The following is a 54,732-nucleotide window of genomic DNA, read 5'->3' on the forward strand; positions in this document are numbered from 1 at the left end:
ATGACATAGGCGCGCGTCTGCGTCGCGTAGTCGAACGGGCTCATGACCGAGGCGCGGATCGGCGGTTTCAGGAAATGCGTGGCGCCCAGACGCAGCTCGGCGGCGTGCCAACTGGCCTCGTTCTGGGCGTCTCCGTGGCCAGTCTGGTCCCGCAGGGTGGCGGATGTCATGAGCAGGCCGTGGGCCGGTGTCTGGATCGTTGAGACGAAGGGAATGGTCGGGTCCAGCCAGTGCCGGTACAGGCCGATGTCATGGTCGCCCTGTGTAGCGCGGGTGCGGGGGAGGCGTTCGGTGCGGATGAAGTCCACGAATGTCGGGGTGACGTTGGGTTCGGGGGGCGTCTGAAGCGCGTCCAGCATGCCGATCCAGCCGGACAGGCGGCTGATGGCGCGGCGGTGCAGGGTGCGGATCATGGCCTCGATGCGCTGGCGGGTCGGGGCGTCCATTTCCGCATCGTCCTCGACCTGTGCGGCGAGGCGGTCGGCCAGCATCCTGATGGGATCGCGCAGGCGGGTCAGGGCGCGGCTGAGGGTTTCGGCGGCGCTGGCGACATCCTCATTGACGGGATGCAGGTCACATTCCGCCGAAATATAGCCGTCGCGGCTGTCCTTGGTCTGGCGTGCGCGAAGTTGATGGTCCAGAGCGCGCAGGAAGGCTTCGGACGGGTTTTCCGGTGTGGGCTCCTCGGGGATCAGCAAGGGTGTTTCGCCGGGGAGCGGGGGAAGGTCCGGGTCCTGTCCGGTCTCGGCCTGCGGGCGCAGGCGCGTGCTCCAGCCGGGGGCGGGCAGGGCGCGGGCGGCCTGAAGTGCGGCCTGAAGCGGCGTGTCGATCATCGGCAGGCGTTCGACCAGATCGTCCAGGCGGCGTTGCAGGCCCCGGGCGCGGGAGCGGCTGCCTTCGGCGCCGAGCAGCCAGCGGCGGAGTTCGGCGGCTTCGAGGCCGGACAGGGCCGTGGCGAAGGCGCTGTCGGCGGCGTCCGGGACGTGATGGCCTTCATCGAAGACGTATCGGGTGGGTGTGGTGTCTTCGTCGGGCAGGCCGGGTGGGGCGAGGGCGGCCCAGGCGGCCTGCGAGAGGACGAGGGCGTGATTGGCGACGACCAGATCGGCCTGACGGGCGCGGCGGATGCCGTGTTCGACGAAGCAGGTCTGGTAATGCGGGCAGGCGGCGTGGATGCACTCGCCGCGCCGGTCGGCGACGCCGAACAGGGTGCCGTGACCGAAGAGTTCGCCGAACCAGCCGGGGAGATCGCCGCCCATGAGGTCGCCGTCGCGGCTGGCTTCGGCCCAGCGGGCGAGCAGGGCCATGGGGAGCAGGGCGGCGTAACCGTCAGGGCCGCGGGAGGTGGCGACGTTAAGCAGGTCTTCCATGTTCAGCAGACACAGATAGTTCTCGCGACCTTTGCGGACGACGACCTTGTCACGCAGGGTGGTTTCGTCCGGGTAGAGGCGACGAAGTTCCTGTTCGATCTGGCGCTGGAGGTGGCGGGTGTAGGTGCTGACCCAGACGGCGCCGTCATTCTGTTCGGCCCAGAGGCTGGCGGGGGCGATGTAGCCCAGCGTCTTGCCCGTGCCGGTTCCGGCTTCGGCGAGGACGACATTGGGGGAGCCGATGCTTTCGCGCGGTTCGAAAGCGGCGGTGGCGACGGAGGCGAAATCGGCCTGACCGGGACGGATCTCGGCATTTTCACCAAGGATTTCGCGCAGGCGCTGGCGGGCGGCGTTTGGCGAGACGGGCTGGCTTCCGGGCGCGGGGCGGGGGGCGGTTTCTTCCCAGCGGGGCAGGCGTTTCCAGATGCGGATGGCTTCGTAGGGATGGGCGCCTGTTGTGTCTCTTGGGGTTCCGAGAACGTCCGTGACTTCGCCGCTCCAGGCCCAGCCGGCGCGGGTCAGGGGGACCATCAGCGCGCGCAGGCGTGTGCCCTCGGGTGTTTCGGCCTTGTGCCGCAGTTCGTCGAGCAGGGTTTCGCACAGGACGGGGAGGAGGTCCGCGCCGATGGTTTCGGGCGGCTCGATGCCGAGGGCGAGGGCCAGTCCGCGCGGGGTGGGGGCGACGGTTGTGGCGGGGCGGACGAACAGGAAGAGGTCCAGCAGGTCGAACCAGGGCACAGGCTGGGACAGCGGGGAGAGATCCAGCGCGCGCAGGGCGGCGGGACCGTGGACCAGAAGCGGCGGGGGAAGCTGGGTGAGGCGTTCGCGGGTTTCTTCCGCCGTGAGGTCCAGCAGTTCTCCGTCCGGTGTCAGGAGCGAGGACAGGCCGCGACGGGCGACGAGGGCCGGAGCGTCGAAAGGCGAGAGAAAGGTGGGGGCGCGGGGCATTGTCGCCAGTGTAGCGGGTAGGGGAAAATCCGGCGAGGATGTTTTGCGGGTTTTGCGAACGGAACGTGAAAGCTGGCTGTCTGCAAGGGCTTGGGAAGGGCATGAAAGTCTCTGAAATGTTTCGTAATGTAAAGGGTCCGTCAGACTGAAACCGGAATGTGTCGTATTGCTTGACCGGGAAGAGGTGTCTCCCTACCTTTTCCGGTAATCATGCAGAAAACCAAGACACCTATCGCCCCGTCCCTCTCTCCTGACGCGCCGCTTCCGAAAGCATGGCCGTTCGAAGAGGCGCGAAAAATCACCGCGCGCATGGACGCGCGCGCATCTGATGCTTCGGAGCAGGCTCCGGCCCTTCTGGAAACGGGCTATGGTCCGTCGGGTCTGCCGCATATCGGTACGTTCGGCGAAGTGGCGCGGACGACTTGGGTGCGTCAGGCCTATGAGGCGCTGACGGGCCGTTCGACGCGTCTGCTTGCGTTCTCCGATGACATGGACGCTCTGCGCAAGGTGCCGACCAATGTGCCGGAGCAGGAGATGCTCGCGAAGCATCTGGGCCTGCCGCTGACGCGGGTGCCCGATCCGTTTGGCGAATATGACAGCTTTGCCGCGCATAATAACGCGCGCCTTCGCCAGTTCCTCGACAGTTTCGGTTTCGACTACGAATTCGCCTCCGCCACGCAGTATTACACCAACGGTACGTTCGATGCGGCTCTGCGCCGTATGCTTGAAGTCCATGACGAAGTCGTGGCGACCATTATTCCGACGCTTGGTCCGGAGCGCCGGGCGACCTATTCGCCGGTTCTGCCGATCCATCCCGAGACCGGGCAGGTCATGCAGGTTCCGATCATCAAGGTCGATCCGGATGCCGGGACGGTGGTCTGGAAGGACGAGGCCGGCAAGACGTTCGAGACGTCCGTTCTGGGCGGTCATGCCAAGATGCAGTGGAAGGCCGACTGGGCCATGCGCTGGTACGCGCTGGGCGTGGATTATGAAATGTCCGGCAAGGATCTGATCGACAGTGTGAAGCTGTCCTCCAAGATCTGCCGTATTCTGGGCAAGGAGCCGCCTGCGGGGCTGACCTATGAACTGTTCCTGGATGCGCAGGGGCAGAAGATCAGCAAGTCCAAGGGCAATGGCCTGTCGGTTGAGGAATGGCTGCGTTACGGCACGCCGGAGAGCCTGGCGCAGTACATGTTCCAGCAGCCGACGCGGGCCAAGCGTCTGTTCTTTGACGTCATTCCCCGTGCAACGGATGATTACCTGACGCTCGTGCAGAAGGCCGAGACACAGGAAGGGCCGGATCTGCTGGCCAATCCGGTGTGGTTCATTCATGGCGGAACGATCCGTCCGGAAGACACCAGCCCGGTGTCCTATACGGCGCTGCTGAACCTTGCGAACGTGGCCAATGCCGACAAGCCGGAGACGCTGTGGAAGTTCCTGCGGCGCTATGATCCGACGCTGTCGCCCGAGACGCATCCGTATGTGGACCGGCTCGTGCATTGTGCGCTGACCTATTTCAAGGAGCAGGTGTACCCCAACAAGACCTACCGTGCGCCGACGGAGACCGAGCGCAAGGGACTTGAGGATCTGGCGGACGAACTGGCGAAGCTTGCGCCGGACACGGCACCGGGCGATGTGCAGGATGTCGTGTTCGAGGTCGGCAAGCGCTATTTCGCCAAGCCGGAACTGCGGTCCTGGTTCGGGTGCCTGTATGAAGTGCTGCTCGGACAGACGGAAGGGCCGCGTTTCGGGATTTTCGCTTCCCTGTTCGGGCTGCCGGAGACGGTCGGCCTGATCCGGGATGCCCTCGCGCGGCCTGTCGAAGAGCCTGTGCAGGACTGAGCCGTGGGCATGCCCGGGGATAACAGACCGCAGGATGTTCAGGTGTCTTCCGTGATGGAAGAGCAGAGCCTGTCTGTGGATGTAGGGGCGGCTGACGGGGTATGTGCGGAGACCGGGCAGCGGAAGCGGCGGTGGCAGGTGTTCATGTCCCGCGCGCCCGCTCTCGTGGGGCTGGTCCTGCTGGTGGCGGCGGTCGTCGTCATCTGGCGGGAACTGCGGCATCTGTCGCTGCATGACATCACCACGAGCCTGAGCGCCATTCCGGATTCCGCATTGCTGGCGGGTGGTGCGGCGACGGTCCTGTCGTATTTCATCCTGTCTTTCTATGACCGGCTGGCCTGTCTGCATGTCCGGGCGAAGGTGTCCTACCAGCGTTCGGCGTTTGCCGCGTTCTGCTCCTACGTGCTGTCCCATAATCTGGGATGTGCGGCGATTTCCGGGGCGGCGGTGCGTTTTCGGCTCTATCGGAGCTGGGGCGTGGCGCCCGGGGCGATCGCGCAGATCATTGCGTTCTGCTCGGCGACCTATCTGCTGGGGACGATGGCGCTGATCGGCGGCATCCTGATCATCGAGCCGCATGCCGTGCCGGTTCTGTCCCATCTGCCGGAGTTTCTGCTCCGTCTGGCGGGGCTGGTGCTGTGGGGTGTGCTGCTGGCCTATGTGCTGGTGGCGCGCGTGCGGCGGCATGTGCGGATCTGGAAATACGAGATCGAGCTTCCGGGACCGGGTATTGCGATTGCGCAGATCGCAGTCAGTGCGGCGGACATGGCCGCGACGGCGCTGATTGCGTATTGCGTGCTGCCTCCGCTTCCACCCGAGGCGCATTTCGGGTTCGGGACGTTCCTTGCGATCTATCTGGCGTCCTATACGGCCGGGCTCATGGCCAGTGTGCCGGGTGGCCTGGGCGTTTTTGACGGGGCCATGCTGCTGGCGCTGCAGGCCTATCTGCCGGCGTCGCAGATCATGGGCGCCATCCTTGTTTTCAGGCTTTTCTATTACATCATTCCACTGCTTCTCGCGGGGCTGATGTTCGCGGGGCATGAGTTGTTCCTGCGCGGCGAGCAGGCTCTGGTTTTGGCCGGGCAGACGCCGCGGCGGGTGCGGCCCAGTCAGGTCATCCGCGAGTCGGAAGCGGATTTTTCCGTGGCCGTGGCGACGAGCGTTCAGGCGGTCGTGGGCATTCTGCTTGTGCTTTACGCGCTTGTGGCGGATCTGCCGCCGCTTCAGACATCCCTTGGAGCCGCAGTGTCACAGATCGCGGATCTGCTGCTGACGGTGGCGGGTGTCGGGCTGGTTGCACTGTCGTGGGGACTGTCGCAGCGTGTGGCGCTGGCCTGGAAGTTTTCCCTCGGGATGCTGGGTTCGGCGGCTCTGCTGCTGATGCTGCGGCATGCGCCGTGGGAAGGGCCGGTGGTCATCATCCTCGTGATGCTGCTGCTGCTGCCGTTCCGGAACTGCTATTATCGCCGGGCGCATCTTCTGGCCGCACCGCTGACACCGTCGATGCTGGCGCCGCTCTCGCTCTGGGGGCTTGGGCTTATGGGGGTGGGCTGGGTTGCCGTGCAGCGGCATCTCGGGCCGATCTGGTGGCGGTCGATGATCTATGACGCCCATACGGCCGTCGGGCGCTGGTTTCTGGGATTTTCGGCGCTGTGCGGGTTCTATGTCCTGTGGCGCGGGATGCGGAGGACGCGGATCCGGTTCGAGGCCTGGACCGCCGAGAATGCGCATCGCTATCATAGTCTGGCCCATGCACTGCCGCAGTTGGGCGCGCGTCGTCCGACCGGGCTGTTGCTGGATGAGGCCGGGCGTGCGGCCATTCCGTTCCTGAGGACGGGTCAGTTCATCATCGGGCTGGGCGATCCGGCCGGGTCTGAACGAAACTGCGTTGCGGCAATCTGGCGCCTGCGGGATCTTGCGTTGCAGGAAGGGTGCAAGCTCGCTTTCATTCAGGTTGGCCAGTCGCTGATGGCCGTCTATAACGATCTGGGACTGACGGTCTGTCCGGACAGGACGGCTGGGACGGTGTGCTGTTTTTCCGAGGATTATCGGATGCTGCGGGCTTTTCTGAAGGGTGAGGAACGTCTGGCACGCAAGCGCCAGCCACAGGCTGTGTCAGGTCTGACCGGTTCATGAGCCTGGCACCTGGGCTGGGGAATACGCTCAGCAGCTGGTTGATTGCCTTTCCGGCGCTCTTCTCAATCATCAATCCCCTCGGGGCGTCACTGATCTTCGCTCAGGCGACGGAAGGGCGCGATCGCCGCGAGGTTGTCGAACTGGCGCGTCAGGTGGCGCTGAATTCGCTGGGCATCATGCTGGTGTCCATCTGGTTCGGGAGCTGGATTCTCGGTTTCTTCGGAATTTCGATCAATGCGCTGCGGATTACGGGCGGTCTGGTTGTGGCGTCGCGTGCCTGGCTGATGCTGTTGCAGCCCGAAACGTCCGAGGCGCGTAAGGAAAAGCAGGCGCTGCAGGGTGGCCGGACGGTGACGACGCCGGATCTGCGGGAGACGGCGTTCTTTCCGCTGGCCATGCCGTTCACGGTGGGGCCTGGCAGCATTTCCGTAGCCATCGCGCTCAGTTCATCCACGCCGCCGAACATGCCCACTGCGGATTATTATGTCGGCGTATCGGCTGCCGCGACGACCATGGCGATCGTGGTGGCGGTCGTTTACGCCTATGCGGAGCGGGTTGTCGCGATGCTGGGGGTGACGGGAACGCGGATTGTCAGCCGGCTTGCGGCGCTGATCCTGCTGGCGATCGGGGTGCAGATCCTGGCGTCGGGCGTGGAAGGGTTCCTTGTCGAGGCGCTGAAACAGGCCAAGGCCGCCTGATCAGCGCTCCGCCAGTATCGCGTGAACGCGCTCGCGCAGGGCGGGAATGACTTCTTCCTGAAACCATGGCGCTTTTCTTTCCCAGACGCCGGTGCGCCATGAGGGATGGGGCAGGGGAAAATACTCGGGCAGATAGTCCCGGAAATTCCGGACGCGTTCCGTGACTGAACCGCGTCCCAGAACATGGTTCTGGGAATAGCTTCCGACGAGCAGCGTCAGGCGGATATCCGGCATGAGGGAAAGGACGCGACGGCGCCACAGCGGGGCACATTCCGGACGGGGCGGATTGTCGCCGCCTTTGGGCAGGTGTCCGGGATAGCACAGGCCCATCGGAAAAATGGCAATGTGGCGCGTGTCGTAAAAGATGTCTTCTGAAATGCCGAGCCAGTCGCGCAGGCGGTTGCCGGACGGATCGAAGAAGGATTTTCCGGCGATATGGGCCTTGGTGCCGGGGGCCTGGCTGGCGATCAGGATCCTTGATGTGGCTGAGGCATGGATCAGCGGTCTGGCGCCGAGTGGGAGATGGGCCTCGCAGACCCGGCAGGCCCGGACTTCCGTGAGGAGTGCCTTGAGGCGCTCCTCGGGTGACGGAACGGACAGGGTCATTCTTCCTCGGGGATCAGCGGCATTTCCGGCTTCCAGGCATATTCTTCGCGGGGAACGTAGACGTGTTCGCCCAGGCTCCGCAGGCTCTCGAAGAGTGTAACGTGCTCTACGGACATGGGTTTGCTGCGGAAGAGATTGTGCCGCTGGACCCATTTGATGGCGTCGGCCCGCTGGTTCGGGAAAAAATGCCCCAGGGTGACGGCGGGCTGGAAGCGGCGCTTGGCTGGTGGACAGCCAGCACGGCGAAGGGCGCTTTCGACCTGGGACTGCAATGCGTCCAGCTGGCGGGTGCGTTCGACCCCGATCAGGAGACTGTCCGCCGTGAGGCCTTCACGGATGTCGGCCTGCGCCAGAGAGAGTTCGAAAGGCTGCCAGGCGAGGCGGGAGAGGGCGAGGTCGATTTCCTCCAGCCGGTGCCGGTCCGTGATCTCTCCGATGAAGCGGAGGGTGATGTGATGGTTTTCGGCTGGAACCCATTGCACGCCGGGCATGGAACCGCGCATCAGCGCAAGCGTTTCCCGGACATCGGCAGGAAGGTCGAGTGCGACAAAAAGTCTCAAGAGGCGCGTTTCCCATGAAAAAGAAGTAAGGGGCGGCGGAGTATTCTTGACCCTTCCGGCAAAAACCCCACATTCAGTCCGAGTGTACGGACGGCCCTCCCGGGTTCGTCAAGCGCCCTTTTCAGAAGGGCATCTCATTGGAAAAGGTGTCATGGCTTTCAATACCAACTTCAGCAGAGCCGGTGTGCAGGCCGGAGCCGGTAGTCTCGATGCCGGGCTTCGTGCTTATATGTGCCGGGTCTTCAACTGGATGGCGCTTGGTCTGGTGATCACGGGACTGGTCGCCTATGGCGTGGCGCAGACATCCCTGCGCGCGCTCTTCTTCCATCTGGCAGAGATGCCGAACGGTGCCATCGTTCTGCGTCCGACCCTGCTGGGCGGGATCAGCATCTTTGCGCCGCTTGTGTTCGTCATGGTCCTGTCCTTCGGGGTCAACCGACTGTCCCGTCCGGCCGTGCAGGGGATCTTCCTGCTGTTCAGTGCGGCGATGGGGGCGAGTATGGCCAGCCTTTTGCTGAGCTATACCGGCGTTTCCGTGGCCCGGACCTTCTTCGTGACGGCCATTACATTCGCCGGAATGTCGCTGTGGGGATACACGACGGGCGCCAATCTCGCTCGACTCGGTTCCTTCCTGTTCATGGGGCTGATCGGGATCATCCTGGCGTCCGTGGTGAACATTTTCCTGCACAGTTCACCGCTTGCCATGCTTGTTTCTGTAATAGGTGTCGGCCTTTTCACCCTGCTGGCGGCCTATGACACGCAGCGTATCAAGATCACGTACCAGCAGTACATGGCTTATGCTGGTCCAGAAGATGTTGCGAAGCTGAGTGTCTATGATGCGCTGACGATGTATCTCAATTTCGTGAACCTGTTTCAGTTCCTGATCCAGTTCATGGGGGTTCGTTCAGGTAACAACGACTGAGATTACTCTCTTCGCGATATTGGAGATCCTGAGAGGGGCGGCAGTTGATGCCGCCCCTTTCTGCTTTTTGGACTAAAAAAGTCTTGAATTATTTCAGCGAATTCTAAACGAGTTTACATTAAAAATCTGTAATATTCAGGCTTAATGAAAGTCCTAATGAGATCAAATGTGGCGAAAAACAGCCATTTCACTCTGACGTCCATTTCGGGGGAGTGCTCACGAAATCCGTGATAAGCCTTGTCTTTGAGGCGATTCAGGCGGAAAAAACCTGAGGAACCGGGACAGCCGTGTCCCATGCTGAATGAATTTCAGGATCGGATCTTTGATCCGGTTCCTGACGTCAGGATACGAACGAGAAAGGTAGCAGACTATGGCAGCGTTCGGCGGCACTGATGCGGACCTTATCGTGTCAAACCGTTTCCCGGCGACTACTGCAAGCCGGAACGGATGATGAAAGCAGGACCGATGAAAAAACTCTGGCGATATCTCCCAGCGTTGCCGGCGCTGATGCTATCGGGTTGTACGGTTGATCTGCTTCAGCCGCGCGGCCCGGTCGCAGAAATGAACCGCGATGTCATGGTGGCGGAATTCGTCATCATGATGCTGGTCGTGGTTCCCACCTGCGCCGCGACGCTTTATTTTGCGTGGAAGTATCGTGCTTCCAACAAAGAGGCCGAATATCTCCCGACCTGGGATCATTCGACCGCAATTGAATATGTCATCTGGGGCGTTCCCGCCATCCTGATTGCCCTTCTGGGTGCTATCAGTTGGTGGAGCACGCATGCCTATGACCCGTACCGCCCGCTTCAGACGGCTGACAACGTCAAGCCCCTGAATGTCCAGGTGGTCTCTCTCGACTGGAAGTGGCTGTTTATTTATCCGGACCTGGGGATCGCGACGATCAACCAGCTGGATGTTCCCACGAACACGCCGCTGAACTTCCAGATCACTTCTGACACCGTCATGACGTCGTTCTTCATCCCGCGTCTGGGATCGATGATCTACTCCATGCCTGGTGAACAGACCCAGCTGCATCTGCTTGCAAGCGAGTCCGGGGATTACCTGGGTGAGGCTTCACAGTTCAGCGGCCGTGGTTTCTCGGATATGAAGTTCCGTACCCTCGCCATGGATCCGGCTCAGTTCAACGACTGGGTTGAGAAGGTGAAGAGCGGAAGTGAAAATCTCGACGACACCACATACCCGAAATATGCTGCACCGCAGGAAGCTGCACCGGTACAGTATTTCGCGCATGTCCAGCCGGATCTCTTCGACGGCATCGTTGCCAAGTATAACAACGGCATGATGGTGGACAAGAAGACGGGCAAGGTCATGCACATGCAGTCTGCTTCCAACGCTGCACCGTCCGACACTGGCATGAAGGAATAACCGACAGATGCTCGGAAAACTCTCCTTATCAGCCATACCGTTGGATGTGCCGATTCTTGTCGGTACATTCCTCGGTGTTGCTGTCATCGGTCTCGCCGTACTGGGTGCTGTCACCTATTATGGCAAATGGGGCTATCTCTGGCGTGACTGGCTGACGACTGTCGACCACAAGCGTCTTGCCGTAATGTACATCATTCTGGCGATCGTCATGCTGTTCCGCGGTTTTGCGGACGCCATCATGATGCGTACCCAGCTCGCGCTGGCTTACAAGGGTAATCCCGGTTACCTGCCGCCGCATCACTACGACCAGATCTTCTCCGCTCACGGCACCATCATGATCTTCTTCATGGCAATGGCGTTCATGACGGGCCTGATGAACCTGGTTGTTCCCCTTCAGATCGGTGCCCGCGACGTTGCGTTTCCGTTCCTGAACTCGCTCAGCTTCTATATGACGCTGGTCGGTGCCCTGCTGATCAACATCTCGCTGTTCATCGGTGAGTTTGCCCAGTGCGGCTGGCTGGTTTACCCGCCTCTGTCCGAAATGCAGTTCAGCCCGGGTGTCGGCGTTGACTACTATATCTGGGCCGTTCAGATCTCCGGTGTCGGTACGCTGCTGACGGGCGTGAACTTCTTCACGACCATCGTCAAGATGCGTGCGCCTGGCATGGGCTGGATGCAGATGCCAGTCTTCACCTGGACCGCGTTCTGCACGACCGTTCTGATCATGGTGTCCTTCCCGGTTCTGACGGTGACGCTGGCTCTGCTCAGCCTCGACCGTTACCTCGGCATGCACTTCTTCACGAACGATGCCGGCGGCAACGTCATGCTTTACCTCAGCATGATCTGGACCTGGGGCCATCCGGAAGTTTACATCCTCGTCATCCCGGCGTTCGGTGTTTTCTCCGAGGTTACTGCAACGTTCTCCCAGAAGCCGCTCTTCGGCTACAAGACGATGGTGTACGCCACGTGCTCCATCATGGTGCTCTCCTTCGTCGTGTGGGTGCATCACTTCTTCACCATGGGTGCCGGTGCCAACGTCAATACCTTCTTCGGTATCATGACGATGATCATCGCCGTCCCGACGGGTGTGAAGATCTTCAACTGGCTGTTCACGATGTATAAGGGCCGCGTGGAATTCACGGCTCCGATGCACTGGACGCTCGGCTTCATGATCACCTTCTCCATTGGTGGTATGACCGGTGTCATGATGGCCATGCCGGCCGCTGACTGGATCCTGCACAACTCCCTGTTCCTGATTGCCCACTTCCACAACGTCATCATCGGCGGTGTGTACTTCGGCTACATCGCGGGCATGGGTTTCTGGTTCCCGAAGGCTTTCGGCTTCAAGCTGAACGAAGCCTGGGGCAAGCGCGCTTTCTGGTGCTGGTTCGTCGGTTTCTACCTGGCCTTCATTCCGCTTTATGTCCTCGGCCTCGAAGGCATGACGCGTCGTATGAACCACTATGACAACCCCGACTGGTATCCGTGGATGCTCGTTGCTGAAGTTGGTGCAATCGTTATCGCTCTCGGTATCGTCTGCCAGCTCACGCAGCTCTACGTTTCCATCCGTGACCGTAACCTGCCCGAGAACCTTGATCTGACGGGTGATCCGTGGAACGGCCGTACGCTGGAGTGGTCCATTTCCTCTCCTCCGCCGGCTTATAACTTCGCGGTCATTCCTGACATTCATGGTCTCGACACGTTCCACACCGAGAAGCAGCTGGGTCTGAAGGCTCACGGCAAGCCGCTGGCTCCGATCCACATGCCGAAGAACACATCCGCTGGTGTCTTCATCGGTCTGTTCAGCTTCATCCTCGGTTTCGCTTCGATCTGGTACATCTGGTGGCTCGCTGCCATCGGCCTGATCGGTATCGTTGCAACCATGATCCTGCGCAGCGCAGACCGCGACGTCGACTACTACGTCCCGGTGAGCGAAATCGAGCACAACGAGGAAGTCTATTCTCGTCGTATCGCTGCTGCCCAGGCAGCAGAGTAAGAGGGGCGCATAAGACTTATGGCTCACGAAGCAACAATGTCGCCTCTGGCACACGCTGACGACCACCACGGGGAGCACCACGAGACCCCCAACGTGTTCGGCTTCTGGCTCTACCTGATGACGGACTGCATCCTGTTCGGGTCGATCTTCGCTGCCTTCGCGGTCCTCCGGAACCAGTATGCCGGAGGCCCGTCGGGCAAGGAACTTTTCGACCTGACGAATGTGGGGATCGAGACGGCTATCCTGCTGTTCTCGTCCATCACGTACGGCTTCGCCTCGCTGAATGCGCTGGCGAAGAACAAGACGATGGTCCTTCTGTGGCTGGCCGTTACGTTCGTGCTGGGTGTTTCCTTCGTCGGTCTGGAACTGAACGAGTTCAGCTCCATGATCGCAGAAGGCAATGGTCCTGATCGTTCCGCATTCCTCTCGGCGTTCTTCACGCTGGTTGGAACGCACGGTCTGCATGTGACCTGCGGCCTGATCTGGATGGTCGTTCTGATGGTGCAGATGATGGGTCCGCAGGACCTGTCCGAGCGTATGATGAACAAGCTGGCCTGCCTCAGCCTGTTCTGGCACTTTCTTGACATCGTCTGGATCTGTGTCTTCTCGTTCGTCTATCTCGCAGGAGTGATGTAATGGCTCAGGCACATGCAGCCCACGATGGTAGCCACGGCTCCTATTCGTCCTATCTGATCGGCTTTGTTCTGGCCGTGATCCTGACAGTGGCATCCTTTGCCGCTGTCATGACCCACGCCCTGTCTCCGGGGATGGCGCTTGCAGCACTGACGGTTCTTGCCGTCGTGCAGATCGTCGTCCACCTGGTGTTCTTCCTCCACCTGAACACCAGCAGCGAGCAGAGCTGGAACCTGATGTGCTTCATCTTTGCTGCGGCATCGGTGATTGTCATCATCGGCGGTACGATCTTCATCATGCATGACACTGCGATCAACATGATGTCCCGCTAAGGTTTCTTTCGAAACCTGAGGGAAGGGCTGGCGGGAGAAATCCTGTCAGCCCTTTTTTTATGCCCGGCTTCCTTCGTGCTTCAGTCCGGTAAAGGCGCTGAGCCGGCAGACGGGCATAAAAAAAACCCGGTCTCCTGGGAGACCGGGTGAAAGATGCCGCCAAAGAAAAGCAGGATCAGTCCTTGTGGGGCGCCTCGGACAGCATGGCGGCCTTGCCGGGCTTGTCTTTCCATTCTTCGGCGTCCGGCATGGCGTCGATCTTGCGGGTCATGTTCGGCCACTGCGTCGAATATTTCGCATTGATCTCGATCCACGGCGCGGCACGGTTGTCGCTGTCGGGGAAGATGGCCTCTGCCGGGCATTCCGGCTCACACACGCCACAATCGATGCATTCGTCAGGATTGATGACAAGGAAATTCTCACCTGCGTAGAAGCAGTCTACGGGGCAGACTTCCACGCAATCCGTGAACTTGCAGCGAATGCAGTTTTCGGTGACCACATAGGTCATTGACGTCTCCGATCGTCTTGCTGGTCCGGCATCCGGCCGGTTTCATCCGAGCGGGATGATATGCGAAGGTTTGGCCTCAGACGCAAGCATCGTCAGCCGTCTTCTGTGATGGCTTCATAAAGAAGTGCGGCTTCTTTTGCCGGACCGCGGCGTTCACCAAGATCCAAGACGCGCCACACGCGCACTTCTCCGCCAGAAACCGCCGGAAAAGTCAATATGTCGCCAATGTGAAGTTTGGCATGGGGTTTGTTCGTGGGCTGGCGGTTGATGCGGATGCGGCCCTTGCTGACGATGGCCGCACAGAGCGGGCGCGTCTTGGCGACGCGGGCGTAATACAGCCACTGGTCCAGCCGCTGGTAGTCTTCGCTCATGGACGGATTTTTTCCCTGAGTGCTGCGAGCGCTGCGAAGGGGCTGTCGGTTCGGGGAGGGGCCGGACGTCTGGGCGGCGTGTGGTGCGGTGCGGATCTGCGCCGACGTGATGCCCGGGTCTTGCGGTCGTTCAGGATCATGAGCGGACGGGGCGGCCCTGCATGGGCGGATGAGGGGGCTTCGGCCGGCTGGTGTGCGATGCCGAGCCCTTTGAGGATGGAGGGGAGCATGTCGGCTTTCACGCCCAGTCTGGATGCCAGGCTGAGCGGGGCGGCGTGGTCGTGGCGGACGGCGAGCTGGTGCATTTCCGCGATACAGCGCTCCGCGATATCGAGGCGCAGGCCGGTGTCGCCTGCCCGGATCCAGCCGAATTGCCCCTGGATCTCGCTCCAGGGCAGTGAGACGCGGCCGGGCGCGGTTGGGCGGATCGGGGTCTTGTTGTGCAGGGCATGGAGAAGACCCAGAAGCGCGAGCGGGCGGGTCCGGAAGAGGGCGGGGCAGTAGATCGAGAAACGTCCGACCTCGACGCCTCCCTTGCGCAGTCTGTTTTTCAGAGCCGGGGAAAGCGTGTGATCTTCGGGCAGGGTTTCGGTGATGCCACCGTCTTCCATGAGGCGGTGCAGGATCGCGCGGAGCTGGGGTTCGCGTTCGGCGAGGGTCTGACTGCGGTAGAGAGGCTTGAGATCCCGCTGGATGAGCTGTGCCACAAAGTCCAGCAGCCGCGTTTCGACATGGGTTTTCTGGACGGTGTCGGTGAACTCGGCCGGGAAAAGCTGGAGGGCGGGGCGGAGCAGGGAGGGGCCTGCGGCGAGGCGGCCGAGGCGCGTGTCTTCCCAGAAGAGTTCGCCGTTTGTGGTGTCCAGTCTGAGGGATGTGTCGGGTGCGTCCTGAAGCATGCGGATGCGGCGGGGGATTTCGTGCAGCAGGGCCTTGCGGCCGGCGCGCAGGATGATCTGGCGGTCGGGGCCTGCGGCGACATCCGTTTCCAGTGTGAAGCCACGGATGCGGCCGATGCTGTGGCCTTCGACGAGGACTTCTCCGTCCGGTTTGACGGCGGAAAGCAGGGTGCGGTCGCTGTCACTGTCGAGGCGGCGCAGGAGCGTTGTGGCGCGGCGATCCACGAAGCGGGCGGTGAGACGTTCGTGCAGGGCGTCGGAGAGCAGGTCCTCGACTTCGCGGGCGCGTTCCTGCCACATCGCGGAGTGGCGGCTCCATTCGGTACGAGCGGCGACGTAGGAGCAGACGCGCACGCCGGTGAGGCGGTGCATCAGTGTGTCGATATCGCCTTCGGTTTTGGCTAGGCCACGGATATGGCCTTCCATCCAGTTGGCGGGGACGGAGCCTTCCTTGACCAGATGGGTGTAGAGGCGCGCGCAGAGGCGGGTGTGGCTGTCGTCGCCGAGCTTGCGGAAATCGGGGATCTGGCAGACGTCCCAGAGCAAAGCGGTGGCGCGTTTGCCCCGGGCGCTCTCGCGGATGTCCGGGTCAAGCATCAGGGATTCGAGCGTGGTGACGTCCGAGGCGACGCGGCCTGCGGTCAGGCCACGCAGCGGTGGCGGCCGCGTCAGGCTTTTGAGCAAGTTCGCGGGGTTGGTGAAGTCCAGCTCGTGGTTGCGCCAGTAGAGGCGCTGGATCGGGTCGAAGCGGTGCTGTTCGACGGCCTCGACGAGGGCGCTGGACATGGGCGGGCAGTCGGCCGTGGTGCCGAAGGTGCCGTCTTTCATGCCGCGCCCGGCGCGTCCGGCGATCTGGGCGATTTCCTGCGGGAACAGGGGGCGGGGGACCGTGCCGTCGAACTTGCTGAGCTGGGCCAGGGCGACGTGATCGACGTCCATGTTCAGGCCCATGCCGATGGCGTCTGTTGCGACGAGATAATCAACTTCGCGGTTCTGGTAGAGCTCGACCTGGGCGTTGCGGGTGCGGGGGCTGAGCTGGCCCATGATGACCGCACAGCCGCCACGACGCCTGCGGATGACTTCAGCCAGCGCATACACCTCACTCATGGAGAAGGCGACGATGGCCGAGCGTGGCGGCAGACGGGAGAGTTTGGTGTGTCCCGTGCTGCTCAGGCTGGAGAGGCGGGTACGGATGTCGATCTCGATGCCCGGGACGAGCTTCTGGAGCAGCGGGCGGATGGTTTCGGCGCCGAGGAAGAGTGTCTCGACGGTACCGCGCGCGTGAAGCAGGCGGTCCGTGAAGATGTGGCCACGGTCGGGGTCAGAGGCGAGCTGGATTTCGTCAATGGCGACGAACTCGGCCTTGCGGTCCAGCGGCATGGCTTCGACGGTGCAGGAAAACCAGCGGGCTCCGGGAGGCACGATTTTTTCCTCGCCCGTGATGAGGGCGACGCTACGCTCGCCCTTGATTTTGACGAGACGCTCGTAGTTTTCCCGAGCCAGCAGGCGCAACGGAAAACCGATGATGCCGGATGCATGGGCCATCATGCGCGTTAAGGCATAATGGGTCTTGCCGGTATTGGTGGGGCCAAGGGCAGCACGGATGCTGGCTGGCATGGTATGATGACCGGACGAGGTTCCGTGGAATGCACCCTTCATGTCTGAATGGTCGGGTGCCTGCGGGGCAAAAGCAAGCATCTGAAGCCCTCCCGGCGGATCTTTCTCGGGTGGGGCAGGTATTTGAGGAAGAAAGTCTTATGAATCCGCATCCCCAGCTTCCCTTCGTAACCTCTGCGGACGCGGCTTCGGCCCGTCTGGTTCATCTGGTGTCCTGTGAGGACAGTGCGACCGTCTCGCGCCTTCTGGGGGAGCATGCGGCGTTTCTTCAGGGACAGGGATTTTCCGCAAAGGACGGGGCTTTCACGCTGCTGCCGGGTGACGGGGGCGTCGGGGCGGCGATTCTGTGTGTGGCGTCCGCACGGGCCAATGATCCGGTGGCTTTCGGCAAGCTGGGGACGGCTCTGCCGGACGGGGACTGGACGGCGGTGCTCCACGGGCTTGATGAGGGGGCGCTGGAGAGCGCGCTGCTCGGGTTCTGCATGGGGGCGTATCGTTTCAGTCTCGGGGAAGACAAACCTGTCACGACGCGGATGGTCGTGCCGGATGAGGCAAAGCGGCTCGTCGCGCTGTCGAAGGTGCTGTGGTTCGGGCGGGATCTGATCAATATGCCCGCCAATCTGCTGGGGCCGCGGGAACTGGCGGATATGGCCGGTGCGGCTCTGGTGCATCGTGGGGCGAGCGTCAGTCTTGTGGACGGGGATGATCTGCGGAGTGCGTATCCGTGCCTGGCGGAAGTGGGCGAGGGGTCGGAGCGCAAGCCGGTCGTGGTCGTGGCGCGGTGGAAGGCCCGTGAGGGTGCGCCGCGGATTTCGCTGATCGGCAAGGGCGTGTGTTTCGATACGGGCGGGTACGATCTCAAGGGCGCGGCGGGCATGTTGCGCATGAAGAAGGACATGGGTGGGGCAGCGCTGATGCTGGCCGTCATGTGTGCTGCGATCGACCTGGGGCTGGATGTGGATCTGGAGCTGCGTCTGGGCTGTGTCGAGAACAGTGTCTCGGGTCATGCCATGCGGCCGGGGGATGTGCTGCGGACGCGCAGTGGCAAGACGGTTGAAATTGGCAATACGGATGCGGAAGGGCGTCTGGTGTTGTGTGATCTCATAACGGAGGCCTCTGAAAGCCGTCCGGATGCCATTCTGGATGCTGCAACCCTGACGGGTGCTGCGCGTGTTGCACTCGGTCCGGATGTGCCCGCGCTGTTCAGTAATGACGATGAACTGGCATCACTCATTCTCGAATCGGGAAAAACGACCGCCGATGTGATGTGGAGAATGCCGCTCTGGCATGGCTATGATGCATGGCTGGATAGTAAAGTGGCTGATTTCGGAAATGTGACCTCAAAGCCGATGGCGGGGGCGATTACGGCCGCGCTCTATCTTCAGAAATTCGTTCCGGACGGCCAGAAATGGGCGCATATCGACACTTATGCGTGGAATGACGGCGCCCGGCCGGGCCGTCCCGAGGGCGGAGAAGTGCTTGGTCTTCGGGCAATTCTGGAGAGTTTGTCACGAATTCATAATAATTCCTGAGCTTCCATAAAGCGTTTCACTCGGCGAACAGTGTGGCCGAGCGACGGAGTGTTGAAAGATTAGGGTGTCAAACGCGCTTCAATCAGGCATACGCCCTTTTATCGTTTCGATGCAGAGTCATCGTCCACTGGATTGTTTTGGAACCCGTATGCTTGCGTATGCGTTTCGAATCACCACTTGAATGCCACTACGGTCTCTCCGGACATGGAGAGGCAGAGACAATTTCACGTCGACCCTCATCCCGTCGGCTCCTGTTATGGGATCGGACAACAGATGAGGGAGGGACTGCTTAGGAGAGAGATCATGCCCCAGGCTACCAATGATCAGATGCTCAACCTTCTGTGCGATACCATCGTTTCCATGGTCCGCCGTGACGGGCCCGACCTTTCGGCCCGTCAGCTCGCCGTCTTCCTGACCTGCTATCTGCGGGACGGGGCTCACACGGTTCGTGGTCTGGCACTGGAACTCAAGGTGTCCAAGCCGGCCATCACCCGCGCGCTCGACCGTCTGGGCGAGCTGGATCTGGCACGCCGCAAGGTCGATCCGCTGGACCGTCGCTCCGTGCTGGTACAGCGCACGCTGAAGGGCTCCACCTTCCTGCGTGAAATGCGCTCCGTCATGGCGGAAGCTTCCGGCACGCGCTCCACGCGCACGGAACGCGCTTCGGCTTCTGTCGAGCGTCTGAGCAGTCGTCGCGCCGGCTGATTTAAGCCGCTGGGTTACCAGCGGTCCTGCACGCGGGTTCTGGCCCGCGTGCAGACATATCCTGTCCAGGCAAGCTGTGGCAGGACGATCATCAGAACCATCGTGATGATCTGACCTGTGGCGAAAGCCGCAGCGCCCCAGAGGGCAAATCCCCAATAGAGACATGTGACGAGCGGGACGGGCAGTCCTGAGCGGACGGCCAGTTGATAGAGATGGCCGCGATGGGCCTGTGCGAGCCTGTCACCGGCACGTGCCCGGCGTACGAGCGTGAAGGTCACATCCCACAATACGCCTGAGAGCAGGGCGATGACGAGCACGGCGCTGCCTGTGCCGAAACCGGTCATGCCGCCCCAGGCGATGGCGAGGCCAATTGGCTGGCTGCCGACATCGCCCATGAAAATCCGCGCTTTCGGGAAATTATAGGGCAGGAAGCTCAGGAGGCAGACGGCGAGCAGGACGAAGGCGACGGGCATGAGGCCCGTGCTGGCGAGGACCAGAGTGGAAATGGCCATGACTCCCGAGGCCAGTCCATTGATGCCATCGATGAAATTGAGGGCGTTCGTGATGAAGACGGCAGCCAGCACGAAGGGGATCAGTTCGGGCAGGGTTGCACCTGTTCCGATGGCTGCGGCGATTGCCGCCACGAACTGGGCCATGAGCTTGTAGCGCGCGGGAAAAGGGCGGACGTCATCGAGCCATGAGACGGTGCCGAGCAGGATCATGCCGACCAGAAGCCCCGTGATGGCAGGGACGATGCGCATTGACGCGTGGGCCTCGTACAGGGCGGGGGGCAGGCACAGGATGAAGGCGCCGACGATGCCGATCCCGCCGCCTTTGGGCGTCGGGCGCGTATGGGAACTGCGGGCGACGGGATGGTCCAGAACGCCCGCGCGGATCATGAGCAGGATCAGGAGATTGCACAGGACAACGGCGGCGATGCAGGCGAGCGTGACGCCGCTGGTCAGGTTCTGGAAAGAAAAGGGCATGGGACGACTTTATGGGAGGGAGGCTTTTGGCGCTATAAGGGGCGCGTGACATCCGTTCATCCTACAGGGCCCACATCCCAGGCCTCAATGCCCCCTTCAGGTCCGGCCCCGCGCTCTTCGATGCCGGCGCGGCGCATCGCTCTCAATGTGGTGCTGGATGGAGTCGTGTCCGCGGCTGCGGCGCCGGTGGCGCGCTGGCTGGCTGATCCGGCAGGGGGGTGGCTTCATCCGCTGTGGTTCATTGCCGGAGGTGGGATTACGCTGCTGGTGGGGGGGCTGCCGTTCCGTATTCCGCAGCAGTACTGGCGGTTTTCGGGTGTGGCGGACCTGTTCAATATCGCCTGTGCGTCGGTTCTGAGCGCGCTGCTGTTTGCGGAACTGCTGCATGTGGCGGGCTATCCGCTGCCGACGCCGACTTTCCCAATCATTCATGCGCTGGTCCTGCTCGTCTTTCTGGGCGCCATCCGGATGATGTGGCGTCTGGCGGCGCGGCGCAGAAGTCTGGCGCTGGATGGCGAGCGCATTCTGCTGCTTGGAGCGGATCATGAAGCCGATCTGTTCATTCGGGCGATGGAGCGGGACAGCGGGAATAACCGTCGTGTAGTGGGGCTGCTGACCGGTGGAGCGCAGCAGGCCGGACGGCGGATTCATGACTGCCCGATCCTGGGGACGATCAGTGAGACGCCTGCCATTCTGGAGCGGCTTTTCGCAGCGGGGAAACTGCCGGATGCGCTCGTCATCACAGCGGGGGAGATCAAGGGCCGGGAGCTGGCCCAGATCCTTGAAGCCGCGCGGGCCTATGATATCGACGTGCAGCGCACACCATCGCTCACGGCGTTGCAGCCGGCGGACCGGGTGGAGCTTCGGCCCATTGCGATCGAGGATCTGCTGAACCGGCCGCCCGTAGCACTCGATTCGCAGGGGATGGCGCGGCTGATCTGCGGGCGAGTCATTGCCGTGACGGGGGCCGGGGGAAGCATTGGCTCCGAACTGGCGCGGCAGATTGCATCCTTTCATCCGGCCATGCTGCTGCTGATCGAGAGCAGCGAATATGCGTTGTGGCAGATCAATCTGGATATTTCCGAGCGTTTTGCAGACGTGAAGCGCCAGCAGATCATCGCGGATGTGCGCGACCGGCGACGTATTGCTGAAGTGTTCGGGATGTACCGGCCGCATCTCGTTTTTCATGCAGCCGCGCTCAAGCATGTCCCGATCGTGGAGGATAATCCGGTCGAAGGTGTGCTGACGAATGTGATTGGCACGCGGATCGTCGCGGATGAGGCCGAGCGGGCCGGAGCGCAGGCGATGGTGATGATTTCCACGGACAAGGCGGTCAATCCGTCCAGTCTGATGGGGGCCAGCAAGCGCTGTGCCGAAGTGTACGGGCAGGCGCTCGACATGCGGGCGCGGGCCGGGCAGGGCGGCATGCGCTGCGTGACCGTGCGGTTTGGCAATGTGCTGGGCTCCACGGGATCGGTCGTGCCGCTGTTCCGGCGGCAGCTTGAGCATGGTGGGCCGCTGACGGTCACGCATCCGGACATGACGCGCTATTTCATGACGGTGCCCGAAGCCGTGGGGCTGGTGTTGCAGGCAGCCGTGCGGGGAACGCATGAGCGGGCGCAGAACGATGCGACGGACCAGCGGCTCAGGCAGGGCGGCATTTTTGTGCTCGATATGGGCGATCCGGTGCGGATCATGGATCTGGCGTTCCAGATGATCCGTCTGGCCGGGCTGCGGCCGGAGACCGATATCGAGATCCGCTTTACCGGGCTGCGGCCAGGTGAAAAGCTGTTCGAAGAGCTGTTTCACGGCCGTGAGGCACCTGTCCCGACCGATGCGCCGGGCCTGCGGATGGCGTCTCCGCGCACTGTCGATTTCAAAGTGGCGCGTGCTGCGATGGATGAGCTGGAGGCGGCCTGTCACGCGAGTGATCTGGGCGCTATCATGAGCATCCTGTACAGGCTGGTGCCCGAATTCCTTCATAACCGCGACGGCGGAATGCCGGTTGCGATGTCCCATCCCGATCCGGAGATGATAGCGCCATGACAAGGCAGATTGCTTTTCTCGACCTTCCCGCCCAGCAGGCGCGGCTGAAGGGCAGCATCCAGAAACGTGTGGACGCCGTCATGGCGCATTGCCGTTTCGTGCTTGGTCCCGAAGTGCAGGAACTGGAGCAGCGTCTGGCGGAGTTCGGCGGTGCGAAACATGCAATCGGCGTGTCGTCCGGGACGGATGCGCTGCTGATGGTGCTGATGGGCGAGGAGATCGGGCCAGGAGATGCGGTTTTTCTGCCGGCCTTTACCTATACGGCGACGGCGGAAGTCGTGCTGCTTCTGGGCGGCACGCCGGTTTTCGTGGATGTGGATCCGCAGACCTTCCAGATCAGTCTTGAGTCACTGAAAGAGCGGCTTGAGGCCGTGCGTCAGGCCGGAGAGCTGGAGCCTCGGGTCGTGATCGGCGTGGACCTGTTTGGTCAGCCCGCGCCCTGGGACGAGCTGAAGGCCTGGACGGCGCAGGAAGGTCTGACGCTGGTGGCCGATTGTGCGCAGTCCTTTGGGGCGACGTATCATGGCCGCCGTCTGGGGCATGAGGCGAAGGCGACGACGCTGTCCTTCTTCCCGTCCAAGCCGCTGGGCGGTTATGGGGATGGGGGGACGATCCTGACGGATGATGACGATCTGGCGGCGCTGTATCATTCGCTGCGCACGCATGGGGAAGGGCGCACGCGCTATGAGGTCGAGCGGATCGGGATCAACGGGCGTCTGGATACGCTTCAGGCCGCTGTGCTTCTGGCAAAGCTCGACGTGTTCGATGCTGAGCTGAAGCGCCGGGATGCGATTGCTTCGGCCTATGATGCCGCCATGCCGGAAGGCATCGTTCCGCCAGTGCGCGTTGCCGACAGCGAGAGTGCCTGGGCGATCTATACGATCCTGTTGCCGGATGCGGGCAAGCGGGATTCGCTTCAGGCGTTCCTGAAGGAGGCCGGTATTCCGACGGCCATTTATTATCCGAAGCCGCTGCATTGGCAGCCGGCCTATGCGCCGCATCACGATGGCGTTGCGCTGCCAGTGGCCGAAGGGCTTGGCGCGCGGGTTCTGGCCCTTCCCATTCATCCCGAACTGACGGACGATGACGTCAGCTACATCATTGCAGCCCTTAACCGCTGGGCAGGAGAACAGGCGTGAGACGTGAACAGAAACTTCTGCTGGTTTTTGCGGCCCTTGTTCTCATCCCGGTGGGCATCATCTGGTTCGTGACCTGGCCGCTGCTGCATGCCTGGAAATTTCCGGAAGTGACGGCGGGGCAGTTGAGCGCGCCCATCAGTCGTGAACTCACGGCGGATGAGGTTCAGAAGGTCAATCTGTGGCTGCAGTCGCATGAGACGGCGTGGGGACCGTCGGGTGAGCGTCCGCCTGCACCGGGTCAGGTCATTCTGGAAATGACGACGGCGCAGGGGCAGCCGGTCATCGTGTCCATCTGGAAGCACAAGAAGCAGGACGACATTATCGGCGTTCAGCTTGAAAAGAACGGTCCGTACCGGATGAATGCCTTTCCGGATGCGCAGGTCATGGCGCTTCAGCCTGATGGCGCGCGGCCGTAATAATGAAGTCCTGAACGCCCGGGCTGAAGGGTCGCTTCCGCTCGGGTGTTTCCCAGTTGGTACGCTCCAGATACTTCCGGTTTGCCTTGCGCCACAGTGCAGGGTCGGTTGCCTTCTGAAGAGGTAGCTGAAGGGTTTCCCGGGCCACCAGCACTCTGACCGATAATGCCATTAAGGTCAGTGCGACGTGTTTCAAGGACAGAGAGCTGGGCCTGCCAGAAGTCGTTTTGCGTTGAGCGGCCCGTGCCGAAAGGGAAGCGATCTCCCTCAGGGTGTAGCTGGCTCTTTTCAGGAGCAGGATATGGGTCAGAGTCCTGACATCGATGGTCCTATAGATGCGACGGCCATTTTCCGCTCGACATGGGTGGAGCAGGTCGGTTGCCTCGAAAAGTGCCGGAGGGCGCGTGGTGTTGCGCCGGTTTGGCCACCAGTTTGCCGATTGTCAGGGTTCGTGGGTTTATCATTATGCTCCTGACGCGTCATCAAGGGTGATGACCGTACGTCAGGAGCAAGCAGAAAATCATTACTGCTGTTTTTCTTCCTGTTCCGTGACTTCGCCGACGGCGCGGCGGGTCTGGTTTTCGTCTTCCAGCGGCGCGGTAGCCTTGTCGCCCATGGCCAGCAGTGCGGCCGTGATGGGGGAGGCCAGGATCAGGCCGGGCGCGCCGAGGATGGAGCCGAAGACCGTCTGCGAGAGGATGGCGAGGGCGGGGGGCATGTGAACTGCGCGGCGCTGGATCAGCGGGGCGAGGACGTTGCCTTCGAAGAACTGGATCACGCAGTACAGGATGCCGACGAACAGGGCTTCGTGGGTGCCGAGGGACAGGCCCAGCAGGACGGCGGGGACTGCGCCGAGAATGGCGCCGATATAGGGAATGAAGTTGCACAGGCCTGCCACGACGCCGAGCGCCAGGGCAAGCGGGATCCCGATCAGCGAAAGACCGATCCCCGACAGCATCCCGACCACCAGCATGTCCAGCGCCTGTCCGGCGGTCCAGGCCCAGAGGGTGGAGCCGGCGGTGAGCATCAGTTCCCGGGCGGCGGGACGGTGCTGCGTGGGGACGAGGCGCAGCATGCCGTCGATATAGACGGCCGGGCTCAGGGCGAAATACAGCCCGGCGATCAGGACTACCAGAAGGGTCCCGAGGATGCCGAACACAGAGCTGAGCAGTCCCGTGACCGAGCCTGCGAGGCCTGAGCCCAGCGAGCCGAGGCTCGCGGTGCCTGCGGCGTTGCCGCCCAGCGATGATGGCAGGTGATCGAGGACCATCTGGCCGAGCGTTGAACCGGAGAGATGGGTGCGCAGTTCGCCGGACTGGGTGATGAGGGCCTGTTTGAGGCGGATGAACTGGTCGCTGATGGCCGGGCCGCTGTACCAGCCCAGACCGAACAGGGCCACGAGGATTACGACAGTGACCAGGGCGACCGCTCCCTGATACGGGATGACGGAAACGTGACGCCGGAGCATCCGCGCAAGCCCATGCAGGACGATCGCCACGAGGGCTGAGGCGAAGATTACGGCCAGGACGTCGCCGATCAGCCAGATCGCCAGCAGGCCCAGTGTGAGGGTCAGCGCGATGCGCAGCAGACCGGCGATTCTGGACAGTTCCCGCGCACGAGGTTCCGTCTCGCTGCGTTCTGCCGGATCGGAAAAAGAGATGGGCATGGGGAAGGTCTGTCCTTGGTCAGTCGTTGCCGACTGGCTTATGGGCAGAGGGAAGGGGGGTCAATGGTCCCCCTTCTTTTGCCGGCAGGCCCGCATGCGCGCCGCCGACATTGCCGGACCCGGACGGAATGTCCGGAGCCCGGACTGCTCTTCAGGCGCGACGGGCGACCGGAGCAGTGGTGTCTTCGACGGTGTAGGGGCCTGCTGCCATGATCTGCAGGGTCAGGACCGCCGCTGTCATGGTGTCGAGGCTGAGCGTGGCGTTACCGGCCGTCCAGCGCAGGGGGGCTGCTTCAAGGCCATGCCAGCCCTCGGCATCCGTCGTGAGATGCGTTGTGACCTGGCGGGTGGAGGCGCTTTCGAACAGCGTCACGTCGCCGACCAGAACGCCGAGATCGCGGCGATCATCGAGGAACGGTCCGACCATGTCACAGGGACGGCTGGTGCGGGACAGGATGCGGACATCGCTGACACCGTCCGGCAGGCTGAAGACGGCACGGTCATTGGCGATCCGGCTCGGGGCGAGCAGCGTTCCGCAGGGAAGCTGCAGGCGCAGTTCGGCATCCGTGGTCGTCGCTGCGGGAGTGGCGGTCACGTTGCTGCGGGCTGCGATTGCCGTCCAGACCGGCTCGACACGGGCGCGATCGGTCACCAGTTCGGCAGCGGCATCATGTTCCCAGCTTGCGGGGGCGCCACCGAAGGCGACGACGCGGCCGGTCTGCGTGAAGCTGCGGCGGTTGCCGGTGTCGAGATACGATTCCGTTGCCAGGCCGTTGGCGAGGATGACGGAATGGCCGTCAGTCTCGACATGCAGGTAGTCGTAGGACGTGATGGCGTAATCCCAGACGATGGAAGCACCGTTGACCAGCATGCGGGCCGGGATGAAGCCGCCATCGAGGAACAGGCAGTGCTCGCCGGTGACCAGAAGGTCGGTATGCGGAACGCCATCGGCGATCGCATTGGCGCGGATGCGCACCGGATAGCCGGCCTGGTCGTCGGGGAGACCGGCGCGGACGCGGGCATGGGCGCGGCCGACCCAGGTCAGGGTGCGGGTCTCGCCGTTCGGGGTGACGACGCTGTCGCCGATCTCGAAGCTCTCGACAGCGCGCTCGCCGTTGGGTGTGGCGATCAGGGTGCCCGGCAGGAAGCAGACTTCCTGAAGATGGATGAGCGTGCTGCCGTCGCTGTCGCGCGACAGGGTCACGGTCTGTCCTGCGTAGCCGCTGTAATTGTCCGCCAGCTTGAAGGAAATCTTCCCGTGATCGCTGGTGATGACCAGATAGTCGTTGCTGATCGTGGCCGTCGTGCTGCTGCTGTAGCGCAGGAAGTTCAGGTCGAGTGTGCTGCCCGTATAGAGCTTCGTGTTCTGGACGACGGCTCCCAAATTCACGACCAGCGTACCGCCGTTCAGGACAGAAGCGTTGCTGACGGTGCCCCAGCCTGAGACGGCCAGCGTGCCGCCGGCGCCGATGGTCGTGCCGTTTGCCTGTCCTGTCAGCACGTATTGTGTGCTGCCGTTGCCGACTGTCGTGTTGGTGGCGGTGCCGCCGAACACGACCTGATCGCCACCGTTGAGGACGGTCTGCGTCGTGCTGCCGTTGGTGTAGACGGCTTCAATACCGCCGCTTCCGACCGTCGTGTGGGAGGACGTGCCGCCCGAAATGATGGCCTGGAGGCCGTCACGGCCGATCGTGGCGTAGCTGGATGACCCGCCATATCCGACGACGACCGTGCCACCATTCACGATGGATGTCTTCGTGATGGAATCACCATCAAGGACATACAGGACCCGGCCATAGCCGCTGACGGTCAGGCCGGAAGCAGACTGGGCGTGGTGCGGGCTGTAGGAACAGCCGTTCGCGTCGTAGGAGGGAGCATGGAAGGGACGGCCATAGTAGCAGTCGGATGGAGCGCGATATTCGCAGGTCATGTGTTGGGCTCCTGTATAACGGCAGGTTTTTAGAGCTGGAGGTTCCTTCCCTTCCGAGACCCGAACGTCGGACTGGAAAAAGCACCTGAGTGTAGTGACAGGTCAGGAACACCCTGCCGCTGCTGCCGGTCAGGACCGAAACAGGATGTTAACCCCCTGGAGAACCTGTATCTCTCACAATGGTTAACAAATAACAAATCATTTTTGTTAAGAGTTTCCTGTCAAGGAAATGGGCAGGGGTCAGCCTGTAGCGTCCTCAAGCTCTGCCTGGGCCTCGAGCCAGCTTTCCTCAACGGTTTCGAGGGTGGCGTTGAGGGCGGCGAGATGGACATTCAGAGATGTTACTTCCGCGGAATCGCCGGATTGATAGAGGGCCGGATCGGCGAGTCTGGCTTCGATTTTTGTCTTCTCGCTGGTGAGCTGGGCTATTTTCGTTTCCGCGTCCCGGATTTTGCGGCGCAGGGGGGCGAGGGCGCGGGTCTGTTCCTTGCGGTCGATCCGTTTCTGGGCCGATGAGGAGCCGCCCTCAGATGATGTCGTGGCGGTCTTGCTGCGTTCCGCCATTTCGACGCGGGCCTTGCGGGCGCGTTCGAGGAGCCAGGCGCGGTATTCGGCCATGTCGCCCTCGAAGGGTGCGATCGTGCCGTCTTCAACAAGCCAGAAGCGGTCGGCGACCGATTCCACGAGATGGCTGTCATGGCTGATGAGGACGACCGCGCCCTCGAACTCTGACAGGGCGCGGATCAGGGCGTCACGGGCATCGAGATCGAGATGGTTGGTTGGCTCATCGAGGATCAGCAGGTGTGGGGCTTCGCGGGTGGAGAGGGCGAGGAGCAGGCGGGCCTTTTCGCCACCCGAAAGCTCTCGGACCTTGGTTTCAGCACGGTTTTCGTCGAGGCCGAAGCGGGCGAGTTGTGCGCGGACGGCAGCGGGGAGCGCGTCGGGCATGGCGCGGCTCATATGGTCGATCGGTGTGTCGGTCAGGACGAGTTCGTCGCTCTGATGCTGGGCGAAATAGCCGATCTTCAGCTTGGGAGAATGGGTGTAGGTGCCCGACATGGGCTCCAGCCGACCGGCCAGCAGTTTGGCGAAGGTGGATTTGCCGCGGCCGTTCTGCCCGAGTAGGGCGATCCGGTCTTCCATGTCCAGACGCTGGTTCAGGCCCTTGAGCACGACGCGGCCGTCATAGCCGAGGCTGACATTGTTCAGGCTCAGCATCGGCGGGGGCAGGGGTTGCGGCTCGGGGAAGGAGAAGCGGGTGGGCGTGTCTTCCACGACGCTGTCGATCTGGGGGAGGCGTTCGAGAGCCTTCAGACGGGCCTGCGCCTGTTTGGCTTTGGTGGCCTTGGCGCGGAAGCGGTCCACGAAGGACTGCATATGGGCGCGCTGGGCAGTAATGCGTTCGGCGGCGCGGTTCTGCTGGAGGGCCTGTTCCGTGCGGATGCGGACGAAATTGTCGTAGCCGCCAGGGGTGACGCTGATTTTCTGGTGATCGAGATGGGCGATGGCATCGACGGTGTTGTCGAGCAGGGAGCGGTCGTGACTGACGATAATCGCGGCACCGGAGAACTTCGCGAGCCAGGATTCCAGCCAGAGCGTGGCTTCGATGTCGAGATGGTTCGTCGGTTCGTCGAGCAGCAGAAGATCGGGGTTCAAAAACAGCGCCGTGGCAAGCGACACGCGCATCCGCCAGCCTCCGGAGAAGTCCGAGACGGCGCGGTTCTGGGCGTCCTGATCGAAGCCGAGGCCGGAGAGGATGGCGCCGGCGCGGGCAGGGGCCGTATAGGCGTCGATGGCGATGAGGCGTTCGTGGACGTCGGCGATACGGGCAGGGTCGGTGGCGGTTTCGGACTCTGCGAGCAGGCGCGTGCGTTCGAGATCGCCTTCGAGGACCGTATCGAGGATGGAGGTGCTGCCCGAGGGCGTTTCCTGTTTGACGCGGCCCATCGTGGCCCGGGCGGCAAGCGTGATGGTGCCGCCATCGGGGGCGAAATCACCGGCGATCGCAGCCAGAAGGGTGGACTTTCCGGCGCCGTTCTTGCCGATCAGACCGATCTTGCGTCCCGGGTCCACGCTGAGGGACGCATTGTCCAGCAGGGTGCGGCCCGCGATGCGGAGGGTCAGGTCGGTGATGGTGAGCAGGCTCACGGGCGCCTCGATCAGTCGGAAGAAAAGAAACAGGGGACGTTAAAATACTGCGACAGACCTATCAGGAACGATGAATTTGCTCTAGTGGAACGGCGGTATTTACCCGCTGGTCCCGCGAGGACCGGTCCTAACCAGGAGAAGAAAGATGGCTCTCGAGCGCACGCTTTCCATCATCAAGCCCGACGCAACCAAGCGTAACCTGACCGGCAAGATCAATGCCGTGTTCGAAGGCGCTGGCCTGCGTATCGTTGCCCAGAAGCGCATCCAGCTGACCGAGAAGCAGGCTGGCGCTTTCTATGCGGTTCACAAGGAGCGTCCGTTCTACGGCAGCCTCGTGTCCTCCATGATCGCCGAGCCGGTTGTCGTTCAGGTTCTGCAGGGCGAGAATGCTGTTGCGAAGAACCGCGAAGTCATGGGTGCGACGAACCCGGCCGACGCTGCTGAAGGCACCGTCCGCAAGCTGTTCGCCGAGAGCATCGAAGCCAACTCCGTGCATGGTTCGGACAGCCTCGAAAACGCGAAGAACGAGATCTCCTTCTTCTTCGCCGAGACCGAAATCCTGCCGTAATCTGCGGTTGGGACTTTCTGTCCTGAAGGAAAGGCGCGGGCTTCGGTCCGCGCCTTTTTTTGTTGTCGGGCGGAACCTCCTGCCTGGTCGGCGCTTGTAGGCCGGAAGAAAAACCGGGGTCGGAAACTGTCATGTCAGGCGCGATGAAGGGGTTTTGCCGCAGGGCTCTTGCCGGGCTGACGTTCTGCGTTTCTCACTTCGCGTTCTGCGCGGTGACGCGACCTTTCCCCATGCTGGGGCTGAGCGGGACAATCGGGGATTTGCCCGTTGTCATGATCGTCACGCCAGCGGACGATACCCATCTGCGCGACGTGCATTATTCCTACGTCTCGCAGCACAGGGAGATCCCGCTGAAAGCCAAGGCGCAGGGAGAAACCTTTATTTTCGTGGAGCCGGGCGGAGGCGTGTTTGACCTGCGCTTCGTTACATCAAGGCCTGATCCCGGCCCGGTAAACTGGCGGAATGCGGCGGGTTTGCAGGGAACATGGACGAAAGGTGCCCGTCATCTGCCTGTGGTTCTGCATATCGAGATTGTACGTGATGGTCTTCGCGACTGCGCCCTTTATCCCGAGGCAAAGCCCGTTATAGGTGTCGGCCCGCATTTTCCGGGTCAGGGCTGCGAGGAGCTTCCGGACAGGCGGAGACTGGATGCCTGTATCGGCCAGCCTTACAGCTCTGATTCCGAGGTTGTCGCGTGTGTGGATGGGGCGATGCGGCCCTGCAGGTCGGATCAGAAAAATGCCAATGGGTGCACGGGGAACGTCGCATCGTATCTGGAGCAGGTGATTGACGTTCGTCTGTCTTCCGACGGACGGACCGGGTTCGATGAACGGGCCTATGGGGTGTGGCGGGAGCGGGCCGTGTCGAGTTGCAAGGCGACGACTGATTTCGGCGTGGACGGCACTGGATATGGGGCCGATATCATGCGCTGCATGGCGACTGAAGAGCTTCGGCTTCTTCAGAATGGGCTGAGGCCATTACCCCAGCCCATCCGGACGCACCCGCCGCGACACTGACAGGGCGTGCTCAGCCGACGGTGCGGCAGATCATTTCCAGCACGTCCGGATAAAGCAGGTGTTCCTGTTCCAGAACGCGGGCGGCGAGGGTTTCGGGTGTGTCGTTTTCCAGAACGGGAACGCTGGCCTGTCCGAGGATGGGGCCTTCGTCCACGCCGGATGTGACGAGATGGACCGTGCAGCCATGCTCTTTCACACCGGCCTTGATGGCGGCTTCGTGGGTGTGCAGGCCGGGGAAGGCGGGGAGGAGGCTCGGGTGGATGTTGAGCATCCGGTCTTCCCATGCCTTGACCAGCCAGGGCGTCAGCACGCGCATGTAGCCGGCGAGGACGACCAGCATGGCGCCGGACGCCTGAAGGGCAGCGTCGATTTCGCGCTCGTGGGCCTCGCGGTCCTTGCCGAAAGGTTTGTGGTCGATGACGAGGGTTTTCAGGCCCGCTTCTTCGGCGACTTCAAGGCCCGGAGCATCCGGGCGGTTGCTGAGGACCAGTACGATTTCGGCGGGGTAGTCCGGACGGGCGCAGGCCTCGATCAGGGCGCGCATGTTGCTGCCGCGGCCGCTGATCAGGACTGCTACGGGGACTTTCTCGGTCTTTTTGGGCGCGGCCTTGGCTCTGGCTTTCGAGTGCGAATTCTTCATGCGAAGGAGACCGGTGCGGTCAGGGTGTAGGCGTCGTCAGAGCGGACGATCTGGCCCATGAGGAAGCCGGTTTCGCCGCGCGTATCCAGTTCTGCCATGACCTTCTCGGGCTCAGAGGTGACGAGCACCATGCCGATGCCGCAGTTGAAGACGCGGAGCATTTCGTCGGCAGCGACGTTGCCGGTTTCGGCCAGCCAGCGGAACACGGGTGGGACGATCCATGCGGAACCGTCGATGCGGACGCCAAGACCTTCAGGCAGGACGCGGGGCAGGTTGCCGGGCAGGCCGCCGCCGGTGATGTGGGCGCAGCCGTGGAGCAGGCCCTTCGCGTGCAGGTCCAGAACCGTGCGGACATAGAGTTTCGTGGGCGTCAGCAGGGCTTCGGCGAGAGTGTGCCCTTCGGCGAAGGGGGCCGGATCGTTCCAGCCGAGGCCGGAGCGGCGCACGACCTCGCGGACCAGCGAGAAGCCGTTGGAATGGACGCCGGACGAGGGAAGGCCGATCAGCGTGTCACCTTCGGCGATGTTGGCCGGCAGCAGGCTGTTGCGTTCGGCCGCGCCCACGCTGAAACCTGCGAGATCGTAATGGCCGGGGGCGTACATGCCGGGCATTTCGGCCGTTTCACCGCCGACGAGGGCACAGCCGGACTCGGCGCAGCCCTTGGCGATGCCTTTCACGACCGTGGCAGCCGCTTCGACGGAGAGCTTTCCGGTGGCGAGATAGTCCAGGAAGAACAGCGGGGTGGCACCCTGCACGACGAGGTCGTTGACGCACATGGCGACGAGGTCGATCCCGACGTCGTCATGCTTGCCGGCTTCGATGGCGACCATCAGCTTGGTGCCGACGCCGTCGGTGCAGCTGACGAGGACGGGATCGGTGAAGCCTGCGGCCTTGAGATCGAAAAGGGCGCCGAAGCCGCCGAGGCCGCCCATGGTGCCGGGACGGTTCGTGGCCTTGGCTGCGGGCTTGATCGCGTCGACCAGAGCATCTCCTGCGGCGATGTCCACGCCGGCCTGTGCGTAGCTTGCGCCGCCGGTCGTGCTGTGGCTCGTGCCGGGGGAGGTGTCAGGCTGATCGGTCATGGTCGAAGGTTCCCGCTGGTTGACGTGACGCCGTTCTAGAGCATCCTGAGCGCTGGCGGAACGCCTGTTTGAAGGCGTAACGGCATGAAAAAGGGACCTGGGATGACGAAACGGGATGCGGGCAGGGCCACGGACGGGGATGCGGTGCCGGAATCCGGGGCTGTCGGCCGGGAGCATCATCGTGGACGCTCGGCGGTTCAGATGGCGTTTCCGCTGCGTCGCGTGACGGCCATGACGTCCGAGCGTTTCATCAACGGGCCGTCCAATGCGGCCGCGCGGGCCTGGCTGGCGCGGAACCAGTGGCCGGACGAGCGGCTCTGGCTCTGGGGGCCTTCGGGGACGGGGAAGACGCATCTTCTGACGGCCTGGGCGCATGAACATGATGCCACGGTGCTGGATGCGCGGCTGTTTTCCACCTCTTCGGCAGGCGGGCGGATCCGGGTTCAGGGGAATCTGGCAATCGACAATGCCGATTCGCCGGGAGATGAGGCGACCATGCTGCATCTGCTGAACGATGCGTTCTCCCAGGGTGACCGGGTTCTGATGGCGGGGCGGCTTCCACCCTCGCGCAGTCATTTCATGTTGCCCGATCTGGCGAGCCGCCTGCGGGCGACGGCGACTACGGCGACGGGCGAGCCCGAGGACGATCTGCGGGCAACGCTGCTGCTGTCTCTATTGGCGGACCGGCAGCTTGTGGTGTCGCAGACGGTGACGGAATGGTTGTGGCGGCATCTGCCCCGGACGGGCAATGCGCTGGTCTCGGCGGTGGAGCGGCTGGACGAGGCGGCTCTGGCGCGCAAGCAGCCGATTACGCGGGCACTGGCGTTGGAAATGCTGCCGGATCTTCTGACGCCCGAGGGGTAGGCGTCATGGGCGTGACACAAAAACTCCGTTTGACATGCCTATCCCGCGGCATGACCTTTTATGCGATCCGTATTTCTGTGTGTTCCGGAAGACCCCATCGTGACGACTGAAGATTCCCGGCCTGCTCCGCGCCGCCGCTCCCCCCGAAAGCCCCGCAATGCCGTGACCCCGGCGCAGAACCGCGGGCGCCGTCGGCAGGCAGCCGCGGCACGGGCCGAAGACTACGCGCAGATGCCGACATCGCCGGAGCGGTTCCTGAACCGGGAGCTGTCCTGGCTCGACTTCAACCAGCGCGTCATTGATGAGGCGGAAAACCCGCGCAATCCGCTTCTGGAACGGGTGCGGTTTCTGTCCATCAGTTCCAGCAATCTCGACGAGTTTTATTCCGTGCGCGTGGCGGGGCTTGTGGGGCAGGTGCGCGAGGGCATGGTCGTCCGCAGTCCGGACGGGCTGACGCCGGTCCAGCAGCTTGCGCAGGTGCGGCAGAAGGCGCGGCATCTCCTGGCCGAGCAGCAGCGCGTCTGGCATATGCTGGAAGGGGAGCTGAAGGAGGCGGGGATCGTCATCCTGCCGACCGACTCTCTGGACGAGACGGATCTGGCGCAGCTCTCCACACTGTTTGACGAGCGCGTCTTCCCGGTTCTGACGCCGATGGCGGTTGATCCGTCCCATCCGCTGCCGTTCATTCCCAATATGGGGCTGGCGCTGCTCATGCGGCTCAAGGACCCGGCATCCTCCATGCATGTCATGGATGGACTGATCCTGCTGCCAGCGCAGGTGCCCCGTTTCCTGCGGCTGCCGGCGCGTCTGAAGGAAGGGCAGGAGACGCCGGACCAGATCCGGTTTGTGCTGCTCGAAGACCTGATCACGCTGTTTGCCGGACGTCTGTTCCCCGGTCTGGCAATCGGGGCGGCCGGTGTGCTGCGCGTGATCCGCGATACGGATGTGGAGTTCGAGGACGAGGCCGAGGATCTGGTGCGGTCTTACGAAACTGCACTGAAGCAGCGTCGTCGCGGCGTGTGCATCCATCTTGCTCTGGACCGCAAGCTGCCTGAGGCGCTGGGCCGTGAGATGGGTGAGGAGCTTGGCGTCGGCGAAGAGGACGTGGTTGTCCTGCCGTGTTTCGTGGGTGTCACGGATCTCAAGCAGCTGATTGTTGATGACCGCCCGGATCTGGTGTTCCCGCCTTATACGCCGCGCTTTCCCGAGCGCGTTCTGGATTATGACGGTGACTGCTTTGCGGCGATCCGGGCGAAGGACATGCTCGTCCATCATCCGTTCGAGAGCTTCGACGTCGTGGTGCAGTTCCTGCGTCAGGCTGCGCTGGACCCGAACGTGCTGGCGATCAAGCAGACGCTGTACCGGACGTCCCGCGACAGTCCGATCGTGCATGCGCTGATCGAGGCGGCCGAGGCTGGCAAGTCGGTCACGGCGATGGTCGAGCTTCGAGCGCGGTTTGACGAGGAGGCCAATATCCGCCTGTCGCGTGCGCTGGAGGCGGCGGGCGTGCAGGTCGTGTTCGGGTTTGCGCATCTCAAGACGCATGCCAAGCTGAGCCTTGTCGTCCGTCGCGAGAATGGGCTGCTCCGGTCTTACGCGCATTTCGGGACGGGCAATTACCATCCGATCACGGCGCGGATCTATACAGACCTGTCGTTTTTCACCTGTGACCCGAAGCTGGCGTCGGATTCCGCTCGGCTGTTTAATTACATGACGGGCTACGCCATTCCGGCGAAAATGGATGCGCTGGCGTTTTCGCCCATCACCATCCGCTCCACTCTGGAGCAGCTGATCCAGGACGAGATTGATCACGCGAAAGCAGGGCGGCCGGGCCGGATCTGGCTGAAGATGAACAGCCTCGTGGACGCGGAACTGATTGACCGACTGTACAGGGCGTCTCAGGCCGGGGTGAAGATCATCGGGATTATCCGGGGAATCTGCTGTCTGCGTCCTGGTGTGCCGGGACTTTCGGATAATATCGAAATCAAGTCGATTGTCGGGCGTTTTCTGGAACATGCGCGGGTTTTTGCCTTCGGAAACGGGCATCGGATGCCGTCTCACAAGGCAAAAGTTTTCATTTCTTCCGCAGACTGGATGGTGCGGAACATGGACTGGAGGGTAGAAGCCATGGTGCCCATCACGAACCCGACGGTCCATGCGCAGATTCTTGGCCAGATCATGACGATGAACATCAAGGACAACCTTCAGAGCTGGACGCTCACGAGGGACGGCTACTGGCATCGGGTTTCGCCGGGCGCACATCCGTTCTCCGCCCACGAATACTTCATGAACAATCCGTCCCTGTCCGGCCGAGGATCGGCTGCGCGGGAGAAGGTCCTTCCGGAGGCGCATCGCCCCCGTGAGCGGCCCGACAGGATTCTGGAAGACTGATCTGCATGTCCTCATCTTCACAGCGTTCCGCCATTGTCGATCTCGGTTCAAACTCGGTCCGGCTGGTTGTTTTTGAAGGGGTGACGCGCAACCCCCTTCCGATCTTCAACGAGAAGGTCACGCTCAAGCTGGGGCGTGGTCTGGATGCAACGGGCCGTCTCAATGACGAGGGTGTGGCGCTGGCGATGGACGTGCTGGGGCGGTTCCACACCGTCGCCCGCGCCATGGGCGCCGAGCCTTTCGAGGTTCTCGCCACGGCGGCTGTCCGCGACGCGTCCAACGGTCCGGATTTCGTGGATGCGATCCGCGCCCGGATGCCAGGTGTGCCGATCCGGGTTCTGGAAGGAACCGAGGAAGCCGATTATGCGGCGCGCGGCGTGCTGTGCGGGCTGCCCGAAGCGAACGGTCTGGTTGCGGATATCGGCGGCGGATCGCTGGAGCTGATCCATGTGGCTGAGGGTCAGTATTTCGAGGCTGTGACGACCAAGCTGGGCGTGATCCGGCTGCATGACCGCGCCAAGGGCAGCATCGAGCGCGCGGCTGAAATCGCGAACGAACTTCTGGCAGCCGTGAACTGGCTTCCGGGCATGACGGGGCGGCCGCTTTATCTGGTGGGTGGGGCGTTCCGGGCTCTGGCGCGACTGCAGATCGCGCGGACGCAGTATCCGCTGAACCTCGTGCATCTGTTCACTCTTTCGGAAGGGGAAGCGCGGGAGATGGCGGACTGGGTCATTGCCTCACCCCGCCGTACTCTGGAAAAGTTGCCCGGCGCGCCCCGCAAGCGTCTGGCGGATGCGCCGTTTGCTGCGGTTGTATTGCGCTGCCTGATGGAGCGCGTCCGTCCGTCCAAGGTCGTGTTCAGTGTCGATGGGCTGCGCGAGGGCTGGTACATGCGCCATGTCGCGTCTTCGGTCGCTGGCCTCGATCCGATGACGGATCTGGCGGCGGAGATGGCCAATCGTCTGGCGCGCAGTGCCGCGCTGGCCGAACCTCTGGTGAGCTGGACGGCGCCGCTGTTCCGCGACGAGACCCGGACCCAGAGGCGCCTGCGCGAACTGGCCTGCATGCTGTCGGACATCGGGTCCTACGATCATCCCGAATACCGCGCGGAGCAGACCTACCGGCGTGTGATGCATGGTCATGGCGTGGGCTTTGACCACAGCGCACGGGCCTTCATCGGGCTGACGCTGGCGGTGCGTTACGAAGTCTCGATGGACTCTCCCCTGATCGAACCTTCCCGGCAGCTTCTGTCGCGTTCGGAAATCGAGCGTGCGGTGCGGCTGGGTCTGGCGCTCCGGCTGGCGTATACACTCTGTGCAGGGACGAAGGTCCTGCTCGATGAGTGCAGGCTCCTCGTGGAAGACGGAACGCTCGTGCTGGTTCTGGGCGCGCGCAGCGTCCGGGCGGCAGGCAGTGCGGTTCGCCGTCGTTTCGAGAGGCTGGCGGCTGCGATGCAGCTTGAATGTCAGGTAAGGGAAGAATGAATTTGCGGAATTACGGGACGGCGGCCAGGGTTGGTTTTCTGGCGGCAGCGGTTGTGTTCGGGCTGTCAGGGTGTGGCAAGTCCCATGACCGGGGTGCGCTGTGGAAAGTCGTGCATGGACGGTGCGCGCCGGATGCTGCGCACAAGCCCTGCACGGTCTATGACGAAAAAGACGGCTATGCCCTGCTTAAGGACAAGACCGGGCGTGGGCAGTATCTCGTGATCCCGACGCAGAAGGTTCCGGGCGTGGAAGATCCCGTCCTGCTGAAGCCAGAGACACCGAACTATTTCGCCGAAGCCTGGGCGGAGCGCGGGCATGTGGCGCAGTCCTACGGGTTCGAAATCCCGGACGCCCATCTGTCGATGGCCATCAATTCGCGTCCGGGCCGCACGCAGGACCAGTTGCATATCCATCTGGACTGCCTGACGGCCTATGCCCGGGCCGAGCTCGACAAGAACATGATCACCGAGACCTGGTCGCTCGTGTCGCTGTACGGTCATCCGTACCGGGCGCGGATCGTACCGTCGCTGGATCCGTCGCCGTTCCGCGTGATTGCGGCCGATGACATGTCCATCCACACGCTTGTCATCACGCCGGCCAAGCATGGCGGGTTCATTCTGCTCGATGACATGGCGCATGTCTTCGATCATGGATCGGGCGAGGAGCTTCAGGATCATGAATGTCATCTTGATGATCCGCACCACAAAACCATGATCATGGATGGCATGGACATGGGCGAGCATCCCAACGGCATGATGTAAAACAACTTTTGGTTGTTCCGGCATTCCGGGTATGGCAGGGTTCGATCAATCTCGAACAATCTGCAGTCCCGGAGACCGGTCTTGAAACTGGCAGCGAAATCGCCACCAAACTGGCCCCTGCTGTCGCTCGCCGTTGGCGCCTTTGCCATCGGCACGACAGAATTTACCCCGATGGGCCTTCTGCCCGTCATCGCCCATGGTCTTCAGGTCAGCGTACCCAAGGCCGGTGGCCTGGTGACGGCCTATGCGATGGGCGTGATGATCGGCGCGCCCGTCATTACGCTGCTGATGGCGCGGTTCCGGCGCAAGCTGGCCCTGATCCTGCTGATGGGGCTGTATGTCGCGGGGAACCTGCTCTCCGCCGTTTCCAACAGCTATGAACTGCTGTTTGCGGCGCGTGTCCTGACCAGTCTGGCGCATGGGGCGTTTTTCGGGCTCGGTGCGGTCGAGGCGTCGCTGTCGGTGGCGCCTTCCCGGCGGGCGAGTGCGGTGGCGTCCATGTTCATGGGGCTGACGATCGCCAACATCATTGGTGTTCCGGCGGCAACCTGGCTGGGGCTGAATTTCGGCTGGCACAGTGCCTTTGGCATAACGGCGACGCTGGGGCTCGTGACCATGCTGGCGGTACAGCTTGCGTTGCCGGCCCGTGAGGTTGGTCCGGCGCCGGAAGTCGGGCGGGAGCTGCGGGTGCTCGTGAAGGGCAATGTGCTTCTGGCGCTGCTGACGACCGCGATCGGGGCAGGGGCGATGTTCGTCCTCTATACCTATATTGCGCCGATCCTTGAGCACATCACCCATGCGAGCCCGACGGTCATTACCGTGGCGCTCATGCTGACGGGGGTCGGTTTCTCCATCGGCAATGCCGTGGGTGGACGGAGTGCGGACCGTTCGCTGGACGGAAGCCTGCTGGTCTTTTTCCCCATTCTTGGCGCCATCATGCTGATTTTCCCATGGATGGCGCAGACCGTGCCGGGCGCGCTGTTTGCGTCGCTTCTGTGGGGGGCCTCCACGTTTTCGCTGATGCCCGCGCTTCAGATGCGGGTGATGCAGGCCGCGCATGATGCGCCGGCTCTGGCGTCGTCCATGAATATCGGGGCGTTCAATCTCGGAAACGCCATTGGCGCGGCGCTGGGAGGGATCGCGCTGTCCATGGGGTTGGGTTACAGCGGTGTTTCCGTTATCGGAACGGCTCTGGCCCTCGTCGGGGTCGGTCTTGTTCTTCTGTCACGAAAGGTGGCTCCTCCATGATCCGTTCTCTCCTGCTCGCCACCAGCCTGTTCGTCGGTGGCGCCATGTCGCCTCTGGCTGCCATGGCCGCACAGCCCGCGAATGTGGGCGATGCCATTCTGGCCGCCAGCGCCTATCACGACAGTGGCGACTATCAGCATGATTTCGATGTCGTTGTGGCACAGGCCCGTCAGTGGATTGACGAGACTGCGCCGAAGACGCGTCGCCCGGCTATCGTGCTCGATATCGACGAGACGACGCTGTCCAACTGGGACGAGATCCGGGCCAATGATTTCGGATATATCGCGGCTGGTCCGTGCGATGCGTTGCCCAAAGGGCCGTGCGGCGCGGATGCCTGGGAGAAGAGCGGGCGGGCTCCCGCTTTTGCGTCCACGCGGGCGCTGATCGAGGATGCGCAGGCCCATCATGTCGCGGTATTTTTCGTGACGGGGCGGCATGAGGACGAGCGCGAGGCCACGGAGCGGAACCTGCATCTGGCGGGAATCCGGCACTGGGACGGGCTGTATCTGCGGCCGATGACGTCTCATGGTTATGCAGCGCTGTACAAGACGCCGACGCGCGAGCGGATTGAGCGCAAGGGCTATATGATCATTGCAAGCCTCGGGGACCAGCCGTCCGATCTGAGCGGGGGCTATGCGAAAAAGGGTTTTCTTCTGCCCAATCCGTTCTATCGTATTCCGTAACGTTATGTAATTTTCAGAAACGGAATCCGGTATGCGCGCGCGCTCAGCTCTTGCTCTTCTTCTTGTCGGGATCTGGGGCGGGGCGGCGTCTGCCGGTTCCACGCCTGCCGGGAAGGCCCGGGTTCTGTGGTCCGGGCCTGAAGGGCATGTAGAGGCGCGGGCCTGCCAGGTTCAGAGCGCAGAGCCGCAGTCGTTCTGTCTCGTCTGGATGGGCAAGGGCGCCCCGGTTTCTGAAAATATTGACGGACTACCCGGATCTGTCGCGACGCTCTGGCAGCGGACGGGACCGAAACCAGGGGACGCGCCGGACCTCCTGTTTTACGCTGGCGCAGGCGGGGCAGAACGGTGCGGCGACTATGTCGCGCTGCGTTTTGCGCAACTGCCGCATTTCCAGAAAATTGGCGACTGCCGCCAGCCTGAATACCCGCCACAGGCTCCGCCTGCGACCGGGCCGTTCGGTTTCGGGCTGTCGATCCCTGTGCTGAGGCCATTCGGCGCATCCGATTCCGACAGCGTGTCGACACCGGTTCCCGTGATCTGGCGCAATGGAACATTCGCGCTGGATGCGGAGCGGTTGAAGCAGAATGCCCTGTCCTTTGTCTCCCTGGAGTTCGAGGGAGCATCCATCGGAAATGAAACCGGGGCATTCATGTGGGAAACCCGGCAGAAGCGTCCGGGGCAGGGCCTGCCTACGACCACGCAGATCATGCTCGATCTGATCTTCAGGGGTCATGCCGATCAGGCGCTGATGCTGATTCATAACAGCACCAATTCACACTTTGATTCATCGCTCTACTGGAGTGATTTGTGTGCAATTTTGGTCGCCGATCCCAACTGGAAGATGCTGATGCACGGCGTGTTGCCCGGGGCAGCTCAGATTGAGGAGGCAGCCCGGACGGGGCAGTGGGGTCGTGAAAGAACTGCTTATGTCCATTAAGGACTGGATCTGAAAAAGCCCGGTGCCATGACGGCGCCGGGCTTTTTTTGTGTCAGAACGATTTGAGGAGCCGTTCCAGATAGTCCAGTTCGCTTTGCGGGCGGGTGCGGTCCGAGGCGCGGCGGCGGAGTTCGCGCTCGATGTCGCGGGCACGGTCCCGGGCGCTTTTGTCCGGGATATGGGCGTCGGAATCCTTGCCCTTGTCGCCTTCGCCCAGTTTGCGGCCCAGCGGATCCTGATCCTTCTGGTCGTCGTCATCCCCGTCTTCGTCGCCGGCCTGGGGCTGGTCGCCGTCATCGCCCTGCTGGCCTTTCGCGCCCTGCTGGGGTTTGCCGGAACCCCCTGCGCCGCCGGACGGGATGAAGCTCAGGCTGCCGCCCTGTCCCTTGCCCGATCCGCCGGATTTCTGGTTCTGGCGCATCTGCTTTCCGGCTTCGGACAGATCGGCGAGGACTTTCTGCTCGGCGGTCTGGGCCTCGGCATCCTTGCGGTCCGCGAGGGCTTCGCGCGCGGTCTGCATGTCCGTCTTTGCTTTTTCGAAGGCTGTGGCGGGTTTGCCGGTCAGGTCTTTGACGCGGTGGCTCAGGATGTCGTTCACGCGCTGTAGCGCGCGTTGCAGGGCATGGTCCGCGCGGCGTCCGTCGGACTGCGCGGCGACCGTGGCGGGATCGACCGGAGTGGGCGGTTTGGCGTCGGCAGGCTGCTCCATGCCCGGCGGGGGCTGCATGCCGAGCTGACGGAGCAGGTCGGCCGTGGACATCTGGCTGACATCCGGGCGGCTGCCGTCATCGGGCGGAGCCGCGGCCTTTTGAGCTGCCGAGAGGCGGGACTGCGTGTGGTCGAGCAGGGTGGTCTCGCGGTGGACGAGATCATGTAGGGCCGCGCGCTGGGCACGGGCTTCGGCCTGCGCCTTCATCTGCTCGGCAAGCGCCTTGAGATCCTCGGGGCTGGCCTGACGCATGCGCTCGGCCATGTCTTCCATCTGCTGGAGGCGCTTGAGGGCTTCGTCGCCATGGCCCTGATTGGCCTCGGACTGGAGGCGGCGCATTTCATCGGAGAACGGATCGGCCGAGCTGGTGCCGGACTGCGGCATGACGATGCCGCTCTGGGCCGCGCGCGAGAACAGGAGCTGCATCCGGCGGTTCAGAGCATCCTTGAGAGCCTGTGTCCGACGCTGGAGTTCTTCCTGTTCGGGGAGCGTGTGGCCCTTCTCGCCAAGGTCCCGCATGTGATCGAGCTGCTGCTGCACGCCCTGCTGGGCGGCACGGACTTCGGCGGCGGCATCAGCGATGTCGGGGCCGTCGCGGCGCAGATCGTCCAGATAAAGCGCCAGTGCCCAGAGTTCGCCGGGCACACGGTCCGCCGAGCCATCAGGGGCGTCTTTCTGGAGCGAGGCGATCTCAAGGCCGAGGGTTGCGAGAATGGCGCGTTCGTCGGTCGTCTGCGTCAGAAGGTTCAGTTCGGCTGCAGCCTGCGAGGCGCGCTGCTGGCCGAGCATGAGGCGGCGGCGCAGGGCGACGAGGGCGCGGGCCAGCGGATCATTGAACTTGCGGGCGGCGATCTGGAATTTGACGATATCGCTGCGGCTTTCGCGGCCTGACGCGCTTTTGGCATGCAGGCGGCCTTCGACTTCCATTCCGGCAAACGGATCGGAGGAAAGGTCTGGCGTGGCGACGCCTTTCGCATCCTTGGGCTGTCCGTCGAGCGGGATGGGAACGCGCAGGACGCGGCCCCGGGTCAGGCCGGGCAGGTTGATCTCGGCTTCAAGCGAGGCGACGCCATAGGTCTGGTGGACGTGCCAGGGCAGGCCGGTGCGCCAGTCGTCTTTCTGCGGGCCGGGTTTGCCGTCCCAGGTGACGGTGGGCGGCAGGTCGGGTTCGACTTTCACGCGCCATGAGCCAAGGGTGCGGCCACGGACGACGATACTGATGGTGCCGGACTGCTGGAGCGTGCCGTGGCTGTTCCAGCTTTCGGCATCGAGCCTGTTCTGTTCAGGCGTAGCGATCCCGTGCAGGGCGGGTTTTCCATGCGCGCCGGTGATGGTGGCGTTCAGGATGGCACCCTGTGGAACATCAAGCGTGTTGTGGCCCGTGGCGGAAAGGAAAATCGGCGCGCCGGGTGCGTAGGACGGGCGGTCGATCCAGGCCTGAAGGGTCGGGAGCGGAATGCTGTCGTCATCCACGCCGGGGAGCAGCCCTGCGTGAAGACGTGAGGGCGTATGCGTACCGCCGAGAACTGCCGCGACCACGATGGCCAGCGGGACAGCAATGAGCGCGAGCCGTTCGTGCAGGCTGGTTTCGGGATGGGGAAGGCCAACGCGGAGCGTGCCAAGTGAAGCCGTGACGCGCTCCACATGGCGGGACCAGATGGCGGATTGCTCGCCATTCCCCGCGAAAGCCGGTCGGTCGGTCAGGCTGAGGAGAGGCTGGTAGGCGAGTTTGGAATCATGCTCGATCCGGCGGTCGGCCACAGGGATGCTGACGGGAGGCACGCGGCGCAGGCCGGTGATGGTCAGCCACAGGGCCGTGCCGAGAACGCCGGCTTCCAGCAGGGTATGCAGCCAGTCCGGCAGGGATTGGGGGACCCGTGCAAGGCAGGCCAGAACGTAGAACGCGATCAGCAGCAGGGGCCAGCGCAGGGGTTCCCAGGCGCGTTCCCACCACAGGACACGCTGGGCTTTCCGGCGCAGGGTTTTGAGGTGGAGGGCCGGGTTTGGCTCAGCCATGGTCGTCCTTAGCTGTCAGCCATTCCGGAACAGTTTCGGCAGCGATCAGTTCCGCAACGCTCTGGCGCTGGCGGATGATCTCCCATTTTCCGTTGTCGATCAGGACCTGCGCCGCGAATGGGCGGGAATTATAGTTGGAACTCATGACCGAGCCGTAAGCGCCGGTATCGAGCAGGGCGATCAGGTCGCCGCGCTTTGTGTCCGCAGGCAGGGCGCGGTCGCGGGCGAAAATGTCACTGCTTTCGCAGACCGGGCCGACGATGTCCCAGAGTTTGGTGGGGCTTGTCAGGCCGCTCGGGGCAACGGGCATGATGCCGTGCCACGATTCATAAAGGGACGGGCGGGCGAGATCGTTCATGGCGGCGTCGAGCACGACGAAATCGGGATTGCCAGCCTTGGTTTCGATAACCCGGGTCAACAGAAGGCCGGTCGGGGCGGAGAGCCAGCGGCCGGGTTCGATGCTGAGACGGACGTCAAGATCGCCCAGCGTTTCGGCAATGACACCGGCGAGCATGTCGGGCGAAGGGGCGATTTCGTCCCGGTAGCGGATGCCCAGGCCCCCGCCGCAGTCCACGGCTTCGACGGTGTGGCCGGCCGCGCGGATTTCGCGGACCATTTCGGCCAGTCGGGCATAACCTTCGCGGAAAGGGCCTGCCGTGAGCATCTGGCTGCCGAGATGGACGGCCAGACCGACGAGGCGGACGTTTTTCAGACTGGCAGCTTCACCATACAGGGCGACGGCGCGGCGGTGCTCGATGCCGAACTTGTCTCCGGCGCGGCCGGTGGAAATCTTGTCGTGCGTGTCAGCGTCCACGTCCGGATTGACGCGCAGGGCGGCGCGGGCAACGCGGCCACAGGCGCGGGCGATGTCGTCCAGACGGTAAAGTTCCTCGACGCTTTCGACATTGATTTGTGCGATGTCATGCTCGACGGCGGCCCGCAGTTCCGCATCGGACTTGCCGACGCCGGAGAACACGATGGCCGAGGGTGAAATCCCGGCATGAAGGGCGCGCTGCATCTCGCCGCCGCTGACGATGTCCACGCCGTAGCCGCACTGGCGCAGGATGGTCAGCGTCGCCTGATGGTCCTGCGATTTCATGGCGAAATGCATGTTCACCGGCAGGTTCCGCGCTTCGAACGCGGCGCACAGGGCTTTTGCGCGGCGTCGAAGCGTTTCGGCACCCGTGATCCAGCACGGTGTGCCGACGGCGGCTGCAATGACGTGCAGGGGCACGCCTTCAAACAGCAGGCCGTCCCGTGCGTCCATCTTCAGGGAAGGGCGGGTTTCCAGCATGTCGTGGAAGGACGGATCGGTGGCGGGATCGGAAGGAAGCAGTGCACTCATGATGGTGATACCGTATCTCTCTTGGAAGCATGTTCCAAGCTGAACCCGCAGGGGATAATATCGTCGGCATGATACAGGAACTGATCCGAGAGGCCCTTGAGGCCCGTTCGCGTGCCTATGCACCCTATTCGCGCTTTCAGGTTGGGGCGGCGCTGCGGTGTGAGGGCGTTGTCCATTCCGGCTGTAATGTCGAGAACGCGGCCTATCCGCTTGGAACCTGTGCCGAGGCCGGGGCGATTGCCGCCATGGTGCGGGGCGGCGGGCGCCGGATCGAGGAAATCGTGATCGTGGGTGGAGATGCTCCGTGCACGCCATGCGGGGGATGCCGGCAGAAATTGCGGGAATTCGGACTGCCGGAGCTGCCGGTTCACATGATCGACCCGCAGGGGAAGCTGCTGCTGACCCGGACGTTGGCCGAGTTGCTGCCTGATGCGTTCGGTCCGGATCATCTGGGATGAAACGCGCCGCCGCGTTGCTGATTGTCTGTCTGTCAGGCGGAGGGGCAATCGCCGCTCCGGCCTTGGCGTTGCCGGGACTCGGTGCAGACAGTCATCGCAGCGTCGTGGATGTGAATACGGCGCCCTGGCGGATCCTGGGGCGGGTCCAGACGTCTCTTGGTGGGCGCTGTACGGGATTTGCCGTAGCGCCGACCGTGATGCTGACGGCCGCGCATTGTCTGTGGCTGCCCGCGACCCGGCATTATATCCAGCCTGCGGATGTTCATGTCCTGATGGGCTATGCGATGGGGCATTACCGCCTTCATGCGCAGGTGACACGATTTGTTATTGCCCCCGGATACGATCCTGCGAACGAAGGCGGGACCGCATCCGAGGATCGGGCCACGCTGGTTCTGGACCGGCCGGTGGTCCTGTCAGGGGATCTGGTTCCTTATGGTTCGGCGCAGATGGGCGCTGCGGCGATGCTGGTCGGATATCCGCAGGACCGGCCTGAGGTTCCGTATGGCGATATTTCCTGTCAGATCAACGGGTTGGCACTGAACGGACTGATCCATCATGACTGCTCGGCGACGCGGGGGGACAGTGGCGGTCCACTGTTTGTGCGCCAGCCTGACGGGCAGTGGGGAATTGTCGGGATCGATGTGCTGGCGACGTCGGGGCGTGGCGGGTTTGCCGCGCCGCTGCCGCACTGAGTTTTTCGGGTTCCCATGCATCAGGCGCACGTCAGAAAAAATTCACACATGCAAACATGAGCCCTGTCGTGACGTTGCAGAGGGCAGGACGCCCGATTGGGTGTTACAGGTTTTTCAATCCCGGAAGGTGATTGCCATGTATGTCATGTCCATGAAGGAGACATCCTCGCGAGCGGCTCCGAAAGGAGGATTTCGTGGGGACTCCAAAAGGGTCAACAGAAAGCATGTTCTCGTTGTCGAGGATCAGGCGCTTCTGCGCTTTCTCGCGGCGGATATGCTGGAAGAGGCGGGCTATGAGGCCTCTCTCGCGGCTGATGCCGACGAGGCGCTTCAGGTGCTGGCCCGGAATCCGGATATTGGCACCATCTTTTCAGACGTGAACATGCCTGGCGACATGGACGGTGTGGCGCTTGCCCGCCTGATCCGTAAGCATCGCCCGGAAATTGGACTGGTTCTGACCTCAGGGACGCGGATTCAGGATCTGGGGCAACTGCCGGGTGGCACGATGTTCCTGTCCAAACCGTATGAATGGGACGAGGTCTACCGCTGCCTGGAGCAGGTGAGGCACTGAAGCGCCACTAAATTTTAAGGGGAAAAGGCAATGTGGTGCACCCGAAAGGACTTGAACCTCTAACCCCCAGATTCGTAGTCTGGTGCTCTATCCAGTTGAGCTACGGGTGCGGACACATTGTATAGGTCTTCATCAGGAGAAGACTGGTGCACCCGAAAGGACTTGAACCTCTAACCCCCAGATTCGTAGTCTGGTGCTCTATCCAGTTGAGCTACGGGTGCGCTGTGAGGCGGGGTTTTACAGAGGCTTAACTGACCTGACAACCCCGCTTTCGAAAAAATTTCAGTTTCGCGTCATGGTGATATGAGCCCGGCACGAAGGCGAGCCGAAAATGCCGCCAATGGCCTGTCCGACCGGGTACCCGTTGAACACGACCGCCGTGTTGTGATGGTCCATATCCGTCATGGCGAGTTCGGCATGATAATGCTGGCTTCCAGGCGTGTAGGTGCCGTGCAGGACCTGTGCGCCGTCAGCCGGCGTAAAGAGGATCTCCTTGCCGCGGATCCGCAGGGTCGAGGGATGCTCGGTCGGGCAGGTGCCCTGATCCGTGACGAGAGCACCGACCCAGGAGCCGGTCGGATCCTTGCCGGGGTCGGGAGTGCCGGCGCAGGCGGCGAGCAGGGCCGTGGCGGAGAGGGCGAAAAGTGCTGGCAGGCGCATGTTGTTCCTGTTCCGTGTTGCAGAATGGATGACGCAGACGACACAACACCTTATAGGAGAGCCTCAAAAGGCACCATGAAACCGGAACGCGAGGCCATGACATTGACCCAGCAGGACGCCAGCACCGTCGAAAAGCTCGACGAAACCCTTCACGAAGACCGTATCCTCATACTGGATTTCGGCAGCCAGGTGACGCAGCTTATTGCGCGTCGCGTCCGCGAGAGCGGCGTCTACTGCGAGATCTGGCCGTATACCGCGACCGAGGAAAAGATCCGCGCTTTCAATCCGCGCGGCATCATCCTGTCCGGCAGCCCGGCCAGTGTGCATGACGAGAATGCACCGCCGATTCCGGATGTGGTCTTCGCGCTGAACCGCCCCGTGCTGGGGATCTGCTATGGCCAGCAGGCGATGTGCCAGAAGCTGGGTGGCAAGGTCGAGCACCACGAACACCGCGAATTCGGTCGCGCTTATATTGATATTGCCGAGGACTGCTCGCTGTTCCGTGGCGTCTGGGCGCGCGGCAAGCGTGAGCAGGTCTGGATGAGCCATGGCGACCGCGTCACGCAGCTTCCGCCTGGTTTCCGCGCCGTTGCCCATTCCGAAGGGGCACCGTTCGCGATCATCGCGGATGAGGGACGTCGTCTGTATGGCGTGCAGTTCCATCCGGAAGTCGTGCATACGCCGCATGGCGCTGCGCTGATCCGCAACTTCACGCATAATGTTGCGGGTTGCAGCGGAACCTGGACGATGGCGGGTTTCCGCGAGCTGGAAATCGCGCGCATCCGCAAGCAGGTCGGCTCTGGCCGGGTGATCTGTGGTCTGTCGGGTGGTGTGGACAGCTCCGTTGCGGCCAAGCTGATCCATGATGCGATCGGCGATCAGCTGACCTGCATTTTCGTGGATCCGGGCATCATGCGTACCGGTGAGGCTGACGAAGTCGTCAAGACGTTCCGTGGCCGCTTCAATATTCGTCTCGTGCATCGTGACGCCTCCGAGCTGTTCCTGAAGGAACTGGCTGGCGTGACCGATCCGGAAACGAAGCGCAAGACGATCGGCCGTCTGTTCATCGAGGTCTTCGAGGAAGAGGCTGCGAAGCTGGGTGGCGCGCAATTCCTGGCTCAGGGCACGCTGTATCCGGACGTGATCGAGAGCGTGAGCTTCTCGGGTGGTCCGTCCGTGACCATCAAGTCCCATCACAATGTCGGCGGTCTGCCGGACCGCATGAACATGGAACTGGTCGAGCCGCTGCGTGAGCTGTTCAAGGACGAGGTCCGCATGCTTGGCCGTGAGCTGGGTATTCCGGAGAGCATCGTCGGGCGGCATCCGTTCCCGGGGCCGGGACTGGCGATCCGTATTCCGGGGGATGTCACCAAGGAAAAGCTGGATCTGCTGCGCAAGGTGGACGCGATCTATCTTGAGGAAATCCGCCGCGCCGGTCTGTATGATGCGATCTGGCAGGCTTTTGCGGTTCTGTTGCCAGTGCGGACGGTCGGCGTCATGGGCGATGGCCGGACCTACGATCAGGCCTGTGCCCTGCGTGCCGTGACCAGCACGGATGGCATGACGGCGGAAGTCTATCCGTTCGACTTCGCATTCCTGAACCGGGTGGCCGGGCGTATCGTCAACGAGGTTCGTGGCATTAACCGCGTGACTTATGACATCACGTCCAAGCCGCCGGGCACGATTGAGTGGGAATGATCCCGTGTCTGGCATAGGGTGGCATCACCCGGTATGAAAGTGCCTTAAAGCCCGCAGAAATGCGGGCTTTTTTGTTTTTTGGTCCGGCATTGTCTGGCATCGAACGGTATCGCCAAGCAGTTATTTTCTATGGCATAGTGCGTGGCACTGACTGAAGCTGATGCCATGATTTTTGTTGATACCATGTCGGACATTCTATGAGCGTCATGGTATCTATATTCAATAACCATATGAATAATAAGGATTTTATCCGGTTATTTTGATGGTTTTTGATCATGGTATCGCTGTTTGGAGTGCCATGAGCCGATTCTGACCGATACCAAACTGCGCAACCTCAAGCCGACGGATAAGCTTTACAAGGTGAATGACCGCGATGGGTTGTACGTCGCGGTGACGCCTGCGGGCAGCATCTCGTTCCGATATAACTATGCGATTCACGGCAGGCAGGAGACTCTCACCTTCGGGCGGTATGGCGTTGGGGGGATCACCCTCGCCGAAGCTCGTGAGCAGTTGGGAGAGGCTAAAAAGCTGGTCGCTGCCGGAAAGTCTCCAGCCAAGGAGAAGGCGCGCGACAAGGCACGGATCAAGGGTGTGGAGACGTTCGGCGCGTGGGCCGAGAAATGGCTGCGCGGATACCAGATGGCAGACTCCACCCGCGATATGCGCAAGTCCGTTTACGAACGTGAACTAAAGCCAAAATTTGCCAGCCAGAAGCTTGTTGAGATTACCCACGAGGACTTGAGGGCATTGACCGATGCCATCGTCGAGCGTGGTGCTCCAGCGACCGCCGTGCATGCCCGAGAGGTGATGTTCCAAGTCTATCGGTGGGCCATTGAAAGAGGGCAGAAGGTCGAAAACCCCGCCGAATTGGTCCGGCCTGCCTCGATTGCGAAATTCGAGCCAAGGGACCGGGCGCTAACGCCGGAAGAGATTGGGCTGATGTACCAGTACGTGGAGCGCATCGGGACAACCCCTTCGATCAGGGCCGCCGCCAAATTGCTGCTGCTAACGATGGTCCGAAAGAGCGAGCTGACCAACGCCACTTGGAGCGAGGTTAATTTCAGTCAGGCGCTATGGACCATCCCTAAGGAGCGGATGAAGCGGCGCAATCCCCATTTGGTGTTTTTGTCCCGACAGGCGCTCGATATATTCATTGGCTTGAAAACCTTCGCGGGCGGCTCCGAATACATTTTGCCATCGCGGTATGACACCGATCAGCCGATGAGCAGTGCGACGCTGAACCAAGTCCTGACGCTGACTTACAGGCTTGCGCAGAAAGAGGGGAAGTCGCTTGCGAAGTTCGGGCCGCATGATTTGCGCAGGACGGCAAGCACTCTGCTGCACGAGGCAGGTTACAATACTGACTGGATCGAAAAGTGCCTTGCCCATGAACAGAAAGGCGTAAGAGCAGTTTATAACAAAGCGGAATACCGCGAGCAGAGAACAGAAATGTTACAGGATTGGGCTGACATGATTGATGAATGGACACTCAGGCAGCGGTGACATTGGCGTTATTCGGTTGATTTCTTGGCGCGTCGTCTGATAGCTGCTGAAACTGCCTGACGAGATACGCCAAGGTGACGCGCTATTTCAGCCTGATTCATAGTCCCTTGAGTTAGAAAATCGCCGATCATGCTGGTGGGCGATTTAAGGGCCTGAAGTTGGCGGCGAGCTTCTCTCCTGACGTAAGCATGACTTTCAATATCCCATGTTGGGTGAGAACCGGCGTTAATAACTTGGCTCCAGATTTTCTCAATGAAATCATGATACTTTAATATGAAGCGTCTATCTCGCTGGTAAGCGCGACGGGCATCATCGCTCCGTCTTGGATTATGTGTTTCGCAATAGAGCTTGCTGGGTTTTGCATCTCCGTCCGTCTGCCCCGGTAGTCTGGTGGTCCAAACGGGCTCACCATGCCGAGCCCATTCTGCAAATAGCATTTTCCTTTCAATTTGTTCTCGAAAGCCATCTACAGATCGATCTCCCTGCATTTCAGGAATATCGCAGTAGTGCATCAACATGCGGGCAGCCTCATAGGGGCCAAATTTGCCTTCGCATGCCTGCTCATAACGCAAGACTAATGCATCAGCTCTTTCCTGAGCTGCAGCATATATAGTCTCTCTCCGCGATACAACTTTGGCATTTCTTCTTTGGAGGCGTTTAACGACCTTTGGTGCCTCTAAAATTGCTGAATATTCAGTAGGTTTTTCGCAGAGTTCGCAGAAGCACCATGCATAACTGTCACTGAGCTTGGCTTTGATGCGACCTGAGGAAGTTTCAGACTGTGAAACCATACGTTCAAGATACGGATCAAAAGCGTCCTGCATCTTCATGCTCTTTTTCATCGTCCCACTATATCCTGAATGACAACTAGATTCTAACTATTTTTCAGGTTCCTGCGGGCACTAGCCGGTATCGTCAAGCATCTGCACGATATCAAAGGAAAGTGACCATGGGGGGAAAAGTAAAAAGCAAAACGCTTATCGACCGGAAAAAGCTTCATGCAATGATACCGTTGGCCGAGCGCACTATTTTCAACATGGAGCAGAGAGGAGATTTTCCTCGCCGTATTGCTCTTACCAGTCGAAACGTCGCTTGGGACTTGGCTGAAATTGAGGAGTGGATCGAAGCACGCAAGGTGTCTGGTGTCGTAGCCTCTCGTCCCGGGCCGGTATGACAATCCAAATTGTTGCGATTGATGCAGGTGAGCACTGAGTCCCCTGATCTCGTGGATAAAAAACCGACAGCCAATTGCGTCACCCATGAAGATCAGTCTCAACGACGAGGGGCATATCGACATACTGGACAACGGGGCCAGGGCAATCGTTCTCGCGAAACGGCATCATTGATTTCCACTGATGGTAGTCGGTCTTCAGAAGGGGCTGATGCGCAATTCGATTTTTTGGTGCCATCCTTGGTCGACGTTGGCACCAGAGATAGCCGTAGCCTGATGGACGTGGCTTTGTTTCGCGTATCTAAAGGCAAGAAGCGGGCAGGCGGGATGATCCATTATAATTTACCGAATGGCTACGTGGAGGTCAAAGCTGGCCCTGACGGAATGGCGTCGGTCTGGGATTATGATATTGTTTTAATGCTTGTTTCCCACCTGACGGAAGCAATGAATCGCTATCGAGACGGCAAGGGAAAGAAGCCGGGGCGTGTGTTTCGGCCTCGGATCGGCGACATTCTTAGGTTTTGTCGCAAGAGCAATGGTTCGCGGCAGTTTGCTGAGGTTGAGGCGGCGCTCGACCGTCTTCAGGGAACGATCATAAAGAGTGTGCGAGAAACGTCGCGTTTCGATGGGCGTGTGTTACGCACAGTTGAATCTGAAGGGCTAATCAGTTCGTATGCCGTTATATCGCGAACTGACACCGGGAGAGTAGCCAGTGTCGAGATTGAAGTTCCGAAATGGATTTACAAGGAAGTTACTGACGGTAAGAGGCCGGACGTCCTGACAGTCGATCCTGCCTATTTTCTGATTTCCACGGGTATTGGACGGTTTGTGTACCGATTGGCACGTCAAGCTGCCGGTAAAGGGGAGGCAAGATGGAGCTTCCAGACGATTTACGAACGCAGTGGTAGCGCCAGTTCGTTAAAAGAAGTCAGCCGTATCCTCCGTAAGATTATCGCGGCCAATGACCTGCCTGATTACATCTTGCGAGAAGAGGTGGGGCAGAGGGGGCCTCAACTGATAATGCGCCATCGAAAAGCAGCTTTCGATGAACTTCTGGCTGGTGCCAATGGGGTTGTCGACGGGACGGTTTTTGGTGGGGCGATAAGCGATCAGGCCTGTGGATAGGCCGTCTATTACACACGGATCACCGTCTATCGCACACCGTGTGCCGTCTATTACACACCAGATGCCGTCTATCACACACCGAACAAACTTATAAGAAGTTGATATAATTGAATAAAAATGAGTTTTTCGCGTCTAAAACTATATAAAACTCTTAAAACCCCCTTTGGTGTGGATAACTCGCCAAGCAGTAAGTGCCTGAAGGTTCCAAAATGGGATGAGGGTTTCTGTGCGGATGCGACATTGGCCTCCCGAACGTCCATAAGGCATCTCGTACGTGCACCGAAGCAAAGAAACGCTCAATCTTTCGGCGCAGGGCTGAGCCAGCGTTTGATTTTATCGGGATCTGGATCCGGATCAAATTGGACGGGACGAGCTGTGAAGGAATGACGTTTGGGAGAGGGTTGTTCTTTAACTGTCGAGCAAGGAGTTGTGGCGAGGGTAGGTATTGGCTGAACATTGGTTGAACGCGCCATAGAGGGCTGCATAATGAACTTCTGGATATGCCGAGTGAACTGGCTGTAGCTCATTAGTAAAGTGTCATGATGCTTTTGGAAGATATCCGTTCTGTTGTAGCCTTGTTCTAACTCTTTGGTGATGACGTCCTTCAGGGCGATAAATCTGACCCGCGCCATACCTTTTTTGCTTGGCGTCATTGAAACGTCTCTTCCTTTCCAAAAGAATGCCTCTCTTCCGTCGATGTGTTTAAACGCATCGGCCTGAGGCTGTTATGAAGCGAAAATAAGCTAATACAGGCAATTAAATGCAATTATATGCGAATATAAGCAATAACCTATTGCTCCGTTATTTTTGCATATAATTGCACAAAATTGCATAACCACTGAAAGCAAGATAGGTTGCCGTGCACACGGCAACGTGCTTATTCGCCTTCGGCTTAACGCGGAATAGAGGGATGGCCTCATGGCCGAAACCGAAAAGAGACGCCAAAAGAATGTTGGCCCGCGATCTGGGCAGCGTATTCCGGTCAAGGTGACAGTGGAGGAAAAGGAGCGGATTGAGCTTACCGCCAGGAAGGTGCGGCTTCCTGCTTCAACCCTGCTTCGGAAGCTGGTCCTTGGCTATGAGCCCCCGAGCATGATTGACCTTGATACCCTCTCGACCCTGACCCGATTGCGGGGTGACTTCGGGCGGCTGGGTGGTCTTTTGAAATTGTGGCTTGTGGACGCGCCCGGCCAAGCTGTTCCAGAGAGCGAAGTGAGGGCCGCGCTCGATACGATTTTGGCTAAGCAAGGCGAGCTTTCCAACCTTATTGTAGCCATTGAGAAAGCGACTGGTAACTGATGGCTCGTTTGGAATGGAGTCATGAGAACAATGCAAGAGTGTCCGGAAAACGGTGGTTTTCCTGACACGCTAAAAAATGGAATCCGAGGCCATCGGAGCCTCAATTGTCGAGTTAACATTCTCGTCGAGTTTTCAACGTCCAGGTTGTGTCAATGAAACAGCGAACCGGCTATGTACAGGCCTCCACAGAGGACCAGTATCGGGACTTGTAGCGCGATACGTTTCAGCAGCCCGAGTGTTAATCATCTATCTAAAAGCGGCGAGCGGGAAGAACGCATCGCGGCTTGAGTTTATCTTTATGGGATGAACACCTACGGCGTGTCGTCAGTTAAGCAGGATGATGATTGAGGCGAACTGAACCGCCGCGAGGAAGGTGGATTTCAGTTTGTCGTAGCGGGTTGCAATAGCGCGGAACTGCTTCA

General features: G+C 61.5%; 48 protein-coding genes, 2 tRNA genes and 1 pseudogene (1 of these 51 cut by a window edge). 30 read left to right on the forward strand and 21 right to left on the reverse strand.

The features are described 5' to 3' along the window. Positions 1-2,318 carry the 5' portion of an ATP-dependent DNA helicase gene (locus HKD27_RS02115; protein ID WP_194688094.1) on the reverse strand. 616 nt of this gene lie to the left of the window's left edge, so only the first 2,318 of its 2,934 coding nucleotides appear in the window; its start codon is at positions 2,316-2,318; the stop codon falls past the left edge of the window. Positions 2,319-2,528: 210 nt separating this feature from the next. Here HKD27_RS02115 and HKD27_RS02120 point away from each other — a divergent pair, with 210 nt between their 5' ends. The 3 genes from HKD27_RS02120 (at position 2,529) to HKD27_RS02130 (ending at position 6,994) form a co-directional block, all read left to right on the forward strand. Continuing rightward, complete coding sequence (locus HKD27_RS02120) at positions 2,529-4,160, forward strand: lysine--tRNA ligase (protein WP_194688093.1); 1,632 nt, start codon at positions 2,529-2,531, stop codon at positions 4,158-4,160. 144 nt (positions 4,161-4,304) lie between these two features. Continuing rightward, complete coding sequence (locus HKD27_RS02125) at positions 4,305-6,296, forward strand: lysylphosphatidylglycerol synthase domain-containing protein (protein WP_370544217.1); 1,992 nt, start codon at positions 4,305-4,307, stop codon at positions 6,294-6,296. Continuing rightward, positions 6,293-6,994 carry a MarC family protein gene (locus HKD27_RS02130; protein WP_011253425.1) on the forward strand — a complete coding sequence of 234 codons (702 nt, stop codon included), beginning with the start codon at positions 6,293-6,295 and terminating at the stop codon, positions 6,992-6,994. Before HKD27_RS02125 ends, HKD27_RS02130 begins: the two co-directional genes overlap by 4 nt. Here HKD27_RS02130 and HKD27_RS02135 read toward each other — a convergent pair whose 3' ends face one another. After that, positions 6,995-7,600, reverse strand: a complete 606-nt coding sequence (locus HKD27_RS02135) for a uracil-DNA glycosylase family protein (protein ID WP_194688092.1) — start codon at positions 7,598-7,600, stop codon at positions 6,995-6,997. It lies immediately after the preceding gene. Continuing rightward, positions 7,597-8,160: an RNA 2',3'-cyclic phosphodiesterase gene (gene thpR, locus HKD27_RS02140; protein WP_194688091.1), complete on the reverse strand. Its 564-nt coding sequence runs from the start codon at positions 8,158-8,160 to the stop codon at positions 7,597-7,599. The genes HKD27_RS02135 and thpR overlap by 4 nt, the downstream gene beginning before the upstream one ends. A gap of 151 nt (positions 8,161-8,311) precedes the next feature. Between thpR and HKD27_RS02145 the strand changes: the two genes are divergently transcribed. The 5 genes from HKD27_RS02145 (at position 8,312) to cyoD (ending at position 13,429) form a co-directional block, all read left to right on the forward strand. Further along, a complete protein-coding gene (locus HKD27_RS02145) occupies positions 8,312-9,082 on the forward strand; it encodes a Bax inhibitor-1/YccA family protein (protein WP_194264740.1) in 771 nt (256 codons plus the stop codon). A 447-nt stretch (positions 9,083-9,529) separates the two neighbouring features. Continuing rightward, a complete protein-coding gene (cyoA, locus tag HKD27_RS02150; RefSeq protein WP_062495614.1) occupies positions 9,530-10,468 on the forward strand; it encodes a ubiquinol oxidase subunit II in 939 nt (312 codons plus the stop codon). A gap of 7 nt (positions 10,469-10,475) precedes the next feature. Further along, the gene (gene cyoB, locus HKD27_RS02155) at positions 10,476-12,464 is read left to right on the forward strand and encodes a cytochrome o ubiquinol oxidase subunit I (RefSeq protein WP_194264741.1); all 1,989 of its coding nucleotides are present in this window, start codon (positions 10,476-10,478) and stop codon (positions 12,462-12,464) included. An 18-nt stretch (positions 12,465-12,482) separates the two neighbouring features. After that, the gene (cyoC, locus tag HKD27_RS02160; RefSeq protein ID WP_194264742.1) at positions 12,483-13,100 is read left to right on the forward strand and encodes a cytochrome o ubiquinol oxidase subunit III; all 618 of its coding nucleotides are present in this window, start codon (positions 12,483-12,485) and stop codon (positions 13,098-13,100) included. Next, a complete protein-coding gene (gene cyoD / locus HKD27_RS02165) occupies positions 13,100-13,429 on the forward strand; it encodes a cytochrome o ubiquinol oxidase subunit IV (protein WP_194264743.1) in 330 nt (109 codons plus the stop codon). Before cyoC ends, cyoD begins: the two co-directional genes overlap by 1 nt. A 175-nt stretch (positions 13,430-13,604) precedes the next feature. On the opposite strand, the gene fdxA is transcribed toward cyoD, so the two are convergent. From fdxA to HKD27_RS02180, 3 genes are all read right to left on the reverse strand, one after another. Beyond that, on the reverse strand, positions 13,605-13,937 hold the full coding sequence (gene fdxA, locus HKD27_RS02170; protein ID WP_011253433.1) for a ferredoxin FdxA: 333 nt from the start codon (positions 13,935-13,937) through the stop codon (positions 13,605-13,607). A 92-nt stretch (positions 13,938-14,029) separates the two neighbouring features. Next, entirely contained in the window at positions 14,030-14,308 is a 279-nt protein-coding gene (locus HKD27_RS02175) for an RNA-binding S4 domain-containing protein (RefSeq protein ID WP_194688090.1), read from the reverse strand. Further along, a complete protein-coding gene (locus tag HKD27_RS02180; RefSeq protein ID WP_228518238.1) occupies positions 14,305-16,902 on the reverse strand; it encodes a helicase-related protein in 2,598 nt (865 codons plus the stop codon). The genes HKD27_RS02175 and HKD27_RS02180 overlap by 4 nt, the downstream gene beginning before the upstream one ends. 59 nt (positions 16,903-16,961) lie before the next feature. Between HKD27_RS02180 and HKD27_RS02185 the strand changes: the two genes are divergently transcribed. Then, a complete protein-coding gene (locus HKD27_RS02185) occupies positions 16,962-18,353 on the forward strand; it encodes a M17 family metallopeptidase (RefSeq protein WP_194688089.1) in 1,392 nt (463 codons plus the stop codon). A gap of 303 nt (positions 18,354-18,656) precedes the next feature. After that, entirely contained in the window at positions 18,657-19,058 is a 402-nt protein-coding gene (locus HKD27_RS02190) for a MarR family transcriptional regulator (protein WP_062495605.1), read from the forward strand. Positions 19,059-19,072: 14 nt separating this feature from the next. Here HKD27_RS02190 and HKD27_RS02195 read toward each other — a convergent pair whose 3' ends face one another. Further along, positions 19,073-20,044 carry a glycosyltransferase family 4 protein gene (locus HKD27_RS02195; RefSeq protein ID WP_194688088.1) on the reverse strand — a complete coding sequence of 324 codons (972 nt, stop codon included), beginning with the start codon at positions 20,042-20,044 and terminating at the stop codon, positions 19,073-19,075. Between the two features lie 87 nt (positions 20,045-20,131). On the opposite strand from HKD27_RS02195, the gene HKD27_RS02200 reads away from it, so the two are divergent. The 3 genes from HKD27_RS02200 to HKD27_RS02210 are packed head-to-tail and all read left to right on the forward strand — an operon-like array spanning position 20,132 to position 23,645. After that, on the forward strand, positions 20,132-22,090 hold the full coding sequence (locus HKD27_RS02200; RefSeq protein ID WP_194688087.1) for a nucleoside-diphosphate sugar epimerase/dehydratase: 1,959 nt from the start codon (positions 20,132-20,134) through the stop codon (positions 22,088-22,090). After that, entirely contained in the window at positions 22,087-23,229 is a 1,143-nt protein-coding gene (locus tag HKD27_RS02205) for a DegT/DnrJ/EryC1/StrS aminotransferase family protein (protein WP_194688086.1), read from the forward strand. Before HKD27_RS02200 ends, HKD27_RS02205 begins: the two co-directional genes overlap by 4 nt. Continuing rightward, a complete protein-coding gene (locus HKD27_RS02210) occupies positions 23,226-23,645 on the forward strand; it encodes a hypothetical protein (RefSeq protein WP_194688085.1) in 420 nt (139 codons plus the stop codon). Before HKD27_RS02205 ends, HKD27_RS02210 begins: the two co-directional genes overlap by 4 nt. Here HKD27_RS02210 and HKD27_RS16725 read toward each other — a convergent pair. The 4 genes from HKD27_RS16725 to HKD27_RS02230 all read right to left on the reverse strand — a co-directional run bounded on the left by HKD27_RS16725 (position 23,611) and on the right by HKD27_RS02230 (position 29,389). Further along, positions 23,611-24,018 (reverse strand): MerR family transcriptional regulator, encoded by a 408-nt coding sequence (locus HKD27_RS16725; RefSeq protein WP_194688355.1) that lies wholly within the window; start codon positions 24,016-24,018, stop codon positions 23,611-23,613. The two genes, HKD27_RS02210 and HKD27_RS16725, sit on opposite strands and share 35 nt — an antisense overlap. A gap of 150 nt (positions 24,019-24,168) precedes the next feature. Beyond that, complete coding sequence (locus HKD27_RS02220) at positions 24,169-25,311, reverse strand: AI-2E family transporter (protein ID WP_194264750.1); 1,143 nt, start codon at positions 25,309-25,311, stop codon at positions 24,169-24,171. 151 nt (positions 25,312-25,462) lie between these two features. Next, complete coding sequence (locus tag HKD27_RS02225) at positions 25,463-27,241, reverse strand: Hint domain-containing protein (protein WP_194688084.1); 1,779 nt, start codon at positions 27,239-27,241, stop codon at positions 25,463-25,465. Positions 27,242-27,481: 240 nt separating this feature from the next. Then, positions 27,482-29,389, reverse strand: coding sequence for an ABC-F family ATP-binding cassette domain-containing protein (locus HKD27_RS02230; RefSeq protein WP_194688083.1), 1,908 nt, complete (start codon positions 29,387-29,389; stop codon positions 27,482-27,484). Between the two features lie 145 nt (positions 29,390-29,534). On the opposite strand from HKD27_RS02230, the gene ndk reads away from it, so the two are divergent. Both ndk and HKD27_RS02240 read left to right on the forward strand, forming a co-directional pair. Further along, positions 29,535-29,957 carry a nucleoside-diphosphate kinase gene (gene ndk, locus HKD27_RS02235; RefSeq protein ID WP_011253445.1) on the forward strand — a complete coding sequence of 141 codons (423 nt, stop codon included), beginning with the start codon at positions 29,535-29,537 and terminating at the stop codon, positions 29,955-29,957. A gap of 131 nt (positions 29,958-30,088) precedes the next feature. Beyond that, a complete protein-coding gene (locus tag HKD27_RS02240) occupies positions 30,089-30,973 on the forward strand; it encodes a hypothetical protein (protein WP_194688082.1) in 885 nt (294 codons plus the stop codon). Positions 30,974-30,983: 10 nt separating this feature from the next. Here the strand turns inward: HKD27_RS02240 and purN are convergent, their stop codons facing one another. Both purN and purM read right to left on the reverse strand, forming a co-directional pair. Next, complete coding sequence (gene purN / locus HKD27_RS02245) at positions 30,984-31,613, reverse strand: phosphoribosylglycinamide formyltransferase (protein WP_194688081.1); 630 nt, start codon at positions 31,611-31,613, stop codon at positions 30,984-30,986. Further along, on the reverse strand, positions 31,610-32,695 hold the full coding sequence (gene purM / locus HKD27_RS02250) for a phosphoribosylformylglycinamidine cyclo-ligase (RefSeq protein WP_194688354.1): 1,086 nt from the start codon (positions 32,693-32,695) through the stop codon (positions 31,610-31,612). The genes purN and purM overlap by 4 nt, the downstream gene beginning before the upstream one ends. A gap of 201 nt (positions 32,696-32,896) precedes the next feature. Here purM and HKD27_RS02255 point away from each other — a divergent pair, with 201 nt between their 5' ends. The 7 genes from HKD27_RS02255 to HKD27_RS02285 all read left to right on the forward strand — a co-directional run bounded on the left by HKD27_RS02255 (position 32,897) and on the right by HKD27_RS02285 (position 41,063). Next, positions 32,897-33,559 (forward strand): DnaA ATPase domain-containing protein, encoded by a 663-nt coding sequence (locus tag HKD27_RS02255; protein WP_194688080.1) that lies wholly within the window; start codon positions 32,897-32,899, stop codon positions 33,557-33,559. Between the two features lie 231 nt (positions 33,560-33,790). Then, a complete protein-coding gene (locus HKD27_RS02260; protein WP_370544218.1) occupies positions 33,791-35,950 on the forward strand; it encodes an RNA degradosome polyphosphate kinase in 2,160 nt (719 codons plus the stop codon). Positions 35,951-35,955: 5 nt separating this feature from the next. After that, complete coding sequence (locus HKD27_RS02265) at positions 35,956-37,434, forward strand: Ppx/GppA family phosphatase (protein WP_062495582.1); 1,479 nt, start codon at positions 35,956-35,958, stop codon at positions 37,432-37,434. Next, the gene (locus tag HKD27_RS02270) at positions 37,431-38,195 is read left to right on the forward strand and encodes a CDP-diacylglycerol diphosphatase (protein WP_194688078.1); all 765 of its coding nucleotides are present in this window, start codon (positions 37,431-37,433) and stop codon (positions 38,193-38,195) included. The genes HKD27_RS02265 and HKD27_RS02270 overlap by 4 nt, the downstream gene beginning before the upstream one ends. An 81-nt stretch (positions 38,196-38,276) precedes the next feature. Then, a complete protein-coding gene (locus HKD27_RS02275; RefSeq protein ID WP_194688077.1) occupies positions 38,277-39,443 on the forward strand; it encodes an MFS transporter in 1,167 nt (388 codons plus the stop codon). After that, positions 39,440-40,126, forward strand: coding sequence for an HAD family acid phosphatase (locus tag HKD27_RS02280; RefSeq protein ID WP_194688076.1), 687 nt, complete (start codon positions 39,440-39,442; stop codon positions 40,124-40,126). Before HKD27_RS02275 ends, HKD27_RS02280 begins: the two co-directional genes overlap by 4 nt. Before the next feature lie 31 nt (positions 40,127-40,157). Continuing rightward, entirely contained in the window at positions 40,158-41,063 is a 906-nt protein-coding gene (locus tag HKD27_RS02285) for a hypothetical protein (protein WP_194688075.1), read from the forward strand. Positions 41,064-41,115: 52 nt separating this feature from the next. On the opposite strand, the gene HKD27_RS02290 is transcribed toward HKD27_RS02285, so the two are convergent. Both HKD27_RS02290 and lysA read right to left on the reverse strand, forming a co-directional pair. Continuing rightward, positions 41,116-43,788 (reverse strand): DUF4175 domain-containing protein, encoded by a 2,673-nt coding sequence (locus tag HKD27_RS02290; protein ID WP_194688074.1) that lies wholly within the window; start codon positions 43,786-43,788, stop codon positions 41,116-41,118. After that, positions 43,781-45,133, reverse strand: a complete 1,353-nt coding sequence (gene lysA, locus HKD27_RS02295; protein WP_194688073.1) for a diaminopimelate decarboxylase — start codon at positions 45,131-45,133, stop codon at positions 43,781-43,783. Before lysA ends, HKD27_RS02290 begins: the two co-directional genes overlap by 8 nt. 68 nt (positions 45,134-45,201) lie before the next feature. Here lysA and HKD27_RS02300 point away from each other — a divergent pair, with 68 nt between their 5' ends. The 3 genes from HKD27_RS02300 to HKD27_RS02310 all read left to right on the forward strand — a co-directional run bounded on the left by HKD27_RS02300 (position 45,202) and on the right by HKD27_RS02310 (position 46,854). Further along, positions 45,202-45,591, forward strand: coding sequence for a cytidine deaminase (locus HKD27_RS02300; protein ID WP_041112167.1), 390 nt, complete (start codon positions 45,202-45,204; stop codon positions 45,589-45,591). Further along, positions 45,588-46,283 (forward strand): serine protease, encoded by a 696-nt coding sequence (locus tag HKD27_RS02305; RefSeq protein ID WP_194688072.1) that lies wholly within the window; start codon positions 45,588-45,590, stop codon positions 46,281-46,283. The genes HKD27_RS02300 and HKD27_RS02305 overlap by 4 nt, the downstream gene beginning before the upstream one ends. A 151-nt stretch (positions 46,284-46,434) precedes the next feature. Beyond that, positions 46,435-46,854, forward strand: coding sequence for a response regulator (locus HKD27_RS02310; protein ID WP_228518235.1), 420 nt, complete (start codon positions 46,435-46,437; stop codon positions 46,852-46,854). 33 nt (positions 46,855-46,887) lie between these two features. Here HKD27_RS02310 and HKD27_RS02315 read toward each other — a convergent pair. The 3 genes from HKD27_RS02315 to HKD27_RS02325 form a co-directional block, all read right to left on the reverse strand. Then, positions 46,888-46,964: transfer RNA gene (locus HKD27_RS02315), tRNA-Arg, on the reverse strand. A 34-nt stretch (positions 46,965-46,998) separates the two neighbouring features. Then, positions 46,999-47,075: transfer RNA gene (locus tag HKD27_RS02320), tRNA-Arg, on the reverse strand. A gap of 61 nt (positions 47,076-47,136) precedes the next feature. Beyond that, the gene (locus tag HKD27_RS02325; RefSeq protein ID WP_041112170.1) at positions 47,137-47,514 is read right to left on the reverse strand and encodes a hypothetical protein; all 378 of its coding nucleotides are present in this window, start codon (positions 47,512-47,514) and stop codon (positions 47,137-47,139) included. A gap of 96 nt (positions 47,515-47,610) precedes the next feature. On the opposite strand from HKD27_RS02325, the gene guaA reads away from it, so the two are divergent. Continuing rightward, positions 47,611-49,212, forward strand: a complete 1,602-nt coding sequence (gene guaA / locus HKD27_RS02330; RefSeq protein ID WP_041112857.1) for a glutamine-hydrolyzing GMP synthase — start codon at positions 47,611-47,613, stop codon at positions 49,210-49,212. A gap of 306 nt (positions 49,213-49,518) precedes the next feature. Next, the gene (locus tag HKD27_RS02335; protein WP_194688352.1) at positions 49,519-50,715 is read left to right on the forward strand and encodes a site-specific integrase; all 1,197 of its coding nucleotides are present in this window, start codon (positions 49,519-49,521) and stop codon (positions 50,713-50,715) included. A gap of 8 nt (positions 50,716-50,723) precedes the next feature. Here the strand turns inward: HKD27_RS02335 and HKD27_RS02340 are convergent, their stop codons facing one another. After that, positions 50,724-51,557: a helix-turn-helix domain-containing protein gene (locus HKD27_RS02340; RefSeq protein WP_194688071.1), complete on the reverse strand. Its 834-nt coding sequence runs from the start codon at positions 51,555-51,557 to the stop codon at positions 50,724-50,726. Positions 51,558-51,664: 107 nt separating this feature from the next. Here HKD27_RS02340 and HKD27_RS02345 point away from each other — a divergent pair, with 107 nt between their 5' ends. After that, positions 51,665-51,889: an AlpA family transcriptional regulator gene (locus HKD27_RS02345; RefSeq protein ID WP_194688070.1), complete on the forward strand. Its 225-nt coding sequence runs from the start codon at positions 51,665-51,667 to the stop codon at positions 51,887-51,889. A gap of 168 nt (positions 51,890-52,057) precedes the next feature. After that, the gene (locus HKD27_RS02350; RefSeq protein ID WP_228518263.1) at positions 52,058-53,011 is read left to right on the forward strand and encodes a replication initiator protein A; all 954 of its coding nucleotides are present in this window, start codon (positions 52,058-52,060) and stop codon (positions 53,009-53,011) included. 296 nt (positions 53,012-53,307) lie between these two features. On the opposite strand, the gene HKD27_RS02355 is transcribed toward HKD27_RS02350, so the two are convergent. Next, complete coding sequence (locus tag HKD27_RS02355; protein ID WP_194688068.1) at positions 53,308-53,664, reverse strand: TraK family protein; 357 nt, start codon at positions 53,662-53,664, stop codon at positions 53,308-53,310. A gap of 265 nt (positions 53,665-53,929) precedes the next feature. Between HKD27_RS02355 and HKD27_RS02360 the strand changes: the two genes are divergently transcribed. Beyond that, complete coding sequence (locus tag HKD27_RS02360) at positions 53,930-54,310, forward strand: plasmid mobilization protein (protein ID WP_194688067.1); 381 nt, start codon at positions 53,930-53,932, stop codon at positions 54,308-54,310. A 324-nt stretch (positions 54,311-54,634) separates the two neighbouring features. Here the strand turns inward: HKD27_RS02360 and HKD27_RS02365 are convergent. After that, positions 54,635-54,732: pseudogene (locus HKD27_RS02365) on the reverse strand (IS5/IS1182 family transposase); the annotation flags it as partial.

Source organism: Gluconobacter sp. R75690, assembly GCF_015244525.1.
GTDB lineage: Bacteria > Pseudomonadota > Alphaproteobacteria > Acetobacterales > Acetobacteraceae > Gluconobacter > Gluconobacter potus.

What these genes read in the sequence shown, in the direction of transcription:
- HKD27_RS02360 (WP_194688067.1), top strand. Translation starts at nt 53,930, where the DNA reads ATGGCCGAAACCGAAAAGAGACGCCAAAAGAATGTTGGCCCGCGATCT.
- HKD27_RS02195 (WP_194688088.1), bottom strand. Translation starts at nt 20,044, where the DNA reads ATGCCCTTTTCTTTCCAGAACCTGACCAGCGGCGTCACGCTCGCCTGC.
- HKD27_RS02200 (WP_194688087.1), top strand. Translation starts at nt 20,132, where the DNA reads ATGCCCCCTTCAGGTCCGGCCCCGCGCTCTTCGATGCCGGCGCGGCGC.
- HKD27_RS02270 (WP_194688078.1), top strand. Translation starts at nt 37,431, where the DNA reads ATGAATTTGCGGAATTACGGGACGGCGGCCAGGGTTGGTTTTCTGGCG.
- HKD27_RS02285 (WP_194688075.1), top strand. Translation starts at nt 40,158, where the DNA reads ATGCGCGCGCGCTCAGCTCTTGCTCTTCTTCTTGTCGGGATCTGGGGC.
- HKD27_RS02260 (WP_370544218.1), top strand. Translation starts at nt 33,791, where the DNA reads ATGCCGACATCGCCGGAGCGGTTCCTGAACCGGGAGCTGTCCTGGCTC.
- HKD27_RS02305 (WP_194688072.1), top strand. Translation starts at nt 45,588, where the DNA reads ATGAAACGCGCCGCCGCGTTGCTGATTGTCTGTCTGTCAGGCGGAGGG.
- HKD27_RS02190 (WP_062495605.1), top strand. Translation starts at nt 18,657, where the DNA reads ATGCCCCAGGCTACCAATGATCAGATGCTCAACCTTCTGTGCGATACC.
- HKD27_RS02255 (WP_194688080.1), top strand. Translation starts at nt 32,897, where the DNA reads ATGGCGTTTCCGCTGCGTCGCGTGACGGCCATGACGTCCGAGCGTTTC.
- HKD27_RS02280 (WP_194688076.1), top strand. Translation starts at nt 39,440, where the DNA reads ATGATCCGTTCTCTCCTGCTCGCCACCAGCCTGTTCGTCGGTGGCGCC.
- cyoD (WP_194264743.1), top strand. Translation starts at nt 13,100, where the DNA reads ATGGCTCAGGCACATGCAGCCCACGATGGTAGCCACGGCTCCTATTCG.
- HKD27_RS02355 (WP_194688068.1), bottom strand. Translation starts at nt 53,664, where the DNA reads ATGACGCCAAGCAAAAAAGGTATGGCGCGGGTCAGATTTATCGCCCTG.
- HKD27_RS02180 (WP_228518238.1), bottom strand. Translation starts at nt 16,902, where the DNA reads ATGCTTGCTTTTGCCCCGCAGGCACCCGACCATTCAGACATGAAGGGT.
- HKD27_RS02125 (WP_370544217.1), top strand. Translation starts at nt 4,305, where the DNA reads ATGTCCCGCGCGCCCGCTCTCGTGGGGCTGGTCCTGCTGGTGGCGGCG.
- HKD27_RS02240 (WP_194688082.1), top strand. Translation starts at nt 30,089, where the DNA reads ATGTCAGGCGCGATGAAGGGGTTTTGCCGCAGGGCTCTTGCCGGGCTG.
- lysA (WP_194688073.1), bottom strand. Translation starts at nt 45,133, where the DNA reads ATGAGTGCACTGCTTCCTTCCGATCCCGCCACCGATCCGTCCTTCCAC.
- HKD27_RS02205 (WP_194688086.1), top strand. Translation starts at nt 22,087, where the DNA reads ATGACAAGGCAGATTGCTTTTCTCGACCTTCCCGCCCAGCAGGCGCGG.
- HKD27_RS02220 (WP_194264750.1), bottom strand. Translation starts at nt 25,311, where the DNA reads ATGCCCATCTCTTTTTCCGATCCGGCAGAACGCAGCGAGACGGAACCT.
- HKD27_RS02290 (WP_194688074.1), bottom strand. Translation starts at nt 43,788, where the DNA reads ATGGCTGAGCCAAACCCGGCCCTCCACCTCAAAACCCTGCGCCGGAAA.
- HKD27_RS02185 (WP_194688089.1), top strand. Translation starts at nt 16,962, where the DNA reads ATGAATCCGCATCCCCAGCTTCCCTTCGTAACCTCTGCGGACGCGGCT.
- HKD27_RS02225 (WP_194688084.1), bottom strand. Translation starts at nt 27,241, where the DNA reads ATGACCTGCGAATATCGCGCTCCATCCGACTGCTACTATGGCCGTCCC.
- HKD27_RS02310 (WP_228518235.1), top strand. Translation starts at nt 46,435, where the DNA reads ATGAAGGAGACATCCTCGCGAGCGGCTCCGAAAGGAGGATTTCGTGGG.
- cyoB (WP_194264741.1), top strand. Translation starts at nt 10,476, where the DNA reads ATGCTCGGAAAACTCTCCTTATCAGCCATACCGTTGGATGTGCCGATT.
- HKD27_RS02340 (WP_194688071.1), bottom strand. Translation starts at nt 51,557, where the DNA reads ATGAAAAAGAGCATGAAGATGCAGGACGCTTTTGATCCGTATCTTGAA.
- HKD27_RS02175 (WP_194688090.1), bottom strand. Translation starts at nt 14,308, where the DNA reads ATGAGCGAAGACTACCAGCGGCTGGACCAGTGGCTGTATTACGCCCGC.
- HKD27_RS02345 (WP_194688070.1), top strand. Translation starts at nt 51,665, where the DNA reads ATGGGGGGAAAAGTAAAAAGCAAAACGCTTATCGACCGGAAAAAGCTT.
- guaA (WP_041112857.1), top strand. Translation starts at nt 47,611, where the DNA reads ATGACATTGACCCAGCAGGACGCCAGCACCGTCGAAAAGCTCGACGAA.
- HKD27_RS02300 (WP_041112167.1), top strand. Translation starts at nt 45,202, where the DNA reads ATGATACAGGAACTGATCCGAGAGGCCCTTGAGGCCCGTTCGCGTGCC.
- HKD27_RS02325 (WP_041112170.1), bottom strand. Translation starts at nt 47,514, where the DNA reads ATGCGCCTGCCAGCACTTTTCGCCCTCTCCGCCACGGCCCTGCTCGCC.
- HKD27_RS02130 (WP_011253425.1), top strand. Translation starts at nt 6,293, where the DNA reads ATGAGCCTGGCACCTGGGCTGGGGAATACGCTCAGCAGCTGGTTGATT.
- HKD27_RS02135 (WP_194688092.1), bottom strand. Translation starts at nt 7,600, where the DNA reads ATGACCCTGTCCGTTCCGTCACCCGAGGAGCGCCTCAAGGCACTCCTC.
- fdxA (WP_011253433.1), bottom strand. Translation starts at nt 13,937, where the DNA reads ATGACCTATGTGGTCACCGAAAACTGCATTCGCTGCAAGTTCACGGAT.
- HKD27_RS02265 (WP_062495582.1), top strand. Translation starts at nt 35,956, where the DNA reads ATGTCCTCATCTTCACAGCGTTCCGCCATTGTCGATCTCGGTTCAAAC.
- cyoC (WP_194264742.1), top strand. Translation starts at nt 12,483, where the DNA reads ATGGCTCACGAAGCAACAATGTCGCCTCTGGCACACGCTGACGACCAC.
- purN (WP_194688081.1), bottom strand. Translation starts at nt 31,613, where the DNA reads ATGAAGAATTCGCACTCGAAAGCCAGAGCCAAGGCCGCGCCCAAAAAG.
- cyoA (WP_062495614.1), top strand. Translation starts at nt 9,530, where the DNA reads ATGATGAAAGCAGGACCGATGAAAAAACTCTGGCGATATCTCCCAGCG.
- HKD27_RS02145 (WP_194264740.1), top strand. Translation starts at nt 8,312, where the DNA reads ATGGCTTTCAATACCAACTTCAGCAGAGCCGGTGTGCAGGCCGGAGCC.
- HKD27_RS02120 (WP_194688093.1), top strand. Translation starts at nt 2,529, where the DNA reads ATGCAGAAAACCAAGACACCTATCGCCCCGTCCCTCTCTCCTGACGCG.
- purM (WP_194688354.1), bottom strand. Translation starts at nt 32,695, where the DNA reads ATGACCGATCAGCCTGACACCTCCCCCGGCACGAGCCACAGCACGACC.
- ndk (WP_011253445.1), top strand. Translation starts at nt 29,535, where the DNA reads ATGGCTCTCGAGCGCACGCTTTCCATCATCAAGCCCGACGCAACCAAG.